The sequence below is a fragment of the Paraburkholderia sp. CNPSo 3274 genome, from assembly GCF_024206475.1.
Classification (GTDB): domain Bacteria; phylum Pseudomonadota; class Gammaproteobacteria; order Burkholderiales; family Burkholderiaceae; genus Paraburkholderia.
Genome location: NZ_JAMBPR010000012.1, coordinates 1 through 55582, shown reverse-complemented (window position 1 = coordinate 55582; position 55582 = coordinate 1). Strand labels below are relative to the sequence as shown.

At 65.3% G+C, this 55582-nt stretch carries 50 protein-coding genes (1 of these 50 cut by a window edge); 25 read left to right on the top strand and 25 right to left on the bottom strand.

Annotated features, from left to right (window positions below; translation table 11 throughout):
- The 3 genes in view from kynA to kynB are tightly spaced (at most 37 nt apart) and all read right to left on the bottom strand, a layout consistent with a single transcriptional unit that may run on beyond the window.
- Positions 1 to 89: the beginning of a tryptophan 2,3-dioxygenase gene (gene kynA, locus M3I54_RS10375; protein ID WP_254335409.1), read on the bottom strand. The gene continues 916 nt to the left of window position 1, outside the view; only the first 89 of its 1005 coding nucleotides appear in the window; it begins with the start codon at positions 87 to 89; the stop codon falls past the left edge of the window.
- Between the two features lie 10 nt (positions 90 to 99).
- Positions 100 to 1350 carry a kynureninase gene (gene kynU / locus M3I54_RS10370; protein WP_254335407.1) on the bottom strand — a complete coding sequence of 417 codons (1251 nt, stop codon included), beginning with the start codon at positions 1348 to 1350 and terminating at the stop codon, positions 100 to 102.
- Between the two features lie 37 nt (positions 1351 to 1387).
- Positions 1388 to 2032, bottom strand: coding sequence for an arylformamidase (gene kynB / locus M3I54_RS10365; RefSeq protein WP_254335405.1), 645 nt, complete (start codon positions 2030 to 2032; stop codon positions 1388 to 1390).
- A gap of 141 nt (positions 2033 to 2173) precedes the next feature.
- Here kynB and M3I54_RS10360 point away from each other — a divergent pair, with 141 nt between their 5' ends.
- Positions 2174 to 2680 carry an Lrp/AsnC family transcriptional regulator gene (locus tag M3I54_RS10360; RefSeq protein ID WP_028202039.1) on the top strand — a complete coding sequence of 169 codons (507 nt, stop codon included), beginning with the start codon at positions 2174 to 2176 and terminating at the stop codon, positions 2678 to 2680.
- A 31-nt stretch (positions 2681 to 2711) separates the two neighbouring features.
- Here the strand turns inward: M3I54_RS10360 and M3I54_RS10355 are convergent, their stop codons facing one another.
- A complete protein-coding gene (locus M3I54_RS10355; RefSeq protein WP_254335403.1) occupies positions 2712 to 3224 on the bottom strand; it encodes a flavin reductase family protein in 513 nt (170 codons plus the stop codon).
- A gap of 179 nt (positions 3225 to 3403) precedes the next feature.
- Here M3I54_RS10355 and msrA point away from each other — a divergent pair, with 179 nt between their 5' ends.
- Positions 3404 to 3952, top strand: a complete 549-nt coding sequence (gene msrA, locus M3I54_RS10350; RefSeq protein WP_254335402.1) for a peptide-methionine (S)-S-oxide reductase MsrA — start codon at positions 3404 to 3406, stop codon at positions 3950 to 3952.
- Between the two features lie 53 nt (positions 3953 to 4005).
- Here msrA and M3I54_RS10345 read toward each other — a convergent pair whose 3' ends face one another.
- From M3I54_RS10345 to pdxH, 3 genes are all read right to left on the bottom strand, one after another.
- Positions 4006 to 5388, bottom strand: coding sequence for a DUF72 domain-containing protein (locus M3I54_RS10345; RefSeq protein ID WP_254335401.1), 1383 nt, complete (start codon positions 5386 to 5388; stop codon positions 4006 to 4008).
- A 119-nt stretch (positions 5389 to 5507) separates the two neighbouring features.
- The gene (locus M3I54_RS10340; RefSeq protein ID WP_254335400.1) at positions 5508 to 6722 is read right to left on the bottom strand and encodes a cyclopropane-fatty-acyl-phospholipid synthase family protein; all 1215 of its coding nucleotides are present in this window, start codon (positions 6720 to 6722) and stop codon (positions 5508 to 5510) included.
- Between the two features lie 180 nt (positions 6723 to 6902).
- A complete protein-coding gene (pdxH, locus tag M3I54_RS10335) occupies positions 6903 to 7544 on the bottom strand; it encodes a pyridoxamine 5'-phosphate oxidase (protein WP_254335399.1) in 642 nt (213 codons plus the stop codon).
- A 166-nt stretch (positions 7545 to 7710) separates the two neighbouring features.
- On the opposite strand from pdxH, the gene tcdA reads away from it, so the two are divergent.
- Positions 7711 to 8583, top strand: a complete 873-nt coding sequence (tcdA, locus tag M3I54_RS10330) for a tRNA cyclic N6-threonylcarbamoyladenosine(37) synthase TcdA (protein ID WP_254335398.1) — start codon at positions 7711 to 7713, stop codon at positions 8581 to 8583.
- A gap of 89 nt (positions 8584 to 8672) precedes the next feature.
- On the opposite strand, the gene M3I54_RS10325 is transcribed toward tcdA, so the two are convergent.
- Positions 8673 to 9407: a Crp/Fnr family transcriptional regulator gene (locus M3I54_RS10325; RefSeq protein ID WP_254335397.1), complete on the bottom strand. Its 735-nt coding sequence runs from the start codon at positions 9405 to 9407 to the stop codon at positions 8673 to 8675.
- Positions 9408 to 10138: 731 nt separating this feature from the next.
- Here M3I54_RS10325 and M3I54_RS10320 point away from each other — a divergent pair.
- Complete coding sequence (locus tag M3I54_RS10320; protein ID WP_302058919.1) at positions 10139 to 11677, top strand: mannose-1-phosphate guanylyltransferase/mannose-6-phosphate isomerase; 1539 nt, start codon at positions 10139 to 10141, stop codon at positions 11675 to 11677.
- A gap of 64 nt (positions 11678 to 11741) precedes the next feature.
- Here the strand turns inward: M3I54_RS10320 and trxA are convergent, their stop codons facing one another.
- Both trxA and M3I54_RS10310 read right to left on the bottom strand, forming a co-directional pair.
- Complete coding sequence (trxA, locus tag M3I54_RS10315) at positions 11742 to 12590, bottom strand: thioredoxin (protein WP_254335395.1); 849 nt, start codon at positions 12588 to 12590, stop codon at positions 11742 to 11744.
- An 81-nt stretch (positions 12591 to 12671) separates the two neighbouring features.
- Entirely contained in the window at positions 12672 to 13553 is an 882-nt protein-coding gene (locus M3I54_RS10310) for a pirin family protein (RefSeq protein WP_254335393.1), read from the bottom strand.
- A 222-nt stretch (positions 13554 to 13775) separates the two neighbouring features.
- Between M3I54_RS10310 and M3I54_RS10305 the strand changes: the two genes are divergently transcribed.
- A complete protein-coding gene (locus M3I54_RS10305) occupies positions 13776 to 14684 on the top strand; it encodes an EamA family transporter (RefSeq protein WP_254335391.1) in 909 nt (302 codons plus the stop codon).
- A 77-nt stretch (positions 14685 to 14761) separates the two neighbouring features.
- Here M3I54_RS10305 and M3I54_RS10300 read toward each other — a convergent pair whose 3' ends face one another.
- Positions 14762 to 16315: an N-acetylmuramoyl-L-alanine amidase gene (locus tag M3I54_RS10300; RefSeq protein WP_254335389.1), complete on the bottom strand. Its 1554-nt coding sequence runs from the start codon at positions 16313 to 16315 to the stop codon at positions 14762 to 14764.
- Positions 16297 to 16875, bottom strand: a complete 579-nt coding sequence (gene tsaE, locus M3I54_RS10295) for a tRNA (adenosine(37)-N6)-threonylcarbamoyltransferase complex ATPase subunit type 1 TsaE (protein ID WP_254335388.1) — start codon at positions 16873 to 16875, stop codon at positions 16297 to 16299. Before tsaE ends, M3I54_RS10300 begins: the two co-directional genes overlap by 19 nt.
- Before the next feature lie 17 nt (positions 16876 to 16892).
- Here tsaE and queG point away from each other — a divergent pair, with 17 nt between their 5' ends.
- From queG to M3I54_RS10255, 8 genes are all read left to right on the top strand, one after another.
- Complete coding sequence (queG, locus tag M3I54_RS10290; RefSeq protein WP_254335381.1) at positions 16893 to 18278, top strand: tRNA epoxyqueuosine(34) reductase QueG; 1386 nt, start codon at positions 16893 to 16895, stop codon at positions 18276 to 18278.
- 116 nt (positions 18279 to 18394) lie between these two features.
- Positions 18395 to 18880: a methylated-DNA--[protein]-cysteine S-methyltransferase gene (locus M3I54_RS10285; protein ID WP_254335761.1), complete on the top strand. Its 486-nt coding sequence runs from the start codon at positions 18395 to 18397 to the stop codon at positions 18878 to 18880.
- Positions 18881 to 18998: 118 nt separating this feature from the next.
- Entirely contained in the window at positions 18999 to 20240 is a 1242-nt protein-coding gene (locus M3I54_RS10280) for a transposase (protein WP_254335379.1), read from the top strand.
- Entirely contained in the window at positions 20233 to 21264 is a 1032-nt protein-coding gene (gene xerD / locus M3I54_RS10275) for a site-specific tyrosine recombinase XerD (RefSeq protein ID WP_254335377.1), read from the top strand. The genes M3I54_RS10280 and xerD overlap by 8 nt, the downstream gene beginning before the upstream one ends.
- A gap of 55 nt (positions 21265 to 21319) precedes the next feature.
- Positions 21320 to 21811, top strand: a complete 492-nt coding sequence (ybaK, locus tag M3I54_RS10270) for a Cys-tRNA(Pro) deacylase (RefSeq protein WP_254335374.1) — start codon at positions 21320 to 21322, stop codon at positions 21809 to 21811.
- A 199-nt stretch (positions 21812 to 22010) separates the two neighbouring features.
- Positions 22011 to 22631, top strand: coding sequence for a glycerol-3-phosphate 1-O-acyltransferase PlsY (gene plsY, locus M3I54_RS10265; RefSeq protein ID WP_254335758.1), 621 nt, complete (start codon positions 22011 to 22013; stop codon positions 22629 to 22631).
- Between the two features lie 80 nt (positions 22632 to 22711).
- The gene (locus tag M3I54_RS10260) at positions 22712 to 23035 is read left to right on the top strand and encodes a helix-turn-helix transcriptional regulator (protein WP_254335372.1); all 324 of its coding nucleotides are present in this window, start codon (positions 22712 to 22714) and stop codon (positions 23033 to 23035) included.
- Positions 23028 to 23516 carry an SRPBCC family protein gene (locus M3I54_RS10255; RefSeq protein ID WP_254335368.1) on the top strand — a complete coding sequence of 163 codons (489 nt, stop codon included), beginning with the start codon at positions 23028 to 23030 and terminating at the stop codon, positions 23514 to 23516. The genes M3I54_RS10260 and M3I54_RS10255 overlap by 8 nt, the downstream gene beginning before the upstream one ends.
- A gap of 76 nt (positions 23517 to 23592) precedes the next feature.
- Here M3I54_RS10255 and M3I54_RS10250 read toward each other — a convergent pair whose 3' ends face one another.
- Positions 23593 to 24078, bottom strand: a complete 486-nt coding sequence (locus tag M3I54_RS10250; RefSeq protein WP_254335367.1) for a YajQ family cyclic di-GMP-binding protein — start codon at positions 24076 to 24078, stop codon at positions 23593 to 23595.
- Positions 24079 to 24334: 256 nt separating this feature from the next.
- Here M3I54_RS10250 and murB point away from each other — a divergent pair, with 256 nt between their 5' ends.
- Complete coding sequence (gene murB / locus M3I54_RS10245; RefSeq protein WP_254335366.1) at positions 24335 to 25390, top strand: UDP-N-acetylmuramate dehydrogenase; 1056 nt, start codon at positions 24335 to 24337, stop codon at positions 25388 to 25390.
- Between the two features lie 54 nt (positions 25391 to 25444).
- Here the strand turns inward: murB and M3I54_RS10240 are convergent, their stop codons facing one another.
- Entirely contained in the window at positions 25445 to 26272 is an 828-nt protein-coding gene (locus M3I54_RS10240; RefSeq protein WP_254335363.1) for an EAL domain-containing protein, read from the bottom strand.
- A gap of 244 nt (positions 26273 to 26516) precedes the next feature.
- On the opposite strand from M3I54_RS10240, the gene hmgA reads away from it, so the two are divergent.
- A complete protein-coding gene (hmgA, locus tag M3I54_RS10235; RefSeq protein ID WP_254335361.1) occupies positions 26517 to 27893 on the top strand; it encodes a homogentisate 1,2-dioxygenase in 1377 nt (458 codons plus the stop codon).
- The gene (fahA, locus tag M3I54_RS10230) at positions 27890 to 29203 is read left to right on the top strand and encodes a fumarylacetoacetase (RefSeq protein ID WP_254335359.1); all 1314 of its coding nucleotides are present in this window, start codon (positions 27890 to 27892) and stop codon (positions 29201 to 29203) included. Before hmgA ends, fahA begins: the two co-directional genes overlap by 4 nt.
- Positions 29204 to 29278: 75 nt before the next feature.
- Here the strand turns inward: fahA and M3I54_RS10225 are convergent, their stop codons facing one another.
- The 3 genes from M3I54_RS10225 to M3I54_RS44850 all read right to left on the bottom strand — a co-directional run bounded on the left by M3I54_RS10225 (position 29279) and on the right by M3I54_RS44850 (position 32056).
- A complete protein-coding gene (locus M3I54_RS10225; RefSeq protein ID WP_254335352.1) occupies positions 29279 to 30436 on the bottom strand; it encodes an MFS transporter in 1158 nt (385 codons plus the stop codon).
- Positions 30437 to 30558: 122 nt separating this feature from the next.
- Positions 30559 to 31743 carry an MFS transporter gene (locus M3I54_RS10220; protein WP_254335350.1) on the bottom strand — a complete coding sequence of 395 codons (1185 nt, stop codon included), beginning with the start codon at positions 31741 to 31743 and terminating at the stop codon, positions 30559 to 30561.
- A gap of 181 nt (positions 31744 to 31924) precedes the next feature.
- Positions 31925 to 32056 carry a hypothetical protein gene (locus M3I54_RS44850; protein WP_302058918.1) on the bottom strand — a complete coding sequence of 44 codons (132 nt, stop codon included), beginning with the start codon at positions 32054 to 32056 and terminating at the stop codon, positions 31925 to 31927.
- Positions 32057 to 32080: 24 nt separating this feature from the next.
- Here M3I54_RS44850 and M3I54_RS10215 point away from each other — a divergent pair, with 24 nt between their 5' ends.
- Positions 32081 to 32347 carry a hypothetical protein gene (locus tag M3I54_RS10215; protein ID WP_254335348.1) on the top strand — a complete coding sequence of 89 codons (267 nt, stop codon included), beginning with the start codon at positions 32081 to 32083 and terminating at the stop codon, positions 32345 to 32347.
- Between the two features lie 66 nt (positions 32348 to 32413).
- On the opposite strand, the gene M3I54_RS10210 is transcribed toward M3I54_RS10215, so the two are convergent.
- Positions 32414 to 34231: a winged helix-turn-helix domain-containing protein gene (locus M3I54_RS10210; protein WP_254335346.1), complete on the bottom strand. Its 1818-nt coding sequence runs from the start codon at positions 34229 to 34231 to the stop codon at positions 32414 to 32416.
- A 250-nt stretch (positions 34232 to 34481) separates the two neighbouring features.
- Positions 34482 to 35291 carry a crotonase/enoyl-CoA hydratase family protein gene (locus M3I54_RS10205; RefSeq protein WP_254335338.1) on the bottom strand — a complete coding sequence of 270 codons (810 nt, stop codon included), beginning with the start codon at positions 35289 to 35291 and terminating at the stop codon, positions 34482 to 34484.
- A gap of 119 nt (positions 35292 to 35410) precedes the next feature.
- Between M3I54_RS10205 and M3I54_RS10200 the strand changes: the two genes are divergently transcribed.
- Positions 35411 to 35941 carry a hypothetical protein gene (locus M3I54_RS10200; protein WP_254335336.1) on the top strand — a complete coding sequence of 177 codons (531 nt, stop codon included), beginning with the start codon at positions 35411 to 35413 and terminating at the stop codon, positions 35939 to 35941.
- Between the two features lie 109 nt (positions 35942 to 36050).
- On the opposite strand, the gene M3I54_RS10195 is transcribed toward M3I54_RS10200, so the two are convergent.
- Complete coding sequence (locus tag M3I54_RS10195) at positions 36051 to 37013, bottom strand: LysR family transcriptional regulator (RefSeq protein WP_254335333.1); 963 nt, start codon at positions 37011 to 37013, stop codon at positions 36051 to 36053.
- Positions 37014 to 37581: 568 nt separating this feature from the next.
- On the opposite strand from M3I54_RS10195, the gene aspT (M3I54_RS10190) reads away from it, so the two are divergent.
- Positions 37582 to 39264 carry an aspartate-alanine antiporter gene (gene aspT / locus M3I54_RS10190; RefSeq protein WP_254335331.1) on the top strand — a complete coding sequence of 561 codons (1683 nt, stop codon included), beginning with the start codon at positions 37582 to 37584 and terminating at the stop codon, positions 39262 to 39264.
- 103 nt (positions 39265 to 39367) lie between these two features.
- Positions 39368 to 41053 carry an aspartate-alanine antiporter gene (gene aspT / locus M3I54_RS10185; RefSeq protein ID WP_254335329.1) on the top strand — a complete coding sequence of 562 codons (1686 nt, stop codon included), beginning with the start codon at positions 39368 to 39370 and terminating at the stop codon, positions 41051 to 41053.
- A gap of 18 nt (positions 41054 to 41071) precedes the next feature.
- Here aspT (M3I54_RS10185) and M3I54_RS10180 read toward each other — a convergent pair whose 3' ends face one another.
- A complete protein-coding gene (locus M3I54_RS10180) occupies positions 41072 to 42124 on the bottom strand; it encodes a transposase (RefSeq protein ID WP_254335756.1) in 1053 nt (350 codons plus the stop codon).
- A 231-nt stretch (positions 42125 to 42355) separates the two neighbouring features.
- Between M3I54_RS10180 and M3I54_RS10175 the strand changes: the two genes are divergently transcribed.
- Together M3I54_RS10175 and M3I54_RS10170 are read left to right on the top strand one after the other, a co-directional pair.
- Entirely contained in the window at positions 42356 to 44017 is a 1662-nt protein-coding gene (locus M3I54_RS10175) for a bifunctional aspartate transaminase/aspartate 4-decarboxylase (protein ID WP_254335327.1), read from the top strand.
- Between the two features lie 695 nt (positions 44018 to 44712).
- Positions 44713 to 45762: a GSU2403 family nucleotidyltransferase fold protein gene (locus tag M3I54_RS10170; RefSeq protein ID WP_254335325.1), complete on the top strand. Its 1050-nt coding sequence runs from the start codon at positions 44713 to 44715 to the stop codon at positions 45760 to 45762.
- A gap of 82 nt (positions 45763 to 45844) precedes the next feature.
- On the opposite strand, the gene M3I54_RS10165 is transcribed toward M3I54_RS10170, so the two are convergent.
- Positions 45845 to 47098: an MFS transporter gene (locus M3I54_RS10165; protein ID WP_254335323.1), complete on the bottom strand. Its 1254-nt coding sequence runs from the start codon at positions 47096 to 47098 to the stop codon at positions 45845 to 45847.
- Between the two features lie 475 nt (positions 47099 to 47573).
- Between M3I54_RS10165 and xdhA the strand changes: the two genes are divergently transcribed.
- Genes xdhA through xdhC form a run of 3 tightly spaced genes read left to right on the top strand, consistent with a single transcriptional unit; the run spans position 47574 to position 52118 of the window.
- Positions 47574 to 49124 (top strand): xanthine dehydrogenase small subunit, encoded by a 1551-nt coding sequence (xdhA, locus tag M3I54_RS10160; protein WP_254335321.1) that lies wholly within the window; start codon positions 47574 to 47576, stop codon positions 49122 to 49124.
- A 40-nt stretch (positions 49125 to 49164) separates the two neighbouring features.
- Positions 49165 to 51531: a xanthine dehydrogenase molybdopterin binding subunit gene (gene xdhB, locus M3I54_RS10155; RefSeq protein WP_254335319.1), complete on the top strand. Its 2367-nt coding sequence runs from the start codon at positions 49165 to 49167 to the stop codon at positions 51529 to 51531.
- Positions 51528 to 52118: a xanthine dehydrogenase accessory protein XdhC gene (gene xdhC, locus M3I54_RS10150; protein ID WP_254335317.1), complete on the top strand. Its 591-nt coding sequence runs from the start codon at positions 51528 to 51530 to the stop codon at positions 52116 to 52118. The genes xdhB and xdhC overlap by 4 nt, the downstream gene beginning before the upstream one ends.
- Before the next feature lie 61 nt (positions 52119 to 52179).
- On the opposite strand, the gene M3I54_RS10145 is transcribed toward xdhC, so the two are convergent.
- From M3I54_RS10145 to M3I54_RS10135, 3 genes are all read right to left on the bottom strand, one after another.
- A complete protein-coding gene (locus M3I54_RS10145; protein WP_254335315.1) occupies positions 52180 to 53190 on the bottom strand; it encodes a LysR family transcriptional regulator in 1011 nt (336 codons plus the stop codon).
- Positions 53191 to 53349: 159 nt separating this feature from the next.
- Positions 53350 to 54003 (bottom strand): 2-hydroxychromene-2-carboxylate isomerase, encoded by a 654-nt coding sequence (locus M3I54_RS10140; protein ID WP_254335312.1) that lies wholly within the window; start codon positions 54001 to 54003, stop codon positions 53350 to 53352.
- A 79-nt stretch (positions 54004 to 54082) separates the two neighbouring features.
- A partial coding sequence (locus tag M3I54_RS10135) for a TAXI family TRAP transporter solute-binding subunit (RefSeq protein ID WP_254335310.1) occupies positions 54083 to 55582 on the bottom strand: 1500 nt, incomplete at its 5' end.

Sequence of the window (55582 nt, the reverse complement as noted above, 5' to 3'; positions counted from 1 at the left end):
AACGGGCAGCCGCCACGTGCGGCGCCGTGGGTCTCACTCGCGGTTTCACCCGCGTCGGGCATACCGGGAACCTGCATGTGATCGTTCATCAGCCGCTCCTCAGGTCACCGCGCCGCGCTCGGCGAATTCGGGCTTGCGCCAGGACTCGGTGGCGAGCACGTCGCGCAGCGTCTCCACGGCGTCCCACACATCGACGTAACGCAGATACAACGGCGTGAAGCCGAAGCGCAGCACGCGCGGTTCGCGATAGTCGCCGATCACGCCGCGCGCGATCAACGCCTGCATCACCTCGTAGCCGTGCGGATGCTCGAAGCTCACGTGCGAGCCGCGCTCCGCATGCCCGCGCGGCGTGACGAGCGTGAGGCTGTATTCCTTGCAGCGCGTCTCGACCAGTTCGATGAAGAGGTCGGTGAGCGCGAGCGACTTGCCGCGGATGGCCTGCATGTCGGTTTGCAGGAACACGTCGAGACCGCATTCGACGAGCGCCATCGAAACGATCGGCTGCGTGCCGCAGAGAAAGCGGCCGATGCCGTCGTCGGGGCGGTACTCGGGGTTCATCTCGAACGGCTTCTTGTGGCCCCACCAGCCCGAAAGCGGCTGCGAGAACGCGCTCTGGTGGCGCTTGGGCACCCACACGAAACCAGGCGAGCCGGGGCCGCCGTTCAGGTATTTGTACGTGCAGCCCACGGCGTAGTCGGCGTTCGCGCCGTTCAGGTCAACCGGCACGGCGCCCGCCGAATGCGCGAGATCCCACAGTGCGAGCGCGCCCTGCGCGTGAATATGCCCGGTGAGCGCGCGCATGTCGTGCATCTCGCCCGTGCGGTAGTTCACGTGTGTGATCATCGCGACGGCCACGTCTTCGCGGATTGCCGCACGCAGTTCGGAAGGATCGTCGACGAGGCGCAGCTCGTAGCCGCGGTCGAGTTGCTCGATCAGCCCTTGCGCGATGTACAGGTCGCTCGGAAAGTTCGAGCGCTCCGAGACGATCACGCGGCGCTTCGGATCGCGCGCGTTCTGCACGCGCAGCGCGGCGGAAAGCGCCTTGAAGAGGTTGATCGAGATGGTGTCGGTGACGACGACTTCGTCGTCGGCCGCGCCGATCAGCTTCGCGAGCTTGTTGCCCAGACGCTTGGGCATGGCGAACCAGCCTGCCGTGTTCCAGCTGCGGATGAGGCCTTCGCCCCATTCGCCGCCGATCACGGCCTGCGCGCGCGCGGCCGAGGCCGAGGGCGGCACGCCGAGCGAGTTGCCGTCGAGATAGATGGTGCCGGCCGCGAGCGTGAATTGCTCGCGCAGGGCGGCGAGCGGATCGGCGCGATCGGCTGCCAGGGCTTCGTTGCGGTCGTTCATGTCTATCGTTTCTTTGGATGGCGGATTGAGCGGGGATTTAGTTGGCGGCGGAGGAAGTCAACTCGCGCAGCACGGCGCGCACGGGGCTTGCGTCGAGCGTCGAGAACTTCAGCGGCAGTGCGATGAGTTCGTAGTCGCCAGGCGCGATGGCGTCGAGCACGACGCCTTCGAGGATCGCCATGCCATGTGCGCGGATGCGGTGATGCGCGTCCATCGTCTTCGATTCCTGCGGGTCGAGCGAGGGCGTGTCGATGCCGATGAGACGCACGCCGTGCGCGGCGAGCAGATCGATCGTTGCCGGCGCGACGGCGCAAAACTTGCTGTCCCAGTGGTCCTGCGGCGCGTGCGCGTAGGTGCGCAACAGCACGCGCGGCGGGAGGCCTGGCAACGCGCCTTCCACATGTTCGGGCAGCACGAGCGGCGCGGCGCCCACGCAATGAATCACGCGGCACGCGCCGATATACGTGTCGAGCGGCACCTCGCCGATCGGCGCGCCTTCGGCGTCGTAGTGCAGCGGGGCGTCGGTGTGCGCGCCGGTGTGTGGCGACAGCGTCACGCGCGCGACGTTGACCGGCGAGCCTGCCTCCATGCGCCACACGCGCTCGACGCCAACGGGCGTGTCGCCGGGCCAGACGGGTGTTTCGGGGTGAATCGGCGGGGAAATGTCTTTGATCTGTGTCATGTCAAAGGCGCCTTGCGTACATGTTGTCTCCTGATGCTTCGAATGATAGGCAACTCCTCGTGAAATGTGCTTGCGAAAAAAACGCCGCAAACTTCGGTTGTTGGCACATAATTTGTCTTAAGACGGGAATGGAGACCAAATATGAACGCAATCTCGCTTGACGCTACCGATTGCCGTATTCTCGCCGTACTGCAAAATGAGGGGCGAATCAGTAATCTCGATTTGGCGGAGCGCATTTCGCTTTCGCCATCGGCTTGCCTGCGCCGTTTGCGGCTGCTCGAGGAGCAGGGCGTGGTGGAGCGGTACCGCGCCAGCCTGAACCGGGAGATTCTCGGCTTCGAGATGGAGGCGTTCGTGCAGGTGTCGATGCGCAACGACCAGGAGAGCTGGCACGAGCGCTTCGTCACGGCGCTACGTGACTGGCCGGAGGTGGTGGGGGCGTATGTGGTGACGGGCGAGACGCACTACCTGCTGCGCGTGCTCGCGCACAACCTCAAGCACTATTCGGACTTCGTGCTCAACAAGCTGTACAAGGCGCCGGGCGTGATGGACATCCGCTCGAACATCGTGCTCACGACGCTCAAGGTGGAAGTGGGCGTGCCCGTGGACCTGATCGCGCAGCGCGAGCCGAAAAGCGCGCCGGCATAAACGACGACGACGGGGCGCGCGCCCCGCCGTATCAGAGCGACTGGAGCTGGTGGAACGCGCCGCCGTGGAACACGAGCGGCGAAGCATCCGTGCCGTCCTCGCGCACGCCGCAGTGTTCCACTTCGCCGACGAAAATCACGTGGTCGCCTTCGTCATAGCGGCTGCGGTTATGGCACTCGAACCACGCGATCGCGCCGTCCAGCACGGGCATGCCGGTGTCGCCGGCCGCGTGCGAGACGCCCTCGAAGCGGTCGCCCTTCACGGTCGCAAAGCGCTTGCACAGGTCGATCTGCGACGCGGCGAGCACATTGATCACATAATGGCTGTTCGAGCGGAACACGGGCATGGACGCCGAGCGCGTGGCGAGGCTCCACAGCACGAGCGGCGGATTGAGCGAGACCGAGTTGAACGAGCTGGCCGTGATGCCGATGAGCGTGCCATCGGGCGCGCGCGTCGTGATCACGGTTACGCCAGTGGCGAACTGGCCAAGCGCGCGGCGGAATGCGCCGTCGTCGAAATTGGGCGGGCTGGCGCGGCGGGTCATCGGTGCAGGCCTTCACGGGCCGCGCGCGCGGCGGCGGGAGCAGAAATCGGGATCAACGTCATGTGGAAAATCGGCGAATTGTCACAATTTTAGCGGAAGCGGCGGATGGCGGGTCGCGCGGGGCACCGCGCAGTGATGTCCGCGATTGCGTCCGCAGTCACGATCAAAGGAGCGAACACATGAGTCAGACAGTCGAAACGGCCACCCTGGGCGGCGGATGCTTCTGGTGCCTGGAGGCGGTTTATCTGCGCGTGGAGGGGGTGAGTGCGGTGGAGTCGGGCTACGCGGGCGGCCACGTGGCGAACCCTGGCTACGAGCAGGTCTGCGACGGCGACACCGGCCACGCCGAGGTCGTGAAGGTGGACTTCGATCCCGCGAAGATCACGTATCGCGAGATACTCGACATCTTCTTCGCGATTCACGATCCCACGCAACTGAACCGCCAGGGCAACGACGTGGGCACGCAGTACCGCTCGGTGATCTTCACGCACTCCGAGGCGCAGCGCGAGACGGCCGAGCAGGCGATTCGCGAGCTGGCCGCCGAAGGCGTGTACGACGGCAAGATCGTCACCCAGGTGCTGCCGCTCGACGGCAATTACTTCCCCGCCGAGGCGTATCACCAGAACTACTTCGCGCAACACCCGAACCAGGGCTATTGCTCGTTCGTGGTCGCGCCGAAGGTCGCGAAGTTCCGTCAGAAGTTCGCGCACCGGCTCAAGGCTGAATAAGCTCCAGCAGGCGCGCGGGCGGCTTCGATCCCCCGTCGACGCCGTTGCGCGCCTCAGTCTTCCTTTTCTTCTTCTGCTTGCGCGCTGGACGGTGCTTCGTCCGGCGCCATTTCCCCGCGCAAGCGTTCCATCTCGTTTGCAATCGCCCGAGCGAGCTTCGCGCAGGTCAGCGGCGCCGATCCTTCCGCCTTGTTGTTGGTCGTGATCAGCACGGGCTGGCCCGCCATCGCGTAGCGCGCGGCCAGTTCCGCGAGCGTGACGCGCGTATGCGCATCTTCGTCCACCAGCTTGTCGAACGGCTCGTAGCGTGCCTTCGCCTGCTCGTACTTGAAGCCGCTATGCAGGCTCCAGCGCACGATCAGCGGGCCGGCCGGGGCTTCGCCGTCCATCAGCGCGAGCGCGGCGGCCTGGCGCAGCGGGTCCGGCATGCGCGCATGCAGGCCCACGCAGTAGCGCACGCACGCGGCGCGCAGCGTGCGCACGAAGCGCGGCGTGAGCAGGATCGCGTCGCGGATCTCGACGGCGTAGCTCGGGCCGTCGCCGGCTGCGGTGGGCTCGGTTGATTTGGGCAATGGCGGCAGCGCGGCGAGGAAGGTGGTAAGCCGCTCGACGAACGCCGCCGGGTCGGCCAGCAGCCGATCGGGCAGTGGCGGGAACTGGAACACGAGCGCGCCTGCCTTGCTGCCGAGGCCCGCAAGGCACGGCTCGACGAATTCGCGTGCGGCCAGCTCGGCGTTGAGAAAGCACGGATTCGCGGAAACGGGCTCGCCGCGGTCGCCGCGCACACTGGCGTCGGTGACGAGCGCCGGCGCCTTCACGATGAAGCGGAAGTGGTCCGGCACCTGCTGTGCGTAGCGCAGGTAATCGGTGACGGTGAGCGGCGCGTAGAACGAGCGGTCGATGCTCACCGAGCGCAGCAGCGGATGCGCGCCATAGGCCGAGAGGCCGTCGCGGGCGAGCTTGGACTGGCTGTAGTCCTCGCCGTAGACGATGCCGCGCCAGCCCGGAAACGACCACGACGAGGTGCCAAGGCGCACGCTCGCGGGCAGCGCGGCGGCGACCTCGAGCGTGTCTTGCGTCGCCACGGCGGGCAGCACGCCGCGGCCGCGGCGCTTGGGGGCGTCGGGGTTGGGCGCGGGCTTTTTCGGCGTTGTTTCGCGCGGCTCGCCATCTGCGAGCGCTTCGATATCCGCGTCATTCTCGCGGGTGGCGCGGGCGGGGCGCTGGGTAGCGGATTTCGTGGCGGGCTTCGTCGCAGGCGTGGGCGCCGCGAAGCCGAACAGGTCGGGCTGTGGCTCGGCGCGGGCTTCGGCCTTCGGCGCGTTGCGGCGCGCAGCCGGGCGCGCGGCCGCGTGGGCGGCGTCGGGGCCGGAGTCGTTGGCCGCCCCGAGCGTCATGTCGCCAAACAGGTCGTGGCCGTCGTCGCGTTCGTTCATGCAGTTGCGTCGCGCAGTGGCGTCGTGATGGCGGTCGTGGGGCGAAGCCGGCTGGGCCGGGCGCAACTGCGGGAACAGTTGATTCGCTGGCGGCGCGGCTCGCCGCGCCGCCGCCTGCGTCAGAGCGGCTTCTCGTACATATACCGGCGCGACCACGGCAGCGTTGTCGCGCTGCGGCCGGCCTTGCGGCAGACGATCTGGAAGATCGACACGTCGTCGTGCTCGAACGCGTACGCACAACCCGCCAGATAAACGCGCCAGATCCGGAACTTCTCGTCGTCGACGAGCTGTTTCGCTTCCTCGGCGCGCGCCTCGAAATTCTCCGCCCACAAATCGAGCGTGTGCGCATAGTGACGGCGCAGGCTTTCCACGTCAACCGCTTCTAGGCCACCGTGCTGCGCCGCCTGGAGGGCGAGGCCGATGTGCGGCAACTCGCCGTCGGGGAACACGTAGCGGTCGATGAACTCGCCGCCGCCCAGCGCCGTTTCGCCCGATTCGGCGTCCGACGAGGTGATGCCGTGATTCATGGCGACGCCGTCGTCGGCGAGCAGGTCGTGGACCTTGCGGAAATAGCCCGGCAGATTCTTGCGTCCGACGTGCTCGAACATCCCCACGCTCGTGATGCGGTCGAACTGGCCTTGTATGTCGCGATAGTCCTGCAGGCGGATCTCGATGCGATCTTCAAGGCCTGCCGCCTTCACGCGTGCGGTGGCGAGGTCGAACTGGTTCTGCGAGAGCGTCACGCCCACGCAGCGCGCGCCGAACTTCTGCGCCGCACGCAGCACGAGCGCGCCCCACCCGCAGCCGATATCGAGCAGCGTCTGACCCGCCTTCACCTGGATCTTCGTGAGGATATGGTCGATTTTCTTGAGCTGGGCGGTGGCGAGGTCTTCGTCGCCGTTTTCGAAGTACGCGCACGAATAGACCATGTTCTCGTCGAGCCAGAGTTTGTAGAACTCGTTCGAGACGTCGTAGTGGTACTGGATGGCCTGCCTGTCCGTGGACTTCGAATGCGTGAAATAGCGGCGCACGCGCGCAAGCTTGCTGGCGCTCGTGACGGTGTTATGCGCGAGCAAATAGCTGATGTTGATGATGTCGGCGAGCTTGCCTTCTATGTCGATCTTGCCCTTCACGTAGGCCTCGCCGAGATTGTCGAGGCTCGGCGTGAGCAGGAGCGGCAGCGCCGACGCGCTATTGACCTTGAGCGTGACCTGAGGCGCGGCGAAGTGGCCGAAGTCGTATTGCTGCCCGCTCCAGAGCACGAGGCGGGCGGGCAGGTCGGCCTTGCTGCGCACTTCATCCACCCACTGTGCGAGTTTTTTCTCCCAGAACATGCGTTTCTCTCCGTGTCAGATGAACGATTGAAGCCCAATGACAAAAGCGAATTGCGATGCTTGATTTATGGCAACAGCGAGCTACTGAACGACGTGCAACGAAAGCGGTGAGACGAAAACTCGGTGGGCGCGGCGTAAGTGCGGAAAGTGCGGTAAGTGTGTTACGCCGCGCGCACGCGCTCAGGGCGCTAGACGTTCGATACGCCAGGCCGCACTCGCGCTGTCACGCGCGTAACGGATGCGGTCGTGCAGGCGCGACGGGCGGCCTTGCCAGAACTCGATGGCCTCCGGCACGAGCCGGTAACCGCCCCAGTGCGGCGGGCGGGGCGGTGCTTCGCCATACTGCGCGGCGATTTCGCGCTCGCGGGCTTCGAGCGTCTCGCGGTTTGCAATCACCGTGCTTTGCTCCGAGGCCCACGCGCCAATACGCGAGCCGAGCGGGCGCGAGTTGAAGTAGGCGTCGCTTTCCTCGGCGCTCGTGAGTTCGACCTTGCCCTCGATGCGTACCTGACGCTCCAGCTCGACCCAGTGAAAGAGCAACGCCGCATGCGGATTCGCACTCAGCTCGCGGCCCTTGCGGCTTTCGTAGTTCGTGAAGAACACGAAGCCGCGCTTGTCCACGCCCTTGATGAGCAGGATGCGTGCGGCAGGGCGGCCTTGTGCGTCGACCGTGGCGACCGTCATGGCGTTGGGCTCGGGCAGCTTCGCGTCGAGCGCCTGGGCGAACCAGGTCTGGAACTGGCGGATCGGATCGGGATCGACGTCGGCGGCGTCGAGCGAGCCGAGCGAGTACGTCTTGCGGAGATCGGCGAGGGTTGTCATCTTTTATGCAGACGCTTCAATGCGGACAAGTATATCGAACAGGCGAGGAAACAGGGGCGCCCGGCTAGGGGTGCACGGCCTCGGTCGGCGCGATCAGGCAAAATACGGGTCTTGCGAGGACCGCGACAGCAGCGTGCGACCGGTCCGCTTACGATTGCCTACCGTCATGTCCAGTACTCCGATTTCCCCTGCCGCCGGCTCCGTCGATCTTACCGCGAGCCCTGCCCACGATGTTGCCGACCGCGCCCGCCGATTCGGCGGAGTCGCGCGGCTTTATGGCGCACCCGCGCTCGACGCGTTCGAGCGCGCCCACGTCGCCGTGATCGGCATTGGCGGCGTGGGCTCCTGGGCCGCCGAGGCGCTCGCTCGCAGCGCGATCGGCAAGCTCACGCTGATCGACCTCGACAACGTGGCCGAGAGCAACACCAACCGCCAGATCCACGCGCTCGACGGCAACTACGGCAAGCCCAAGGTCGAGGCCATGGCCGAGCGTATCAAGCTCATCGACCCGGCCTGCGAGGTGCGTCTCGTCGAGGATTTCGTCGAACCGTCGAACTTTGCCGGGTTGCTGGGCGGCGGCTTCGACTACGTGATCGACGCCATCGACAGCGTGCGCACCAAGACCGCGCTGATCGCCTGGTGCGTGGAGCACCGCGTGCCGCTCATCACGGTGGGCGGCGCCGGGGGGCAGCTCGACCCCACGCGGATTCGCATCGACGACCTCGCGCTCACGATCCAGGACCCGCTGCTCTCCAAGGTGCGCGGCCAGTTGCGCAAGCAGCACGGCTTTCCGCGCGGTCCGAAGGCGAAATTCAAGGTGAGCGCGGTGTATTCGGACGAGCCGCTGATCTATCCCGAGGCGGCCGTGTGCGATATCGACGCCGAGGCCGAGCACGTCACCACCTCGCCGGGGCATCACGGTCCGGTGGGGCTGAACTGCGCGGGCTTCGGTTCGAGCGTGTGTGTGACGGCGAGCTTTGGCTTCGCGGCGGCTTCGTATGTGCTGCGCGCGTTGGCGCATCGAGCCAGCGGGCGTTGAAGCCGGGCGGCAAGAACGCAAAAAAGCGTGCCTTATGAGGCGCGCTTTCGTTTAGCCCTGCAAAGCGAGAACCGCGCGCGTCGGTCGCCTTATTCGACCGCTTCCGCTTCGTGCAGACGCGGCAGCAGGCGATCGAACTCGCGGCGTACGAGACCGTAGCACTCGCATGCGCGCGCTTCGAGCCGCTTGCGGTCGAGTATGCGGATCTTGCCGCGGCTGTGATGGATCAGACCTTCGTCATGCAGCTTGCCAGCTGCTTCCGTGACGCCTTCGCGGCGCACGCCGAGCATGTCGGCGATCAGTTGCTGCGTCACGCTCAGATCGTTCGAGTCGACGCGGTCCACTTCGATCAGCAGCCACCGGCACAACTGCTTGCTCAGCGAGTGGTGGCGGTTGCAGGCGGCCGTCTGTGCGACCTGCGTGAGCAGTGCATGCATGTAAAGCAGCGTAATGCGGCGCAGGAGGTCCGAGCGCGCGAACTGCTGCTTGAGTGCCTGTGCGCTGATGCGGTAGGCGAAGCCCGAACTTTGCACCTGCACGCGGTTCGGCATCGTTTCGCCACCGGTCAGCACGGGTACGCCGGTCATGCCTTCCCGGCCCACGGCTGCAATTTCGACGGAACTGCCGTCTTCCATTGTCGTGAGCATCGAGATGACGGCGGTCGTCGGAAAGTACACGTGATGAATGCGCTGGCCACAGTCGCAGAGCAGTTGTTCAGTGCGCAGTTGAACAAGTTCGAGATGCGGCGCCAACGCCTGCCACTCGTTTGACGGAAGTGCGCCCAGCAGATGATTGCCGTGCAGATCGGATTGAAGGGTCAACATGATCGGTCCTCGCGTAAAGCGGCGTGTGCCGCCTCCTGTTTTTTCTGTTTCCGGCTGCCGAACTTTTGGTTATCGCCGTTACCCGTACGGCTATTCGTTCGTTGCGCCGGCCCCATAAGCCCCATTAGCGTTTTGCGATCTCGATTGTCGGCATCGACGCCTGTGTGGCGAACTCTACTTAGCAGGGGTTGTGCCAGCAGCCGCGAAAGTGAGGATGCTTGCGGCTCTGCGCGGTGCGAGCTATTTCCGGGGCGACGCAAAGCCGCATTATTGTTTCAGTTTTGTACAGCGCCAGCGCGGCGCCGTTTGCGAAGTCGCTAGAGTTTGATGTCGCCAGGCCATTGATTTATATGGATATTTTCGCTCCGCGCGCGGATGCCTGGAAATGAGTCCTTGCTGAAACATCGTTGGGCCATCGTCTTGAACGCGTTGTGCGCTTACCTTTGAAGCGACGCGGTTTTGATTCAGTTCTGTTGGGGGGGCACCGACACTGTCGCAAATACGTTCGGATGTGAAACATCACATTGCGTGGCCATCTTCGCGCTTCGTGCGTTGCCGCACATAACGATGACTGCGCGATGACTGCGCCTCCGTCCCAAAGAAAAATTTCCTGACCGCCCGTGCGATCAATGTGGTTGCGCGTACAGATTCGCGCGATGCGTATTGTTCAAATGTCACCTTACGCGAACCGATAACGAGACTCGGTGCATGACTTCGGGGGAGTGACTCGAATGAACAACGATGTGGCATCTGCCGGCCTGATAGCCGCGATGAGCGAAGGTGACGCCGAACTCATCGTTCAGCCCGTTGTGCTGGCGGGCGGTTCCGGCACGCGGCTATGGCCGCTTTCGCGCGAACACTGTCCCAAGCAACTGATCGATCTGCTCGATGGCGAGTCGCTGCTCGAGGCGACTGTACGGCGCCTGGATGGTGTGTTCCTGCACGCAGGCGCCTCACTGCCTGCAGCGCACACAGCGGTTCGCAAGGCTGCGCCATTCGTCGTGAGCAGTGAGGACTTGCGCCATCTGACTGCTGACCGTCTTGGCCGTAGCGGTATGGCCGCTCGCTTCGTGCTTGAACCGCTCGCGCGCAACACGGCGCCCGCGCTGACGGCGGTGGCGCTTGCCGCCCGCGGCGACGGCGATCCCGTGCTCGTTGCCATGCCCGCTGACCATCTGATCGCCGATGGCGCCGCGTTTGCTGCCGCGCTCGAAGAAGCCGTGACGCACGCGGCGCGCGGCGCCATCGTCACACTGGGCGTGCCGCCGCAGCGGGCCGAAACGGGCTACGGCTACATCGGCGCGGGTTTGTCGCTTGGCAACAGCGGAGCGCGCAGCATCGAGCATTTTGTGGAGAAGCCCGATGCGGAGCGCGCTGCAAGCTATGTCGCCTCGGGCAACTATCTTTGGAACAGTGGGATTTTCGTTGTGCGCGCATCGGTCTGGCTCGCGGCGATCGCGCACAGCCGGCCGCTCATCGCGTCGCAGTGCGCGGTGGCCTTCGAACGTGCCTGCGTCGACGCTGACGGCACCGTCCACTTGAACCGCGACGCGCTCGCCGCCTGTCCGTCCGATTCGATCGACTACGCGGTGATGGAGTCGGTCGGCGTGAATGCGCAGCTCGCGGGCGTGGTCGTGCCGCTTCGTTCGGGCTGGTCGGATGTCGGGGCGTGGGATGCCCTGTGGCAGGTCTCGAAGAAGGACGAGAATGGCAACGTCGCGCGCGGGCGCGTGTTGTTCGAGGATGCGGCGGATACCTTCGTGCATTCGGACGGCCGGCTCGTTGCCTGCGTGGGCGTGCGGGACATGGTGGTGGTCGAGACAGCGGACGCCGTGCTCGTTGTCGCAAAGGACCGCGTTCAGGATGTCAAGGCGGTAGTTGCGAAGCTCAAGGCGCAGCACAGTGAGGTGGCGCGCCAGCACCGGCGCGTGGAGCGCCCGTGGGGCTGGTACGACTCGGTCGATCAGGGCGAGCGCTTTCAGGTCAAGCGCATCGTTGTCAAGCCGGGTGGCCGGCTTTCGCTGCAGATGCATCACCACCGCGCGGAGCACTGGACCGTGGTGCGCGGCACGGCGCGCGTTACGCGCGGCGACGAGGTGCTCCTGCTTTCCGAAAACGAATCGACCTACATTCCGCTTGGCATGACGCACCGGCTCGAGAATCCGGGCAAGACGGCGCTCGAGATCATCGAGGTGCAGTCGGGCTGTTATCTCGGCGAGGACGACATCGTGCGCTTCGACGACCAGTACGGTCGTGTTCAGCAGGCGTAGCTGACCGAACGTAAGGCGACGGTGCAACGCGAGGACGCACGCGGCGTCCTCCGCGCGCTCAATATCAGTTCAGCGCCGCGCTCAGCTTGCGCCGCCACTCGCTCACGAGCTGCGGCTGATGCGCCGCGAGATCGAACACGGAAAGCATGGTCTTGCGGCCCACGTCGTCGCGGAAGGCGCGGTCGCGTTTCACGATCTCCAGCAGATGCTCGAGCGCGCCCGCGTACTTGTGCCGCGCGATCAGCGCGCTCGCCAGATCGAAGCGCGCTTCGAGGTCGCCGGGATTGGCGGCCACCTGGGCTTCGAGCGAGTCGGTGGGCGGCAGGTCGGCGGCGGCGTCGAGCGCGTCGAGGCGAGTTTTGAGCGCGTTAAAGCGCGCGTCGATGCCCTGCGTGGTCTTGGGCGAGAGCAGCTCGACTTCCTTTTGCGCGTCGTCGGCGCGGTTGTCGGCGAGCAGCATCTCGATCAGGTCCATGCGCACTTCGTCGTTGCCCGGATCGAACGCGAGCGCGGCCTGCAGTGCTTCATAGGCTTCGTCGCGGCGGCCCTCGGCCAGCGCTTCCTGCGCGGCGCGGCGTGCGGCGTCGGCGCCGTCCGGGATCAGGCCGTCGAGGAACTGGCGCAGCTGGCCTTCGGGCAGCACGCCCACGAACTGATCGACCGCCTGGCGGTCCGCGAACGCCACGACGTGCGGAATGCTGCGCACGCCGAAGTGCGCGGCGAGCTCCTGGTTCTCGTCGACGTTCACCTTCACGAGCTTCCATTTGCCCGCGTAGTCGGCCTCGAGTTTTTCGAGCATCGGGCCGAGGCTCTTGCAAGGGCCGCACCAGGGCGCCCAGAAGTCGACCAGCACCGGCGCTAGCGCCGACGCTTCGATCACGTCTTTTTCGAAAGTGGCGAGAGTGGTGTCCATTGCGTCCTCGTTCAGAAATCCGTTATGTCGCTAGTTGGGGACGAAACGCCCAAGTTTCAATCATCCTCTGAAAGCGGCGCCTCAACGCGGCTTCTTCTCCGGCAGCGGAATCCATTCCGTTTCGCCGGGAACATGCCCCATTTCCTGACGCGTCCACGCTTCCTTCGCGGCTTCGATCTTTTCGCGCGAGCTTGCGACGAAGTTCCATTCGATGAAGCGCTCGCCTTCGAGTTTTTCGCCGCCGAGCAGCATCACGCGTGCCCCATTCGTGCTCGAAAGCGTGATGGTTTCGCCCGGCACCAGCACGGCCATGGTGTGCTGTTCGAGCGGCGTGCCGTCGATCGCGAGATCGCCTTCCACGAGATACACGCCGCGCTCTTCGTGCTCCGCGTCGAGCGCGATTGCGCTGCCCGGCGCGAAATCTGCGGCGACGTAGAGCGTGCCGGAAAAGGTCTCGACCGGCGAGCTCGCGCCGAACGCCGTGCCGGCGATCACGCGCATCGTGACGCCGTTGCGCTCGATTTCGGGCAGCGTGGCGGCGGCGTGATGGAAGAACGACGGATCCGTGTCTTCGTGATCGAACGGCAACGCCACCCAGGTCTGGATGCCGTGCATGGTGAGGCCGGTGGCGCGGTCCTCGTCGGGCGTGCGCTCGGAGTGGACGATGCCGCGTCCGGCCGTCATCCAGTTCACGTCGCCGGGCACGATCTTCTGGCTGGAGCCGATGCTGTCGCGATGCATGAGCGCGCCGTCGAAGAGATAGGTGACCGTCGCGAGCCCGATATGCGGGTGCGGACGCACATCCACGCCCGAGCCCGGCGCGAGCGTGGCGGGGCCCATGTGGTCGAAGAAGATGAACGGGCCGACGAGGCGTGCGGCGAGCGCGGGCAGCACGCGCCGCACGTAGAGATTGCCGATGTCGCGTTGATGAGGCTTGAGAACCGCTTTGATCGATGAGGACATGATGCTTCCTGAATGAGTCGTACGGCAGGCGCTGTGGGCCAACTAGTGGGCGAAATCGGCGCGCGGGCAGGCCACGCGCGAGGCTGGCGCTCATTCTAACGCCGGCTTTCCCGGCGTGTGGCTAACGCAGAGGCCCGGCGCTGGCGGCCCGGCGCGCGGCGGCGCGAGGCGGTAAGATCGCCGCTTCGAAGAAAAGGTATGACGCAAAAAAGGAGAGAGGGGATGTCGCCGAAGGACCTGTTGCTCGCGCTGGTGGTGGTGCTCGCATGGGGCGTGAATTTCGTGGTGATCAAGGTGGGGCTGCACGGCGTGCCGCCGCTCTTGCTCGGCGCGCTGCGCTTCATGCTGGCGGCTTTCCCCGCGGTGCTGTTCGTGAAGCGCCCGCAAATGCCGCTGCGCTGGCTGCTGGCCTACGGCGCGACCATCTCGCTCGGCCAGTTCGCGTTCCTCTTCACGGCAATGTACGTGGGCATGCCCGCGGGCCTCGCTTCCGTCGTGCTGCAGGCGCAGGCGTTCTTCACGCTCGGCTTTGCGGCGGTGTTTCTGCGCGAGCACTTTCACGCGCAGAACGTCATCGGCTTGTTGATTGCCGCGGGCGGTCTCGCGCTGATTGGCGTGCAGTCGATGGGAGGCACTGCGGGGAACAGTCCGCACGGCATGACCATCGCCGGTTTCGTGCTCACGCTATGTGCGGCCTGCATGTGGGCGCTCGGCAATATCGTCACGAAAAAGGTGGGCAACGTGGATCTCGTCGGCCTCGTGGTGTGGGCGAGCCTCGTGCCGCCGCTGCCGTTTCTCGTGCTCTCGTACTGGTTGGAAGGTCCGCAGCGCATCGTGGCCGCGCTCTCGGGCATCGGCATGACGTCGGTGGGCGCGATCATCTATCTCGCGTTCGTTGCGACGCTCATCGGCTACAGCCTCTGGAGCCGCCTGCTCTCGAAATATCCCGCAAGCCAGGTGGCGCCGTTCTCGCTGCTCGTGCCGATCGTCGGGCTCGCCTCGGCGTCGCTGCTGCTCGGCGAGCAGTTGACCGCGGCCGAGATCGGCGGCGCCGTGCTCGTGATGGGTGGCCTCGGCGTCAATGTGTTCGGGGGTTGGGTCAAGCAGCGGCTCGGCGCCGTGCGCTCGTAACGCTCGCGCTCCAAATGAAACGCCGCGCGAGCCCGAAGGCGTGCGCGGCGTTTTCCAGCAGGCCAGGCTGGCGGGCTTCAGGTCATGCGGCTCTTCGCAAGCGGCGGATTGGCCGCGAAATAGCGCCTGATGCCCTTGAGAATCGCGTTCGCCATCTTCTCGCGATAGGCGTCGTCATTGAGCTTGGTCTCTTCTTCGGGATTGCTGATGAAGGCCGTCTCCACGAGGATCGACGGAATGTCGGGTGCCTTGAGCACCGCGAAGCCCGCCTGCTCGACCGAGCCCTTGTGCAGCTTGTTGATCTCGCCGACCTCGTTGAGCACGAAGCCGCCGTAACGCATCGAGTCGCGGATCTGCGCCGTCGTCGACATGTCGAAGAGCGCGCGGTTCACGGCGGCGTCGGCCGTCTGCACGCTGATGCCGCCGATCTGGTCGGACGCGTTCTCCTTGTTCGCCATCCAGCGCGCCGCGGCGCTCGTCGCGCCGTGCTCCGAAAGCGCGAACACCGACGAGCCGCGCGCCTCGGGCGTGGTGAATGCGTCGGCGTGGATCGAGACGAACAGGTCCGCGCCCACGCGGTGCGCCTTCTGCACGCGCACGTTCAGCGGCACGAAGAAGTCGGCGTCGCGCGTCATCATCGCGCGCATGTTGGGCTGGGCGTCGATCTTCGCGCGCAGCTTCTTCGCGATGTCGAGCGCGACGTGCTTCTCGTAGGTGCCCGCGCTGCCGATCGCGCCCGGATCCTCGCCGCCGTGACCCGGATCGATCGCGACCGTCAACAGGCGCGTGGTGCCGCCCCTGGTGGTCTTCGGCGTGGTGAAGCCGTAGTTGTCGTCGGCGCTGGCGCTGTCGTCGTTGCGCTGGGCGACGACAGGCGGCTTCGGCGTGGCAGGCCGCGGCGGACGCGGCGCAACCACGGGGGGCGCGGGCCGCGGCGTGCTGGGCGAAGCGCCCGAGTCGTTCTGCGCGTAGCGCTCGAAGAACGCGTCGCTGTTGTCGTGCGCGGGCGGCGCGCTCATTCCAGCATTGGGACCGGCGAGCGTGGGCGGCGTGGAGGGCGGCGCGCTGTCCTTCATCGCTTCGTGCGCGTCGAGCTGCTGCTGCTTGCGCTCGGTTTGCGCCAGCAGGTCCATGAGCGGGTCGGGCGCGACCGCCGGATAGAGGTCGAACACGAGCCGGTACTTATACGAGCCCACCGGCTGCAGCGAGAACACCTGTGGCTTGACCGAGCCCTTGAGGTCGAACACCATGCGCACCACGTGCGGCTGGTACTGGCCCACGCGCACGGCCTGGATCTGCGGATCGTTCGGCGTGATTTTGGAGACGAGGTTCTTGAGCGCGTCGTCGAGATCGAGCCCGGTGAGATCGACGACGAGACGATCTGGACCCTGCAGCAGTTGCTGCGCGTTCTGCAGCGGCTGGTCCGATTCGATGGTGACGCGCGTGTAGTCGCGCGCGGGCCACACGCGCACGCCGACGACCGAAGTGGCCCACGCGAGGCGCGGCACGGCAAGACCGAGCACGAGCGTGGAGGCGCCCGCCTTCAGAATCTGCCGGCGACGCCAGTTGTGCGTGGCGGTGGCGGCCGATTCGATCGAGCGGAACGGTTTGATTAACATCTTTCTAGACATGCCTTTCCTGATGCGCTGTATGCGTAAGCGGTGAGCACGCGGCCTTCGCCGCTTGCGTCCGGCTCCAGCGAGAACACGAGATCGGGTACGCCCAGCAGGCCGCCCGCGCGTTGCGGCCATTCGACGAGGCACACCGCACCTTGCGCGAAATATTCGCGAAAGCCCGAGTCGGCCCATTCGGCCGGATCGCTGAAACGGTACAGATCGAAGTGATAAAGCTGGAGTTCCCCACTCGGCGTTGCGACCGTGTACGGTTCGACGAGCGTGTAGGTGGGGCTGCGCACGCGGCCCGCGTGGCCGAGCGCGCGCAACGTGGCGCGCACGAGCGAGGTCTTGCCCGCGCCGAGGTCGCCGTGCAACTGCACGTGCAGGCCATCAAAGGGCGGTGCGCCGGGGTTTACCGCATGATTCGCGCGCAGCGAATCGAGCGCGTGCGCAAAGCGTGCGCCGAAGGCGTCGGTGGCGTCGGCGTCTGCGAGATCGAAACGGCGCGCGAGGAGAACGTCGGCGGATGGATCAAGCTGAAGCGGCGCGTGGTCGTGACCGGGCGTGTCGGGCATTCTCGTAAAATGACGTGATGAACCCCACGCATTCCCCTTCCAACTCCGCGCAGGATGCGCGAGCGTCTTCTGAGGCGCTCGACCCAACGTCCGCTCAGGCGTGTGCTCAAGCTCATGCTCGAGTTGACGCGCTGCGAGATTCGTCTGCGCCGGCCGCCGAGCAGGCCACGCCGCTCGATGAGGCGGCGCTCGCCGCGCTCGCGGCGCGCATCCGGACGTGGGGGCGCGAGCTGGGGTTCGGTGAGATCGGTATCAGTGACACCGACCTTTCCCATGCCGAGGCGGGCCTCGCCGCGTGGCTCGAAGCAGGCTGCCACGGCGAGATGGATTATATGGCCAAACATGGGATGAAACGCGCGCGGCCCGCCGAGCTTGTGGCCGGCACGCGACGCGTGATCACCGCACGCATGGCCTATTTGCCCATCGATACGCTCGCGCCGAATGCAGCGGGAAAGACGCACGAAAGTACTTCGCAAGGCGGTTCGGATCGCAGCGAGAGTGCTGGCACGAACGTTGCCCACGCGCGTATTCACGCCGACTGGCGTCTGCACGAGCACGCGCGTCTCGCCGACCCGCATGCCGCCGTCGTGTCGATTTACGCACGTGGCCGCGACTATCACAAGGTGCTGCGCGCGCGGCTTCAGCAGCTTGCCGAGCGCATCGAGGCCGAGATCGGCCAGTTCGGTTTTCGCGTGTTCACCGACTCCGCGCCGGTGCTCGAGGTCGAGCTTGCGCAGAAGGCAGGCGTGGGTTGGCGCGGCAAGCACACGCTGCTGCTGCAGCGCGACGCGGGCTCGCTCTTCTTTCTCGGCGAGATCTACGTAGACGTGCCGCTGCCCACCGATGCCGACGACCCAGCCAGCGCCGCACCGGAATCGCCGGGCGCGCATTGCGGCAGTTGCACGCGCTGCATCGACGCGTGCCCAACGGGTGCGATCACCGGGCCGTATCGCGTGGATGCGCGCCGCTGCATCTCCTATCTCACGATCGAGCTCAAGGGCAGTATTCCCCTGGAACTGCGCGAGCTGATCGGCAATCGTGTGTATGGCTGCGACGACTGCCAGCTCGTGTGTCCCTGGAACAAGTTCGCGCAGGCCGCGCCCGTCCCGGATTTCGACGTGCGTCATGGGCTCGATCGCGCGAGTCTCGTCGACCTGTTCGGCTGGAGCGCGGCTCAGTTCGACGAGCGCATGCAGGGCAGCGCGATACGGCGCATCGGCTACGAGAGCTGGTCGCGCAATATCGCGGTGGCGATGGGCAATGCGCTGCGCGCATCGCGTGAGGCCTCGAGCAACGAAGGTGACGACGCGCGCGCTGCGATCGTGAAGGCGCTGCGCGAGCGCGAGCATGACGCGTCGGCGGTCGTGCGCGAGCACGTGCTTTGGGCGCTGGAGGCGGCTTGATGCAAATGGACACCGCGGAGGCTGGCATGGACATGAAACTGAACGACGGCGCACTGGAAATCGCGCGCACAACGCGGCACTATGGCGTGCAACATTCGCGCGCGAAGGAGACGACGATGTTCAACGCAGTGATCGACGCGCCATTCGGCAAGGTCGGCATCCGCACCGTCGGGCAAGCGCTGCGCGAGATCGTCTATCTGCCGCGGCACACGGCGAGCGTCGAGCCCGATTGCGAACTCGCCGCGCGCGCGGCCGGGCAGATCGGCCAGTATTTCGAGAGCGCCGACGCCGGCTTCGACCTGCCGCTCGCACCGCTCGGCACCGAATTCCAGCGGCGTGTGTGGGACGGCATCTGCGCAATCGAGGCGGGGGAAGTCCTCACCTACGGCGAACTCGCGAAGCGCATTGGCGGGCTCAGCCCGCGCGCCGTGGGCCAGGCGTGCGGCGACAATCCCTTTCCGCTCGTGATTCCGTGCCACCGCGTGGTGTCGGCGAGCGGCCTCGGCGGTTTCGCGCATCACGGCGGCGAGGGTTTCTTTCGCGACGTGAAGCGCTGGCTGCTCGCCCACGAATGCACGTCGAACCGATTTCAACTGCGCTGACACGATGACCGGGATGCGCGGCAAGCCCCGTACTTCAGGGTTGCTTCAGGGCGGGGAAGGATAGCGCGGACGCCGACGGCGTCCTTGACAACGCGCGAGTACTGGTAAGCTTCCTCTTATGCAACGACTCCAGGCCTTCAAGTTTGAACTGATGCCGACCGGCGAACAGCAGCGCAACATGCGCCGCTTCGCCGGCTCGTGCCGGTTTGTCTTCAACAGGGCGCTGGCGTTGCAAAAGGAACGCTACGAGCGCAGCGACAAAAAGCTCGGCTATGCCGGGCTATGCAAGGAACTCACCGCGTGGCGTAATGCCACGGAAACACAGTGGCTGTCCGACGCTTCGGTCCATCCCTTGCAGCAGGCGCTGAAGGATCTGGAGCGCGCCTATGCGAACTTCTTCGCAAAGCGGGCAGCGTTCCCGCGCTTCGCAAGGCGCGGCCAGTCCGACAGCTTCCGCTACCCCGATCCGAAGCAGATCAGGCTCGATCAGGGAAACAGCCGTATCTTTCTGCCTAAGCTCGGCTGGCTGCGCTTTCGCAACAGCCGTAATGTGCTTGGAGAGGTGCGTAACGCCACAGTTTCGTACGCAGGCAGCAAGTGGTTCGTGTCGATCCAGACTGCCCGCGAGGTCGAGCAACCGATTCCAGTCGCAACTTCGGCGGTCGGCATCGACATGGGCGTGACCCGCTTCGCCACGCTGAGCGATGGCACTTGTCTGGCGCCGCTGAACAGCTTCAGGAAGCATGAGGCGCGCTTGCGCCGCTACCAGCGGGCAATGAGCCGCAAGGTGAAGTTCAGCAGCAACTGGAAGAAGGCAAAAGCCCGAGTCCAGCGCATTCATGCCCGCATCGCGAACGTGCGGCGCGACTTCCTTCACAAGGCCTCGGCCACCATCAGCAAAAACCACGCGCTCGTGTGTATCGAGGACCTGAAGGTGCGTAACATGTCGCGCTCGGCGGCTGGCACGGCCGACCAGCGCGGCAGAAATGTGCGGGCCAAGGCAGGCCTGAACAAGGCGATACTCGATCAGGGCTGGGGAGAATTCCGGCGGCAGCTGGAGTACAAGGTCGAATGGGCTGGTGGCTGGGTCGTTGCCGTGCCGCCGCACGACACAAGCCGTACCTGTCCGTGCTGCGGCCACGTCTCTGGCTCCAATCGCACGACGCAAGCGCGATTCTTGTGTGTCGAGTGCGGGTACGAAGCGAATGCCGACCTGGTTGGTGCGATCAACGTGCTTCGCCGTGGCGAGGCACAGCTGAGCAGTGAAGGGCTGGAACTAGCCCAGATAGCCTGCGGAGAGAAGGTGCAGTCAGGCCGCTCGATGAAGCAGGAACCCACCCAGGTGACGTGTGATGGCTAACTCCATCAACGGCACGGCAGGAATCCTCCCCATTCATGGGGAGGAGGATCTCAAGACGAATCCGCCGCCGCTTGCCGCAAGCGATGCCGCCGACGAAGCGGAGCAGGCGCTCGACCCCGTTGCGGCCGAAGCGCTTGCTGCGAGCCTCACCGCCATCGACACGTTTTGCGACGCCATGTGGCTCGAGCACGGCTTGTCGCGCAACACGCTCGACGCTTATCGGCGCGATTTGCGCCTCTTCGCGCAATGGCTAGCGCGCGAGCGCTCCAACGCACTCGATACGACCCATGAAGACGATTTGCTCGCCTACAGCGCGCGCCGCAAGGACGACAAATCCACTTCGGCGAACCGGCGCCTTTCGGTGTTTCGCCGCTACTACGGCTGGGCGCTGCGCGAGCAGCGCGTGCATTCGGATCCGACCGTGCGCATCCGCTCGGCGAAGCAGGCGCCGCGCTTTCCAACCACGCTGAGCGAGGCGCAGGTCGAGGCGCTACTCGGCGCGCCCGATGTCGAGACGCCGCTCGGCCTGCGCGATCGCACGATGCTGGAACTGATGTACGCGAGCGGCCTGCGCGTGACCGAACTCGTTACGCTCAAGACGGTCGAGGTGGGCCTGAACGAAGGCGTCGTGCGCGTGCTCGGCAAGGGCTCGAAAGAGCGGCTCATTCCGTTCGGCGAGGAGGCGCACGCGTGGATCGAGCGCTACCTGCGCGAGGCGCGGCCGGCGCTGCTCGGCGCACGCACGACCGACGCGCTCTTCGTGACCGCGCGCGCCGAAGGCATGACGCGCCAGCAGTTCTGGCACATCATCAAGCGCCATGCGGCGGCGGCCGGCGTGCATGCGCCGCTTTCGCCGCACACGATGCGCCACGCGTTCGCCACGCACCTGCTCAATCACGGCGCCGATCTGCGGGTCGTGCAGCTTCTGCTCGGCCACAGCGACATTTCCACCACGCAGATCTATACGCACGTCGCGCGCGAGCGGCTGCGGCTGTTGCACGCGAAGCATCATCCGCGCGGCTGACCCTGGCAAACGCGTTTGGCGCAGTTGTTGCAAAGCGTGCGATTACAATGCGCCGATGAGCAAAACGAAACATGTATCCGAAACGCCCGCCACGCAGATGCTGCGCCGCGCGGGCGTCGCATTCGGCGAGCATCCCTACGAGTATGTCGAACACGGCGGCACGGAAGAGTCCGCGCGCCAGCTCGACGTGGACGAGCATCGCGTCGTCAAGACGCTCGTGATGGAAGACGAGAACGCTAAGCCGCTCATCGTCCTCATGCATGGCGACCGCAAGGTGTCGACGAAGAATCTCGCGCGGCAAATCGGTGCGAAGCGCATCGAGCCGTGCAAGCCCGAAGTCGCGAACCGTCATTCGGGGTACCTGGTGGGCGGCACGTCGCCCTTCGGCACGAAGAAAGCCATGCCCGTGTATGTCGAATCGACCATACTTGAACTCGACGAGATCTGGCTCAATGGGGGCCGTCGCGGCTATCTCCTGAGCCTCGCCCCCGCGGTGCTCACGACGCTCCTGAACGCGAAGCCGGTGCAGTGCGCGAGCGTCGAATAACGCGCGACGCTCGCTGAGCGGATCCGCCCCTCAGTTCCCGTTGCTTCCCTGATTACCCTGGTTTGTGCGTGGTTGTGCCGCCGCTGCGGGCAGGGCGCGCGCGCGCTTCGGTAGAATGAGCGCCGTCGCGCGTTGCCGGGTGGCGATGACCATCACTACCGCCCGGCGCGCATCGTTCCACTTCCTCCGGGTTTCGTGCATGTACAACCTGTTCGTCGCCGTTCTCGCCTATCTGATCGGCTCGGTTTCGTTCGCCGTGATCGTGAGCGCCTTCATGGGCCTCGACGATCCGCGCTCCTACGGCTCCGGCAATCCCGGCGCGACCAACGTGCTGCGCAGCGGCAACAAGAAGGCCGCGATCCTCACGCTCATCGGCGACGCGTTCAAGGGCTGGCTGGCCGTCTGGCTCGCCGCGCACTTCGGCCCGCGCTACGGTCTGGGCGACGCCGCCGTCGCGCTCGCCGCGATCGCCGTGTTCCTCGGCCACCTGTATCCGGTGTTCTTCCGCTTCAAGGGCGGCAAGGGCGTCGCCACCGCGGCCGGCGTACTGCTCGCCGTGAATCCGATTCTCGGCGTCGCGACGCTCGCCACCTGGGTCATTGTCGCGTTCTTCACGCGCTACTCTTCGCTCGCGGCGCTGGCGGCCGCCGTGTTCGCGCCGCTCTACTACGTGTTCATGTTCGGCCCGCGCATCGTCGCGCTCGCCATCCTCGCCATGAGCGTGCTGCTGTTCTGGCGGCATCGCGCGAACATCTCCAAGCTCATCGCGGGCAAGGAAAGCCGCATCGGCGAGAAGAAGGCTGCGGGCGCCGGCAAGTAGGCCGGCGCGACGTGAGAGGACGGCGCTGCGGCGCCGTTTTTTCACCTTGACATGCAACCATGCGGTTGCATAATCAATGCATGAACGACGACGCCGTATTCCGGGCGCTGGCGGACGCGAGCCGCCGTCAACTGCTCGACCGCCTCCATGCGAAAAACGGCCAGACGCTGACCGATTTATGCGAGGGGCTGGCCATGTCGCGCCAGGCGGTCACGAAGCATCTCGCGGTGCTGGAAGAGGCGAATCTCGTCGCGACGCAGCGGCATGGGCGCGAGAAGCGGCATTTCATCAATCCGGTGCCCATCGGCGAGATTGCCGCGCGCTGGATCGGCAAGTTCGAGCACGAGCGCGTGGGCGCGCTCGTCGACCTCAAGCGATCACTTGAAGGAGACAGCCATGAGTAGCGAAAAGCACACGCAGGGCACTGCCGCTGGCGACTCGACGTTCGTCTACGTCACGTTCATCCGCACCACGCCGCAAGCGTTGTGGACGGCGCTCACGAGCCGTGAGTTCACCGAGCGCTACTGGTTCGGCATGCATCACGAATGCGACTGGCAAACAGGCTCGCCCTGGTCGCTGCGCTTTGCCGACGGCCGTATCGCCGACTCGGGTGCGGTGGTCGAGTCCGATCCCCCGCGCCGGCTCGTGCTGCGCTGGCGCAACATGTTCCTGGCCGAACTCCATGCCGAGGGCGATTCGCGCTGCACGATCGACATCGAGCCCGTCGAGCACGCGGTCAAGCTCACGATTACGCACAGCATGGCGCGGCCGGGATCGATCTTCATCGAGAAGGTGTCGGGCGGCTGGCCGCGCATCCTCTCGAATCTCAAGACACTGCTGGAAACCGGCGAGGTGCTCATGCCACTCGTGGTGACGGCGGACTAGGCGCGAGAAAAAGCGGGGACGCATAAAACGAAACGGGGCGGCCCGAGCCGCCCCGCAATGCGATGGACTTGCCGCTTTAATCGCGGAAGTTGTTGAAGTCGAGCGGCGTATCGGTCACGTCCTTGCGCAGCATGGCGATCACGCTTTGCAGGTCGTCGCGCTTGGTGCCCGTCACGCGCACGGCGTCGCCCTGGATGCTCGCCTGGACCTTGATCTTGCTGTCCTTCACGAGCCTGACGATCTTCTTCGCGAGGTCGCCCGACACACCCTTCTTCACGGTGATGACCTGCTTGACTTTGTCGCCGCCGATCTTCTCGATCTTGCCGTAGTCGAGGAAGCGGACGTCCACATTGCGCTTGGCCATTTTCGAGAGCAGCACGTCCTTCACCTGGCCGAGCTTGAAGTCGTCGTCGGCGAACGCGGTCAGCTCGCGCTCTTTCTGCTCGACGCGCGAATCCGAGCCCTTGAAGTCGAAGCGCGTGGAGATCTCCTTGTTGGACTGCTCCACGGCGTTCTTTACTTCGATCATGTTGGCTTCGCTGACGACGTCAAACGATGGCATTGCTTTCTCCAAAAAGTACGAGGTGCAAATGGCGACGCAAACTGCGCGCCCGCGGGCCGCAGCCTTATTTTCAGGCAGCCGTTCGCGCACTCGCTATAATCACGGACCGACGCCATTCTACCGGCGCCGTTGCGTTTGCCCAAGGCGGCTTGCCGCCGCCCGGTGGCGAAATCCGCGCTAATCCGCGGTGCGCAGGTGCCCGCCGGCGGCCTTTCCGGCCTTTTTTCGTCTGCAGTCCGTGTTCCGTTCTTCCTCGATGCCCGTCGTCCAAACGCCCGTTACTACGTCTGCCGTGTGGTTCGCCGCCGGCTTTGCGCTGCGCCCGCACAACACGTTCGGCTTCGATGTGCGCGCTCGCTACGCGTGCCGGGTCGAAAGCGAGGCCGATCTCGCCGCGGCCGTGCGCGATCCGCGCGCCCAGGGCTTGCGCACGCTCGTACTGGGCGGCGGCAGCAACGTCGTGCTTACGCGCGACTTCGACGGTCTCGTGCTGCTCATGGCGCTGGCCGGCAAGCGCATTGCCCACGAAGACAGCCACGCCTGGTACGTGGAAGCGGCCGCGGGCGAGAACTGGCACGATTTTGTGTCCTGGACGCTCGAAGCGGGCATGCCGGGCCTCGAGAATCTGGCGCTGATTCCGGGCACGGTAGGCGCGGCGCCCATTCAGAACATCGGCGCCTATGGGCTCGAGATGGCCGAGCGCTGCGTGTCGGTGCGGGCCATCGAGATGACTACGGGAAAAGCCGTCGAGTTCGATGCGGCCGCCTGCCGCTTCGGTTATCGGGACAGTTTTTTCAAGCGCGAAGGGCGCGATCGCTTCGTGATTACCTCGGTCACGTTCCGCCTGCCGAAGGTGTGGCAGCCCAACGCGGGCTATGCCGATCTCGCGCGCGAACTGGCGCAGCACAACGCCCTCGAGGCGCCGCGTGCGCGTGCCGTGTTCGACGCCGTGGTCGCGGTGCGGCGCGCGAAGCTGCCTGACCCGCTCGAACTCGGCAATGCGGGCAGTTTCTTCAAGAATCCCGTGATCGAAGCGCAGCAGTTCGATACGGTCGTTGTGCGCGAACCGCAGATCGTTTCGTACCAGCAGGCTGACGGGCGCGTGAAGCTCGCGGCTGGCTGGATGATCGACCGGTGCGGCTGGAAGGGCCGTGCGCTGCGCGCGGCGGCGGTGCATGAGCGTCAGGCGCTCGTCCTCGTCAATCGCGGCGGTGCAACCGGCGCGGACATTCTCGAACTCGCAGAGGCAATCCAGCGTGACGTGCTCGCGCGCTTCGGCGTGGAGCTGGAGCAGGAACCCGTCAGCCTCTAACGCCTCTCAGGCGCCGCCCGGCGCCGCGCTTGCATCACCACCCGCGCGTCACCCTCAAACCACCTTGTCCTGGGCCGCGAACACCGGCCCCTGCACGAAGCGCACGTCGTACTGCTGCAACTGCTCGAACTGCGCCGCATCGGCCACGCGGTTGAATATCAGCGGAATGCGCAGCCGCGCCGCATAGCTCACGAGCGGCTTCACCATCGAATCGCGCAGCGCGGACGCCGCGTCCATCTTCACGAAGTCGGGCCGAGGCACGTCCGACACCGAAAGAATTTGCCCGGCATTGGGCAGATTGCCCGCCACCTTGAATCCGTACCGCTGATAGCTCTTCGTGAGATAGCCGAGAAACGTGCGGTGCGCCACCGCCGCCGCCGGCAGCTCGATCACGATGCGCCCGGGGTTGAGCCCGAACGACACCAGCACGTTCGAGAAATGCCGTCCATGGTCGTACTTCACGCTCTTCAAGAGGCGCTCGTGCACGCGCAGGAAGAGCAGCCCGTGCTGCTGGCCACCCAGAAAATTGATGGCGTGCAGCGCGCGCACCATGCGGTCGACCGCGACGAGGTCGGGATCGTCGAGCGTGTCGCTGAATGCGTCGCAGGGCGCGAGCAGGCCGTTCTGCTCGCGCAGCGTGACCGCCTGATAGCCGAGTTCATCGCCAAAGCGCGAGGCCATCGCGAGATCGGCGGTAAGTGACTGTGCCCCGCTATGCACGCTGATGTCGTAAATCGGCTCGTAGGCGCTCAATAGCTCCATGCCGCGCCGACGCGCCACCGCTTCTTTGGCGTGCGCGCCAGTGCCCATCGCCAGGTGCTCGCCGAGAAACGGATGGTCGGCGGCGCGGGCGACGAGCTCGGGAATGGTGGGAGCGATCATGGTGAAGTAGCGGGGAACGGGAGAAAAGCGCGAGCCCAACACGGGGTCGCATGACCCGATGGTAGCAGCCCGCAGCCGCGCCGGATGGACTGTTTGGTCATAACGTTATCGACCGTTCGGCCACATTCTGGAGGCCACTGGCTGCTCACCAGGGTTTACGCCTAATTTCACTAATCGTAATTAGTTTTACCATCCGTAAATCACGTGACGTCATGTCACGGCCCGAGAACGTGGAGAGACAGCAATGAACGCACCTTTGCGGCACCCAACCGAAGTCCAGCACGGCTACATGAGCGGCTTCGCCAACGAATTCGCGACCGAGGCGCTGGCGGGCGCGCTGCCCGAAGGCCAGAACTCGCCGCAGCGCTGCGCCTATGGCCTGTACGCCGAGCAGCTCTCGGGCACCGCGTTCACCGCGCCGCGCTCGCATAACCGCCGCACGTGGTTCTACCGGATCCGTCCGGGCGCCGTGCATCAGCCGTTTGCGCCGGTCACCTCGCGCCTCACCGTCGAAGGTGGCAAAAGCGGCGCGCCGCGCCTCGTCGCGGACTTTGGCGCTGCGCCGCTTGGCGATGTGCCGCACACGCCGCCCAACCAGCTGCGCTGGGACGCGCTGCCCATGCCCACGGAGCCCACGGATTTCATCGACGGCTGGGTCACGATGTCGGGCAACGGCTCGGCGGCCTCGATGAGCGGCTGCGCGATTCACCTGTACGCGGCGAACCGGCCGATGGTGGACCGCTTTTTCTACAACACCGACGGCGAGCTGCTGATCGTCCCGCAGCAAGGGCGTCTTGCCATCCGCACGGAGATGGGCCGACTCGACGTCGAGCCCTTCGAGATCGTCGTGATCCCGCGCGGCGTGCGCTTCACGGTGGATCTGCCCGATGGCGAAGCACGCGGCTATATCTGCGAGAACTTCGGCGCGCTCTTGCGGCTGCCCGATCTCGGCGTGATTGGCTCGAATGGTCTCGCGAATCCGCGCGACTTCCTCACACCGGTCGCCGCGTATGAAGACCGCGAAGGCGATTTCGAACTCGTTACCAAGCTGAACGGCCAGCTCTGGCGTGCCGACATCGGCCATTCGCCGCTCGACGTGGTGGCGTGGCACGGCAACTACGCGCCCTACAAGTACGACCTGCGCCGCTTCAACGCCATCGGCTCGATCAGCTACGACCATCCCGATCCGTCGATCTTCCTCGTGCTGCACGCGCCCACGGACACGCCGGGCGTCGACGCGATCGACTTCGTGATCTTCCCGCCGCGCTGGCTCGCGGCCGAGAACACGTTCCGTCCGCCCTGGTATCACCGCAACGTGGCGAGCGAGTTCATGGGCCTCGTGCACGGTGTCTACGACGCCAAGGCCGAAGGCTTCGTGCCGGGCGGCGCAAGCCTGCACAACTGCATGTCGGGCCATGGCCCGGACGCCGAGACCTTCGAAAAAGCCTCGAATGCCGACACGACGAAACCGCACAAGGTCGGCGACACGATGGCCTTCATGTTCGAAACCCGCACGCTGATCCGCCCGACGCGCTACGCGCTCGAAACGAGCCAGCTGCAGGCGCATTACTACGCGTGCTGGCAAGGCCTCACGAAACACTTCAATCCGGAGCAGCAATGAACAGCACCATGACGGACGAATTCAAGGCGACGCTCGACGCGAGGCGCAAAAGCTGGGTCGATAGCGCGAACGACGCGCAGTGCGACTTCCCGATTCAGAACCTGCCGTTCGGCGTGTTCTCGGACGCGGGCAACGCGCGAGCGCGCGTGGGCGTGGCGATCGGCGACCTCGTGGCCGACCTTGCGGTGCTGCACGAAGCCGGGCTGCTGCGTCTGCCCGCAAGCGCGCAGCAAGACGTCTTTGCGCGTGCCGCGCTGAACGACTTCATCGCGCTTGGCCGCGAGACGTGGCGCAGCGTGCGCGTGCAGCTTTCGTCACTGCTCGCGCGCGAAACGGCCACGCTGCGCGACGACGCGGCGTTGCGCCAGCGCGCCTTCGTGAAGCTCGCCGACGCGAAGCTGCATCTGCCCGTGCAGATTCCCGGCTACACCGACTTCTACTCGTCGAAGGAACACGCGACGAACGTCGGCTCGATGTTTCGCGATCCGAAGAATGCGCTGTTGCCGAATTGGTCCGAGATGCCGATCGGCTATAACGGCCGCGCGTCATCGGTGGTGGTGAGCGGCACGCCGGTGCGCCGCCCGAACGGCCAGTTGAAGCTGCCGGATCGGGAGCGTCCGGTGTTCGGCGCGTGCCGCAAGCTCGATATCGAGTTGGAGACGGGCTTCATCGTCGGGCGCGGCAATGCGCTGGGCGAGCCGATCGCGTGCGAAGACGCCGAGGACCACATCTTCGGGATGGTGCTGCTCAACGACTGGAGCGCGCGCGACATCCAGCAATGGGAGTACGTGCCGCTCGGGCCGTTCAACGCGAAGACCTTCGCTTCCACGATTTCGCCATGGGTCGTCACGCTCGACGCGCTGGAGCCGTTCCGCGTCGCGCAGCCGGTGCAGGAACCGCAGCCGCTCGAATACCTGCATCACGAGGGCGACCACGCATTCGACATTTCGCTCGAAGTGCTGATGCGGCCCGAAGGCGCGGCTGAGGCGACCACCATCGCGCGCACGAATTTCCGCCACATGTACTGGTCGATGGCGCAGCAGCTCGCACATCACACCGTGGCGGGCTGCAACACGCGCGTGGGCGACCTGATGGGCTCGGGCACGATCTCGGGCCCGACGCCGGACTCGTTCGGCAGCCTGCTCGAACTCACGTGGAATGCGAAGAATCCGCTCGAATTGAAGAGCGGCGGCACGCGCGGCTTCATTGAGGACGGCGACGAACTCACGCTCGCGGGCTGGTGCCAGGGTGATGGCTATCGTGTGGGCTTTGGTGCCTGTGTCGGCAAGATCGAACCTGCGCTGAAATAAAGGCGTTCAGGCATGGAAAGCAAAACGGCCGATGCGCTCGAAGGCGCATCGGCCGTTATTTCGTTGGTGCTCGCGTTATGTGCGCACTTGCGCGAGCCCGCGTGAGCGCTCCCAACGCAGCGCGCCGAGAAATACCAGTGCGCCCGCGAACAGTACCCACAGCATCGCGTCGCGGCCCGCGTGCTCCATCAGCGCTCCGGTAATGATCGGGCCGCCGAAGCTCGCCGCGCTCCACGCAGCGCTCACGAGCGCGCTTGCGGAAACGAGCACAACGCCCTCGAAACGCTCGCCGCACGCCACGATAGCCAGCGTATAAATGGAGCCCGCCGCTGCGCCCAGCACGAAGAGGAGCGGCCAGCGCAGCCAGGGCGTATCGACGACGAAGGGCAAAAGCGGTAGCAGCACCGCGACGATCACACCCATGAGCGCATGCACGCGCTCGCGGCCGAGCCGGTCCGCGAGCCAGCCGATGGGGAATTGCATGGTCGTGTCGCCGAGCAGCACGACCGAGGCGAACAGCACGGCCACTTCAGTGTTGATGCCATGACCCATTGCGAAGAGCGGTAACAGCGACAGCGCGAGCGTATCGAACAGCGCGAAGAAGCCGGTGGCGACGATGAGCGCGGGCATTCTCGGCATCACGTGACGCCAGCTTCCGTGCGGCTCGTGCATGTCGGTTTGCTGCGGATTCGAGCGGATCGCCGCGAGCATCGGCAGCGCGATGAGGAAGATCGCGCCGCAGATCGCGAAGCGCCACGCCGTATAGTCCGCGATCTGGCTCACGAGCACCGGGCCCGACATCTGGAACAGCGTGAACGTGGTCGCGTAGATGCCTACCACGCGGCCGCGATTCGAGGCGTCGGCGAGCTCGTTGACCCAGGCTTCGCCGATCGTGAAGAGCAGCATGAGCGCCGCGCCGCAGAGCATGCGCAGGAGCGCCCAGAGCCACAGGTTGTCGCTCGTTTGCATCAATGCGGTCGCGACGGCCACGGTCAGCACCGAGCCGACGATCACCTGGCGCGAGCCGAAGCGTGTGGAGATCCATGCCGTGAACGGCACGACGGCAAGACCTCCCAGCGCCTGGGCGGCCGTGAGCAGGCCGACCATGGCGGTGCCGTAGCCGGCGTCGATGAGGGCGAGGGCGGTGAGCGGCAGCGTCGCGCCGGAGCCTAAGCCGACCACGGCCACACTCAGGATCAGCGCGAGAAAGTCGCGGGTGAGGACGGTTTTCATCGGGCGAGATCCTACTACGCGCGCACGAAAATCGCGGCGCAGGCGTGCCTCAGGTTGAGCACGCGCGCCTCAACGCGACTCAATGCTCTTGGCGCCCGTCCATGTTTGCATCGAAAAAAGCGTCACGCGCAGGAAGTCGGCGCGGAAACCGCCACGCGGCGGCGCGCGCGCCGCTCGATTTGCGCCGAAACCAGCGTGAGCGCGAGCGCCGCGAAAGCGGTGGCCACGCCCACCCACGGCAGCGCCGTGAGCGGCGCGCCCGCGCTGATCGCCACGCCCCCAATCCACGCGCCGCCTGCATTGCCGAGATTGAATGCGCCCTGGTTGAGCGTGGAGGCGAGGTTGGGCGCATCGCTCGCGCGGTTGACGATCAGCATCTGCAATGGCGGCACGATCGCGAACGCGAGAATGCCCCACACGAAGATCGTCGCCATGGCCGCGATCGGGTCGTGCATGGTCAGCGAGAATGCGGCGAGCACCACGGCGATCATGGCGAGGAACGTGAGCAGTGAGCGCATCAGCTTCCAGTCGGCGAGCTTGCCGCCCAGCGTGCTGCCTACCGTGAGCCCAAGGCCGAACAGCAGCAGCACGAACGTGACTTCATGCGGCGAGAAACCGGTCACGTCTTCGAGAATCGGCGTGATGTAGGTGAACACCGCGAAGAGGCTGGCCGAGGCCAGCACGCTCATGCCGAGCACCATGAGCACCTGCGGGTTCTTCAGCACGCCGAACTCATGCACGAGGCTCGCCTTCTGCATTTCGATCTTCGCGGGCAGGCACACCTGCAGCGCCGCCGCCGCGAGGATGCCGATGGCCGTCACGGCCCAGAACGTCGTGCGCCAGCCGGCGATCTGGCCGAGCGCCGTGCCGAGCGGCACGCCCAGCACGTTGGCGAGCGTCAAGCCCGTGAACATGAGCGCGATGGCCTGGGCGCGGCGGTTCGGCGCGACGAGGCCGGCCGCGACCACCGAGCCGATGCCGAAGAACGCGCCGTGGCAGAACGCGGTGACGATGCGCGCGGCCATCAGGATCGAGTAGTTGGGGGCGAGCGCACACAACAGGTTGCCGACGATGAAGATGCCGATCAAGCGCATGAGCGCTTGCTTGCGCGGCACATTGGCAATGGCGATGGCGACGATGGGCGCGCCGATCGTCACGCCGAGCGCGTAGGCCGAGACGAGCATGCCGGCCGCGGGGATCGAGACGCTCAGGTCGCGCGCAACGTCGGGCAGCAGGCCCATGATGACGAATTCGGTGGTACCGATACCAAAGGCGGCAACGGCAAGGGCGAGCAGAGGCAAGGGCATGGCGTGTGGTGGGCGCAGGACGGCGACGGGCCTAAGCGCGAAGCCGTTTTATTTAAGTCAACGCGGAATTGTACTGAAACCTGCCACAACGCATACGGAACGCATTTTCAATGCTGTTGGGAAAACAACAGCTTTTCTCGCCGGACCTCGTTCACCGTTCCTTCACATTTCTTGACGATTTCTACAGGTTGCGTGCATGGCGCGACGCGCTCGCGGGCAGCACGATACCCACACGATCCAACGAGCGAAACAGTCCGCCATCCGGCCCGCCCGCCCTCGCGTCGTCCGTCCCGCGCATGACGGAAACGAACATGCGCAACCCTCCTGGAGCGATGACATGAACACGATGACCACAGTACGCGTCGCGGTGGCCGCAGCGGCCGCCTTATTCGCAGGTAGCGCGCTGGCGCAATCGCAGAGCGACGACCAGACACAGGCCAGCACGCCGCCCGTTGCGCAGGACGTGGGCGGCTCACCGATGTCGACAGGCGCTTCGGGCGCGCCGATGGCGCTCACGCACGCGCAGGTCTATCAGGACCTGGTGCGCTCCGAGCAATCGGGCCAGCAGAAAGCGCTGAGCGAAGGGCTCTATCACGGTAACTGAGTCAACTAGGGAGACCGACGTATCAGGACGGCGACGCGACGCGCTCTCGCGATCTGCACCAACCGCTCAGCGTGTCGGGCCGCCGCCAATATGTTTTTCGATGAGCCGCATGCGCCCCGTTGGACGCCAGGGCGCGAACCATGGATTCGTGCGCAACTCGCATAGCCGCGAACTGCGCTCGGCCAGCGCCGTCTCGAGCCACCGGAACATTTCGTCGGGATGCGCGAGGCGCGCGTAGGCCTCGGCGATGAGTAGCGGCGAGGTGTACCGGGCCCGCCGCCGCGCGAGCAGGTCCTCCAGATACCAGCGCAGCACCGCGTCATAGCCGCCCGTTTCCCAGCGAGCGCGAATGGTGGTCGCGCGCGCTTGCTGGTTGCAGCGTTCGAGCGCTTCGACGGTGGCATCTACGGCCTGCGCGTAAAACTTTTTCACTTCGAACGCGGTAGCGAGCAACTGATAAACGAGTGGCGGATGGTCCATGTGCCCCGGCGCGAGATATTCGCTCACGACTTCCGCATGCCTGCCCGACATCACCATGCCGAACGCGCGCGACCCCTGGAACGCCAGCGGATCGATACGTTCTGCGCGCTCCATCGCGGCGTCGCCTTCTGCGCGTCGTCCCGCCGCCACGAGCATGCGCGCGTAGAGCCGATGCGCCTCCGGATAACTCGGGTTGCGCCTTAGGGCATCCTTGAAGCCGGCCTCGGCCTGGTCCCAGTCCCAGTCATAGAAGTAGCGCACGGCGGCGAGGGCGTGATGCGCCTCGGGCAGGTCCGGGTCGAGTTCGAGCGCGCTTTCGGCAAGCGAGCGCGCGATCGGCCAGCCATCGTCGGGCGCGACGAAGCCATGCACCACTGTCGATCCGTAGTAGTTCGAAAGGCCCGTATAGCCGAGCGCGTAGCTCGGGTCGTGCTCGAGCGCGGCCTCGAAGTAGGTTCGGCTGCGCACGAAGTCTTCGCCGTCGATGCCGTGATGCGCGCAAAAGCCCGCTTCGAAATGCACGCGGCGATACCAGAAGAAACGCCCGCGCACATACGCGTCGTGCGCGGCGGGATCGACAGGCAGGCGGCGCTCGAGGCGCGTGCGCTGCTGCTCGGATAGCGTGGACGGCAGGTTCTCGGCGAGCGCCGCGACCGCTTCCTTGAGGATGTCGAGCGCGCCTTGCGTGGCGCTTTCGTGTGCGCGGCTCCAGATCTGCGCTTCGTCGGCGCAGCGGATCAGACGCGTGACGATGCGTGTTTGCTGCCCCGCGCGCGTGAGCGAGCCTTCGAGCACGAAGTCGAGCTTCAGCTCGCGCGCGATCTCGCCGATGCTCTTTTGCGTCGCGCGGTAACGCGCTGCCGTGGTGCGCGCGATCGTGAGCAGGCGCTCCGGGTTGAGCGCGCCGAGCGTGACAGAGATCTCGTCGGCAAGCTGGCAGCACAGGCTCTCCTGGCTCGCGTCGCCTGTGTGGTTGGTGAACGGCAGCACCAGCATCCGTGCCGCGGGCGGCGCGTGCTCGCTCTCGCGCGGCGCGTGCGAGTCGCGCGCGGCGGCCGGCGCACCGTGAACCTCGGACGACTCGGGCAGGATGCCGTCGAACCGGTAGCCCTTGCCCTTCACCGTGATGAGGTGACGTGGATTGGCGGGGTCGTCGGCGAGCGCGATGCGGATCTTGCGGATCGCCGTGTTCAGGCCGTTGTCCGTGTCGCGAAAGGGGCTGCCGGCCCACAGCCGGTCGACGATGTCCGCGCGCGAGATCAGCTCGCCGCGGCGCGAGGCAAGCAGGATCAGAAGATCCATGGGCAACCGCTCCAGCCGGACCTCCGCACCTTCTCGGCGCAACTGGTACCGCTCGACGTCGAGTTCGAAGTCCGCGAAGCGGATGATTCGATACGTCGGCATGAGAGCTCTCCCGTGATGCGGCATCAGGGAAGGGGGGCGCCGGGATGGTTCGTCTGAAGATTGCCGTTAGACGCAGGCGTACTCAGCGTCATTACACATGGCGGCAGGGACAGGGGTGGGGGCGGCGGCGCGGATCAATTTCAATGTAGCGGGTCGCGCGTGCGCCTTCAAGCGTCAAGCGCTGCGCACGGTGGCCATCGACACTTCAATCGACTGTCGCGAGGTTCGCGTGCGATTTACGTTTAGCTGACTACGGTTTGAGTGGATCGAGCGGTTCACCATGACGGCCCGCGCCGGCCGCGAAGCGCGCCGCGAGCGCGAGCCCTTCGTCGAGCACCGCGAGATAGCCGAGCGCGCCTTCGCGGCGCAGCGCCTCGGCAGTGTCGGGCAGCATGCTGTGTTCGAGCGCCGAGCGGCGGTCCGCGAGCAACGCCGCTTGCGGTAGCGCCGCGAGTTGCGCGGCAAGTTGCTCGGCGGCCTGACGCGCGCCGCCTTTTGCGACCACGCGATTGGCAAGGCCGAACGCGAGAGCTTCCTGCGCATCGACGGCGCGCCCCGTGAGGATCAGATCGAGTGCGCGCGAAAGGCCGATGAGGCGCGGCAGGCGCACCGTGCCGCCGTCGATGAGCGGCACGCCCACGCGGCGGCAGAACACGCCGAGCACCGCGTCTTCTTCGACCACGCGCAGGTCGCACAGCAGTGCGAGTTCGAGGCCGCCCGCAACGGCATAGCCTGAAATCGCTGCGATCACGGGCTTGCTGAGCGACATGCGCGTGGGGCCGAGCGGGCCTGGGCCGCTGCCGTCGGCGCGGATTTCATTGCGGCGTTCGGGGTCGGCGAGTGCGGTGAGGTCCGCGCCCGCGCAGAAGGTGCCCCCCGCGCCGTACAGCACGCCGGCGAGCCATGCGGGATTATTTTCGAAGCGTGTAAAGGCGGCAGCGAGTGCATTCGCTACCGGCCTGTCGATGGCGTTGCGCTGCGCCGGGCGGTCGAGCACGAGAATTGCTACATGCTCGTGCGCTTCGATACGGACGTGCTCGCCGAACGTTTCGATCGTCATTTGCGGCTCCTCGATGCGCCCCGCATTCGTCATAAAAATTTAATGGTCCATCCGTAGCTTAGGCCGGTTTAATTTCCTGAACTACGCTTACTTAAACCGTACGCATGCAATCGACGTCCATGTCCAGCATCACCTCCGTATCGGATTCCTCGCCATATCCCGCTTGTGGACCCTTCTGGACCGTCCCGTTGCCCGACCACGACGCGTATGACCATGTGCGCTTCAAGCGCGTCTTCACGACCGACGGCACGCGCCATGTCGTCGTGATCGTCGATCTGCACAAGCTGCTTCTCTGCGCCGACCGCGACGACACCGACTACGTGCTCAAGCCTGTCGACGACTGGCATAGCGGCAAGGTGCGCGGCATTCGTGAGTTTCTCGATCCGGACAACGAGCGCGTGCCGCAGATGCCCTACGTGACGATCAGCAAACGTCGCGTGGCCGGGCTGGCTGGATGGTTCGGACTCGCGCACGAGGGCGTGGTGGCGTTTCGCAATGGCCAGCATCGCGCGCGCTACCTCGCGTGGGCAGGGGCATTGTGGCTTCCCGTGGAAGTGCACGAGCGCGAAGCGGCATTGCTGCGCGAACTGTGCGGCGCGGGCGAGCTGGGCCTGCTGGTTCCGGTCGACGGCAACTCGCCCCGGTTCTGATGCGCCGTCGCGCGCGCACGGCATGTTCGCTAACGGCGCGTTCGCAAGCGGCATGTTCTCAAACCACCGGGCGCACGCGCAACGTACACATTCCGCACGCCCGATGGGCTCACGCCACGCTCAGCGGCCGGCTGGGTGCGCCAGTGGAACTCGCCGGCATTGGCGATGCATGATGCGCATGCTCGAAATGCTCGACCGTGTAGTCGACGAAGCGGCGCGTCTTCGCTGGCAGATACTGGCGGCTCGGATAGACGATGGACATGCGCGCGTCGGGATCGTCGATGTCATAGTCGGGCAGGAGCCGGCGCAATGTGCCCGCGGTGAAGTCGTCGGCGACGAGCGGCGCGGGCACGATTGCCACGCCCATGCCGGCCAGCGCGGCGAGCCGCACCATCAGCATGTTGTTGACGGCGTAGCCGGGCTGCAGCGTGACCTGTTGGGCACGCTCGCCGGGCTTCGCGAACTGCCACGTCGCGCTGCGCTCCTCCGGAGGCAGCGCGACCGCCGCACACTGCGCGAGCTGCTCAGGCGTATGCGGCTCGCCGTGCTCGGCGAGCCACGCGGGAGCCGCGCAGGGAACGAACGTCGTGATGCCGAGCGCGCGCTCCACGCACTCGTCGTTGCGTGCGGGCGTGGCGCCGACGATGCCCACATCGAAGCCATCTTCCATGAGATCCACGGGCCGTTCGGCGAGCGTGAGGCGCACGTTCACGCGCGGATACAGACGCCGGTAACCGTCGATGAGCGGCGTGAGCGTGGCGAGCGAGAGCGCGCCCGCGGCCACCACGCGCAGCGTGCCGCTTGGCTCGCTTTCCGTGTGCGCCAGTGAGCGCTCCAGATGATCGAGTTCCTCCAGCACGCAACGACAGCCTTCGAGGTAGCGCAAGCCTGCCTCGGTAAGCGCGAGATTGCGCGTGGTGCGATTGATGAGGCGTGTATTCAGGTGCGCCTCGAGCATCGCGACGGAGCGCGTGACGAGCGCGTTGGAGACGTCGAGCTGCTGCGCGGCGCGACGAAAGCTCTCGGTTTCCGCAACCCTGACGAAGACGCGCATGGCGTGTATCTGGTTCATGTGTAGCCTCGTATGCTCGATGCATGGACCGGTTGAGGGCCACTACGACTGCTGGCGAAGTTGAACGAAGCGGTGTGTCGCGTTGTTCTGGCCAATGCGCCTCGAATGGACCACTGCGGGAATCTAACAAAAATAATATTGACAGTCGTTGAGAATTACAATATCTATCTCGACACGCGGCAGCATTTCTTGCTTGTAAAAAATCCAATACGCAACGGGTGTGTATTGAATGAGGAATATGTTGTGCGTTTTTGTCACTATCAACTATTTGTGCATTGCGGATAACGTGTTTGTGCAATTCATGCAGACAGCGGATATCTATTGAGTCTGTCAGATTCATGGCGGATTCGCCTCCGCCTGCGGCACATTGAGAGTCATTGCGGTCTGTGAATTCATCGTCATTCACAAGCCGGCAATAAGTGCGCACGGATTCTTTTGCTGTGTGAAAGAATTGTTGCATATGGGGAAAATAACGACCGGCATTAGCATTGCATGTTATTTAATATGCAGTGTCGCTCATTTCGAGCATGCTTTCGGGCTCACTAAAACGTAAATCGGCAGACCAGACATGATCGTCGAATTGCTGAAGTCGCAACCCGAGATTGCCCTGTTCGTGAGCCTCGCGCTCGGTTATCTGATTGGTTCCATCCGCTTCGGGCCGGTCTCCCTCGGGGGAGTGTGCGGCACGCTGATCGTCGCGCTCGTGCTCGGGCAAACCGGCGCGCGTATCGCGCCGGACCTCAAGAACATCGCCTTCGCACTCTTCATCTTCGCGCTCGGCTTCACGGGCGGTCCGCAGTTCTTCGCGAACGTCGGCCGCGGCTGGCGCTACGGACTTCTCTCGATCGTCGAGATCGTCTCGGTCATGGCGCTCATCATGATCGCGGTCGTCGTGATGAAGCTCGATGCGGGCACCGCGGCGGGCCTGCTCGCGGGAGCGGCGACCGAATCGGCCGTGATTGGCACGGCTTCCGAGGCGATCACGCGCCTGGGCCTCACCGAGGCCCAGGTGAGCACGCTGCAGGCGCACATCGTGACCGCGTACAGCGTGAGCTACCTCTTTGGCCTCATCACCATCGTGCTCTTCACGAGCCAGATTGCACCGCTCATCCTGCGCGTGAACCTGCGCGAAGAGGCCGCGCGCCTGTATCGCAAGCTCGGCGGCGACGGCGCGCTCGACGAAGGGCAGCGGCTCGCGCTCGCGCCGCTGGAAGGGCGCGCGTTCAACGCGGGACCCGCGGCAGGCACCGCAGTCGCAGCCTTCGAGGCGCGCTTTGGCAACAACGTCACGATCGAGTACGTGCTGCGCGATGGACGCCAGCTCGACGCCAACGCGCAGTCCGTGCTGCAGCCGGACGACATCGTGCTGATCGCCGGGCGCCGCGAAGCCGTGATCGAAGCTGCAAGCAGTTTGGGCGCAGAGATGCCGGGCGAGGGCTTGTTCAAGCTGCTCGCCAAACGCGTGGATGTGATGGTCACGCAGCGCGACGTCAACGGCCTGACGCTCGCGCAAATGCGCGAGCGCGCCGCGCCGGAAGCGGGCCGCGGCATCTACGTAGGCGCGATCACGCGGCTCGACACCACGGTGCCCGCCTTGCCCGGTATGGTCGTGCATCGCGGCGACGTGCTGACGCTGGTCGGCACGCCCTCCGACGTCGCGCGCGGCGCGAAGCGTCTTGGCTACGTGATCCAGCACACCCAGAAGACCGACTTCGTCTATCTGGGCCTCGGCGTGCTGGTCGGCATGATGATCGGGCGTTTCGGCGTGAACGTGGGCGGCGTCACGCTGGTGCTCGGCACGGGCGGTGGGTGCCTGCTCTCGGGTCTGTTCTTCGGCTGGCTGCGCTCGCATTTCCCCGTGGTGGGCTCGCTGCCCTCGGCCGCCGCGCAGGTGCTCAAGGACTTTGGCCTTGCCACTTTCATCGCGGCCGTCGGGCTCTCCGCCGGTCCCGACGCCATCAAGCTCGTGCGCGAGTACGGTCTCGCGCTGCCGCTCGCCGGCATTCTGATGGTGCTGATTCCCGGGCTCCTTTCACTCTGGATCGGGCACATGTTCCTGAAGCTCGAAGCGCCGATGCTGCTCGGCGCGATTGCAGGCCAGCAGTGCAGCACGCCGGCGATCAGTGCGCTCGTCGGCGTAGCCGGCAACTCGACTCCCGTGATCGGCTACACGATCACCTACGCGCTGTCGAACATCCTTTTGCCGCTCATGGGCCCCGTGGTGGTGGGGCTCGCGGCGAAGTTTGGCTGACGAAGTTTGGCTGGCGTTTTTAGCTCGGTCTGGCCGTCGGTGATATCAGCTTGCCGGCTATCCCCAGCAGCAACGGGCGGTTCTTTTTCAAAGCGAGGACACGATGGAATGGTTGCATGACATCTTTCACAAATCCCCGGAAATCGCGCTATTTCTCTCTCTGGCAGTTGGCTACTGGGTCGGCCAGATCAACTTCGGCAAGTTCCAGCTAGGCGGCGTAGGCGGCTCGCTGCTCGCAGCCGTCGTCGTGAGCCAGGTGGGCGTGACCGTCGACAACGGCGTGAAGTCGGTGATGTTCGCCGTCTTCATCTACGCCGTGGGCTACGACTCCGGCCCGGGCTTCTTCAACTCGCTCAACCGCAAGACATTGCGCGAAATCGCCATGGCGGTGTTCATGGCGCTGGCGGGTCTCGCCACCGTGCTGATTTGCGCGAAACTCTTTCACCTCAACAAGGGCCTCGCCGCCGGTCTCGCGGCGGGCGGCATGACGCAGTCGGCCATCATCGGCACGGCCGGCGACGCCATCGCGCGCTTAGGCCTGCCGCCCGACCAGGTGAAGGCCATGCAGGCCGACGTCGCGATCGGCTACGCCGTCACCTACGTGTTCGGCTCGCTCGGCGCGATCATCGTCTGCGTGAACATCCTGCCGAAGTTCATGGGCCGAAGCCTCAAGGACGCCTCAGCGGACGCCGAACGCGAGATGTCGGGGGGCAACGCTGCCGCGGGCCCGGGACAGATCACGGCGCTGCCCGAGCTGTTCGGGCGCGTGTTCCGGGTCGAAGCGGCCGCAGGCAAGACCGTCAAGCAGATCGAGCTGGCCGAGAGCGACTTCGTGGCGGTCGAGAAGATTCGCCGCGCCGGCAAGGTGCTCGACGCCACCCCCGACTTCGTGCTGAGCCGGGACGATATCGTGCTGGTGGTGGGCCGCCGCGAGCAGATGGTCGAAGTGGGCGCGCTGATCGGGCCGGAAGTGCCGGACTCGGGCGGCATGAGCCTCGTGATGCAAACGCGCCAGCTCGTCTTCACGCGGAAGGGCATGAACCACACGACGATTGCAGAAGTGCGCAAGAACGTGGACCGCGATCTGCGTCATGGCGTGTACATCGAGAAGATCGAGCGTGTGGGCCAGCCCGTGCCGCTCCTGCCTGAAACGAAGCTCGAGCACGGCGACGTGGTGACGATCTACGGCACGGCAACGGATACGAAGCGCGCCGTGCAGGCTGCCGGCTACGAACTCGCGTATAGCAACAAGACCGACTTTATCTACATGGGCGTGGGCCTCGTTCTCGGCTTGCTGGTGGGCCTGATCGTGGTAAACGTGGCCGGCATTCCGCTCACGCTCGGCTCTGGAGGCGGCTGCCTGCTCGCGGGTCTCGTGTTCGGGTGGATGCGCGGCAAGCACCCCATGTACGGCGTGATGCCGCCCGCGGCTTCGCAACTGCTCAAGGACTTCGGGCTTGCGGCGTTCGTGGCGGTGGTGGGGCTGAACTCGGGCCTGCAAGCCGTCGTGACCGTCAAGCAGAGCGGCCTCACCATTTTCCTGCTGGGCGTCGTGGTGACGATCGTGCCGCTCATCCTCACGATGCTGTTTGGCCGCTACGTGCTCAAGTACAACAACGCGGCCATCCTGGCGGGCGCGCTGTCCGGCGCGCGCAGCGCGAACCCGGCCTTCGGCGGGATTCTCGACAAGGCGGAGAGCGCGGTGCCTACCGTGCCTTTCGCCATTACCTACGCGATCGCGAACGTGCTGCTCACGCTGCTCGGGCCGCTCGTGGTCGGTCTTGCATGACTTGACGTCCTCCACTGCCTAAAGGCAGGGGATTCCCACACCTGGCGATGCACGTCCGCATCGGAGAATGTTTAGCGCAGCATTGGTATCACGATCATGTACGACACCACAACTACTGCAGGTCCACTCCCTTATTCGCAGTCCCGCGATACCTTTCGGCCTCGTCATGCTGTCTTTCGAACCGCACGCCGAGCAGGACTGGGTAGAACCGCTTTCGTTCACTTCCTCAAAGGTTGCTCCGTGCGCCATCGCTTTATAACGGAGCTTCTCCCGGAAAGACGACCAGGATGCGTCGTAGACGCTTTTTGCCATTCTGGTTCTGGCGAGCTTGGCGGCCGAGACGTTGCCAACCGCAATGTAGTCGAAGCGACGCACCAGATCGAGCGCGAGCTTGTGTTGGAAATCGGCGCGGGCATTCGCTACTTTGGCATGCAGCTTCGCGATATGCCGTTTGTGCTTGCGCGCACGCTGCGCCTGTGCCAGCTTGTCGGCCGCACATCGACCGAACCGGTCGTTGGGCAGTTTTTCGCCAGTGGAGAGTGCAGCAAAGTCCTTCAGACCAAGGTCGATGCCAACACCCGACCGGATTGGCCGCGCGGGTACGTCAGCAACCTCGATGACGATGTTCAGGAACCAGTTGCCGCGTGCGTCCCGGGCAAAGTTGGTGCCGTCCTTGATCTTGCCTTCAGGCAGCGGGCGGCTGTTGAACACTCGAAAGGTATTGCCAGCGAAGCGGAACGCCTCACCCTCGCGTTTGAGGTCGCGCCCCTTCAGGGGCACCCAGCCGAGAGACTTCCTGCCGCGGTAGCGCAAGTAAGGCCGCCGGTGCTGGCTGCGCGACTTCGCGTACTGTTCGCACGTCGCGTTGACCGTACCGGAGTGGACGCCGAGCTCCCTGCTGCTGCCCGTCGTCAACACATTAAGGTCGAAACCGGTCGGCCATTTCTTGCCCCACCGGAGCGCGTGCCTCTGCGTGTCATTGCAGAAGTTCCACACGTAGTTCACCGCTCGGCTCTGCTTGTTGAGCAGGCCGCTGAGCGACTTCACCCGGTAGCGGTAGACGAGGATCATGCCAGTCATTTTAACCGCGGAATGCCACTGTCAAGCAGCGGCGCCCCTTTTTCCCCCGCCATGAATGACGGGGCTTCTCGGAACAAAATCTGATGAGTCTCAACGCGGGCCGCTCATGTGAGTGCGGCTCGCCTCAACGAATCTGTCGAAACCGCGGGCCGGCGCAATGCGATCGCTCAAAGGCGCAAGCAACGCACACGGCACGCGCAACGTCTTCCAATGGAGAACACCATGGCAACGAAAGCGAAGGGTAACGGCGCGAAAGAAAAGTCAGGTCTCGATGCACTGAGCCCGTTCGAACTGAAGGACGAACTCATCAAGGCGGCCGGCGGCGGCGCGACCTCGCGCCCGGCCAATCTCGCGATGCTCAACGCGGGCCGCGGCAATCCCAATTTCCTCGCCACGATTCCGCGCCACGGCTTCTGGCAACTCGGCCTCTTCGCCATGCGCGAGTCGGAGCGCTCGTTTGCCTACATGCCCGAGGGCGTGGGCGGCTTCCCGCATCGCGAAGGCATTGTCGAGCGTTTCGATCTGTTCGTGCGCGAGAACAAGGGCCAGCCCGGCATCGACTTCCTCGCGGGCGCGGTGTCGTACGTGCGCGACCAGCTAGGCCTCTCTGGAGGCGAGTTCCTCTATGAGATGTGCGAAGGCATCCTGGCCTGTAACTACCCGGTGCCGGACCGCATGCTCAAGCTTTCCGAAATCATCGTCGGCCAGTATCTGCGCCGTGAGATGATCGGCAAGCATCCGTTCGTCGGCGAGTTCGACGTGTTCGCAGTGGAAGGCGGCACGGCGGCGATGACGTACATCTTCAACACGATGCGCGAGAACTTCCTGATCAAGGCGGGCGACACCATCGCGCTCGGCATGCCGATTTTCACGCCGTACATCGAGATCCCGGAACTCAACGACTACCAGCTCAACGTGGTGCATCTGGACGCCACGGTGGAGAACAACTGGCAGTACTCGAAGAAGGAACTCGACAAGCTGCGCGACCCGAAGGTCAAGGCATTCTTCCTCGTGAACCCGAGCAACCCGCCTTCGGTGAAGATCGACGACGCGAGCCTCGAGTACATCGCCGAGATCATCAAGGAACGTCCGGACCTCATCCTGCTGACCGACGACGTGTACGGCACCTTCGCCGACAACTTCGTCTCGCTCTTCGCGCTCGCGCCGAAGAACACGATTCTCGTGTACTCCTACTCAAAGTACTTCGGTGCGACGGGCTGGCGTCTCGGTGCGATCGCCACGCATCGCGACAACGTCCTCGACCATGCGCTCGCGAAGCTTCCGAAGGACGAGAAGAAGGAGCTGCACAAGCGCTACGAGTCGATCACGACCGAGCCGGACAAGCTCAAGTTCATCGACCGTCTGGTGGCCGACAGCCGTACGGTCGCGCTGAACCACACCGCCGGCCTTTCCACGCCGCAGCAGGTGCAGATGGTGCTGTTCTCGCTGTTCTCGCTCATGGACACGCCCGACGCGTACAAGAACGCGCTCAAGCGCCTCATCCGCAACCGCAAGCGCGCACTCTTCGAGGAGATGGGCGTGCCCTACGCCGAGGGCGATCCGAATCAGGTCGACTACTACACGATCCTCGACATGGAGTACATGGGAGAGAAGCGCTTCGGCCGCGAGTTCGTCGACTGGCTGCTCAAGCAGGTCAAGCCCAACGAACTGCTGTTCCGTCTTGCGGAAGAAGCGCGCGTGGTGCTGCTGCCGGGCAAGGGCTTCGGCACGCCGCATCCGTCGGGCCGCGTGTCGCTTGCGAACCTCAATGAGTCGGACTATCGCAAGATCGGCCGCGCGGTGCGCAAGCTCACCGAGGAGTATGTAGAGCGCTATAACGAGGCCACCGGCAAGAAGCTCGATCCGACGGCGGTGAAGAAGTAAGGGCAGGCGGCGCGCAGCCGCCTCGAGTCCCGATTCGTCTGAAGTCCGGGCCGCATCCGGCGTGGTTTGCCGGGTGCGGTTTTTTTATGGTTCTTCGCAGAGTTCCGGGGTAGGGCTCTGTTCGACCCGCAAGCAATCTTCGGCTCACGCGATAGCATTCGCTCAATTGCCGGAAGACAGTGTGGATCAGCTGTCCAGAAGGATTTCAAGCGTCGTCGATCAAGCACATTGAGAACCACATCGGGGTCCATTTGCGGATGGTTGTTGAAGTGCATATATCGTTTGCTGCGCGTCGTCCGGCGCACACCAACCGAAGCCGGGAGCGTGATTGCGTTTGGGGTGCGACAGAAGGTCGAGCCGGCAACGTCGCTTGTAATGACCGATCCAGCCGTGACAGTCGGGTTCTCGCCCGGGGAGCGAAAGGGCGGCGCGCGTATGCCGCCAGTGTGATAGAGCGCGCCCCGCATCCAGGTGGGCGCTGGGCGAAATCATGTGTGCCGGTAGAACGCTCGGGCATAGAGGGCCGCGGTTGTGGCGACGCCTGTATCGCTCGCCAGGCGTAACGGACAGTCGCACAGTCGAGGGCTCCTGGCCGCGAGGCATCTCATGATGATTGCAGTAATTTTCATGAAATTACTGCAATGATGGTCTCACCTTTTACAGTAAAATTTAAAAAACTACTGCAATTTTCTGACATGCACGGACTTCCTCTTTACCAGCGACACGATCAGGCATTCTGCTCCCAGTACGCGAACGTCGAGCAGGCGGCCATCAGCCAGGGGCGGATTCTCGTGGGCGCGCCTGGCACGATCACCGAGCACCATCGCGGTAACGCTGTTTACTACTATCGGCAGTTCATGAACGCGGAAGGCAAGCGGCAGCAGGAGAGTCTTGGCGGACCCAAGGGCGATCCGGCGGCCGACGAGCGCGTCGCTGCGGTGATGGCACAGATCGAGCAGTCCAAAGACCTCATCAGCCGCATCCGGGAGCTCGCGAAGCTCAGCTTCCAGATTGCCGACAACAAGACCTACGCGACCATGGCGGTCCTCCACAATTACGGACTTTTCCAGGCCGGCGCGATGCTCATGGGCTCTCACGCGTACGCGGTTCTGCTCAACAGCCTTGGCATCAAGGCGCTCGCCTATGAGACCGAGGACATCGATATCGCGCGCGCCCGCCAGCTCGCGCTACAGGGTGTGCCGTCGGGCGGCCTGCTCGAAATCCTGAAAGAAACGGGAATCGACTTCGTGCCGGTGCCGGGGTTCAACAGGGGCGATCTGCCCACGTCGTTCAAGCAGGCGGGTCGGACGCGTTTTCAAGTCGATCTGCTTGTGCCTTCGAAGGACAACACATTTCCGACCGTCGCCGTTCCAGAGCTCGGTGCGCATGCGAGCGGCATGCCTTATCTCGCCTATCTGCTCGGCCAGTCCCACATTGGCACGCTGCTTTCAAGGCACGGCGCGGTGCCGGTTCGCGTGCCGGACCCCGCGCGCTTCGCGATCCACAAGATTCTCGTTTCACGCTTGCGCACCCACATGCTGGTCAAGTCGCAGAAAGATGTCCAGCAGGCGTGCGTGATGCTCGCGATGCTCGGCGAGCACAGAAGCGGCGATATCGAGCTCGCCTGCTCGAATCTCCCGAGGTCTGCGCGCCCAATGGTTCGCCGTGCGCTGCCGGAGGTACGCAGCGCGCTCGAGGCTCATGAAGGCGCACTATTCGAATTTGAGGAAAGCATCGACGCCTGACACGCGTCCCGCACTCCCCGACCGGGCCAGATGACTGAAAGATCGTAGTCGTCGCTCCCCGGAAATGCGCGAGGAACCTTCTTTATTCGGCTCGTTGCCCGGCGGGCTTGCTGGCGCCGCTTGCGTTTTGTGCGCCCTGCGCGGCGTGCTTACGCACGCTCTTGCGATGGAGCGAAACCGAAAGCGCCACGGCCGAAGCCGCCGCGATGGCGGCGAAGAGAAACACCGACCCATACCCGAACAGATTCGCCACATAGCCGGCGAGCGGGCCGGTAATGCCCAGCGAGAGGTCGAGGAACACGGAGTAGGCCGAAAGCGCCGCGCCGCGGCTGGCGGGCGGCACGAGCCCGACCGCCTCGACGCCGAGCGCCGGGAACACGAGCGCGAAGCCGAAGCCGGTGAGCGCCGCGCCCGCGAGCGCGACTTGCGGCGTGGGCGCGAGCCACAGCAGCAAGAGGCCCGCGCATTCGCACGAGAACGAGACAATGGCGACGCGGAAGCCGCCGAAGCGTTTGATGGTGTTGGCGAACAACAGGCGCGCGCCGATGAACATCAGACCGAACACCGTGAGCGTGAAAGCGGCGTTGGGCCAATGGCGCGCGGCGTAGAACAGCGTGATGAAGGTCGCGATGGAGCCGAAGCCCGCCGAGCCGAGCGCGAGGCCGATGCCGTGCGGCAGCACACGCGTGAACACGCTGCGGTACGACATCCGCTCGCCGTGCACGACCGGCACCGGCGCGATGGGTCGCGCGAGCCAGAAGCCGAGCGCGGCCAGTGCGATGACCGAAACGCCGAGTATCCAGTAGCCCAGGGCGTGTGCCATCACCACGCCCAGCGGCGCGCCGATCGCGAGCGCGCCGTAGGTGGCGATGCCGTTCCACGAGATCACCTTCGCGTTGTGCGCGGTACCCACGCGGCCGATGCCCCAGAGGATCGCGCCGGTGCCGCACAGGCTTTCGCCGCAGCCGAGCAACAGGCGACTCACCACCAGCAGCGCGAGCGAGAGGCCGGGCCAGTGATCGACGAGCGTGCCGAGCAGCAGCAACACGCCGCTCGCGCCGCAGATCGTCAGGCCGATCGTCACGGTTTTCTTTGGCCCGAGCGTATCCGCCGAGCGGCCCGCGAGCGCGCGCGAGCAGAGCGTGGCGATGTACTGCACGCTGATCGCGGCGCCCGCCACCACGGTGCTGAAACCGAGGTCGTTGTGCACGTAGCCCGGCAGCACGGCGAGCGGAATACCGATCGTCAGGTAGCAGAGGAAGGTGAAAAAGACGACCGGAATGATCTGCAGGGTCGTCGACGCGGCTTTGCGCGGGGGCGCCAAATCAACGGACATGGGGAAAACGCGGATGGAAAACGGCGGGAAAGGCGTGATTGTCACATGGAACCGGTTTTTATGCAGAAATTGAAAAGCTGTTCCGGCCGGTGGAACACGCGATTTCTGCGCTGATGACGGCTTTTTGCGGTCGATAGCCCCGCCGCGAAGTTCCTGCGAATTTGCGCGACGTTGGAAGCAATACGCGCGATGGCGCTGGCCTGGTCCGACCGTTCGTGCGCAGATATCGCCATTTGAACGGGTAAATGGTCAGTCGAATATGTCCGATAAACACAAATGGCCTGTGAAGTCGCGCAATTGAGACATCTCAACATAAGCACAGCCGCACTGCAGCACACCGATTTATCGATTCAACGATATATCCCCCATGCTCCTCTAGCTATGGGTTGCCAATATTGGCAGTGATACTTTTCGAACCGTCCACTCGAGCGGCACACGCCTTTTGCGAGCCGCGTCCAACGACGAGCCAGAATCCATGAGCCAGCCGATCCGCTTTTACCACCGCAACGCGATTCGCGAAGTCAGCGACGCGGGCGTCACCCGCACCGTTCTCCAGTACCTGCGCGAAGACGCGCGCTGCACCGGCACCAAGGAAGGCTGCGCCGAAGGCGACTGCGGCGCCTGCACGGTCGTGGTGGGCGAGCGCAACGAGGCGGGTGGCGTGAGCTTCAAGGCCGTCAACGCCTGCATCCAGTTCCTGCCGACGCTCGACGGCAAGGCGCTCTTCACCGTCGAAGACCTGCGCCAGCCGGACGGCTCGCTGCACCCCGTGCAGCAGGCCATGGTCGACTGCCACGGCTCGCAGTGCGGTTTTTGCACGCCGGGCTTCGTGATGTCGATGTGGGCGCTCTACGAGAAGCATGGCCACGAGCACGCGGGGCACGCCGCGCATGTTAGCCAAAGCGCGTGCGCGGGCAAGGGCGCGTGCAGCGTGCCTTCGCGCGACGAGATCGCCAATGCGCTTACGGGCAACCTGTGCCGCTGCACGGGCTACCGGCCGATCCTCGACGCCGCCGAACAGATGTTCCAGACCGGCGCGCCGAAGCAGCCCATCGACGTGAAGGCGCTCGCACAAACGCTCGCCACGCTCGAACGCGAGGACACCTTCCACTACGAGCGCCGCGGCCAGCACTACGACGCGCCGCGTACCGTCGAGGCGCTCGCCGCGATCAAGGCCGCGCGCCCCAACACGCGCATTCTCGCGGGCAGCACCGACATCGGCCTGTGGGTCACGAAGCAGATGCGCGAACTTGGCGACATCGTCTACGTGGGCCAGGTCGACGCCATGCGCCGCATCGACGTGAGCGACGCGTGGATCGAGATCGGCGCGGGCGTGAGCGTCGAGCGCGGTTATGCGGAACTCGCGAAGCATTACCCGGAACTCGAAGAGATGTGGCAGCGCTTCGCCTCGCTGCCCATCCGCAACGCGGGCACGATAGGCGGTAACGTCGCGAACGGCTCGCCCATCGGCGACTCGATGCCGGGGCTCATCGCGCTCGGTGCGCGCGTGGTGCTGCGCGGGGGCGAGATCGAGCGCGAAATACCGCTCGAAGACCTCTACCTCGCCTACCAGAAGAAGGACATGGCCGAGCACGAGTTCGTGCTCGCGCTCAAGGTGCCCACGCGCACCGGCGCACGCGCGAAGCTGCGTTTTCGCACTTACAAGGTCTCGAAGCGCTTCGACTCGGACATCTCGGCCGTGTGCGCCGCTTTCGCCTATATCGCCGATGGCGACGTGATCCGCGAGCCGCGCATTGCGTTCGGCGGCATGGCCGCGACGCCGAAGCGCGCGATCCACGCGGAAGGCGTGCTCGCCGATGCGCAATGGCACGAAGCCACGGCGCAGGCCGCGATGGTCGCGCTCGGCAACGACTACGCGCCGCTTTCCGACATGCGCGCGACGAGCGACTACCGCCTCGAAGCCGCGAAGAACACGCTGTACCGCTTCTGGCTCGAAACGCGCCCGCATAACCCGCTGGCGCCGCAAGCGCTCAACGTGCGCAACGTAGCGGCAGCGACGGCTTGAGACATTCAGGAATCGGAAGAGAAATACGGAGAACGAAACAATGAACCAGCAAGCCGAACCGTTCCTGGACGAACTCAAGGCGCGTGAGCCCTTCGCGCAAGTGCACGTCTCGCGGCCGCACGAATCCGCGCATCTGCACGTGAGCGGCCGCGCCACCTATACGGACGACATTCCGGTCGTGGCCGGCACGCTGCACGCCGCACTCGGGCTCTCGCAGAAGCCGCACGCTCGCATCGTTTCGATGGACCTCGCCAAAGTGCGCGCGACGCCTGGCGTCGTGGCGGTGCTCACGGCCGAGGACATTCCCGGTGTGAACGACTGCGGCCCGATCATCCACGACGATCCCGTGCTCGCCGACGGCCTCGTGCAGTACGTGGGCCAGCCCATGTTCATCGTGGTGGCGACTTCGCACGACACGGCGCGCCAGGCCGCCCGCCGCGCCGAGGTGCAGTACGAAGAGCTGCCCGCCGTGCTCACGGCGCAGCAGGCGCGCGCCGCGCAGCAGTCGGTGCTGCCGCCGATGAAGCTTGCGCGCGGCGAGGCGTCCACGCGCGCCGCGCGCGCCGCGCATCGTCATGAAGGCGAGATGCTGCTGGGCGGCCAGGAGCAGTTCTACCTCGAAGGCCAGATTGCCTACGCGGTGCCGAAGGACGACGATGGCATGCATGTGTGGTGCTCCACCCAGCACCCGAGCGAGATGCAGCACCTCGTCGCGCATGTGCTGGGCGTCGCCGCGCACAACGTGCTCGTGGAATGCCGCCGCATGGGCGGCGGCTTCGGCGGCAAGGAATCGCAGTCGGGCCTCTTTGCCTGCTGTGCCGCGCTCGCCGCCTGGACGCTCCTGTGCCCCGTGAAGCTGCGCCCCGACCGCGACGACGACATGATGGTCACGGGCAAGCGCCACGATTTCCACTACACGTACGAAGTGGGCTACGACGAACAGGGCACGATCGAGGGCGTGTCGGTCGACATGACGTCGCGCTGCGGCTTTTCCGCGGATCTTTCCGGCCCGGTGATGACGCGCGCCGTGTGCCACTTCGACAACGCCTACTGGCTGCCCGACGTGTCGATCGCCGGTTTCTGCGGCAAGACCAACACGCAGTCGAACACGGCGTTTCGCGGCTTCGGCGGCCCGCAGGGCGCGTTCGCGATCGAATACATCATGGACGACGTGGCGCGCTCGCTCGGCCTCGACTCGCTCGACGTGCGCCGCCGCAATCTCTACGGCAAGACGCAGAACAACGAAACGCCCTATGGCCAGGTCGTGGAGGACAACGTCATTCACGAGCTGATCGACGAGCTGGTGGAAACGAGCGGCTATCGCGCGCGGCGCGCCGCGATTCGCGAATTCAACGCGAACAACGAGGTGCTCAAGAAGGGCATTGCGCTCACGCCGGTCAAGTTCGGCATTGCGTTCAACGTCACGCACTTCAACCAGGCGGGCGCGCTCGTTCACATCTACACCGACGGCTCGGTGCTCGTGAACCACGGTGGCACCGAAATGGGCCAGGGCCTGAATACGAAGGTCGCGCAGGTCGTGGCGCACGAGTTGGGAATCGAGTTCGGCCGCGTGCGCGTGACCGCCACGGATACGAGCAAGGTGGCGAACACTTCCGCCACGGCGGCATCAACTGGCACCGATCTGAACGGCAAGGCGGCACAGGACGCCGCACGCCAGTTGCGCGAGCGCCTCGCCGCGCTCGCGGCGACGACGTACGGCAAGGGCGAAATCAACGCCGGCGACGTGTTCTTTGCCAACGACTCCGTGATCGTGGGCGAGACGATCGTGCCGTTCGAGACGCTGGTTTCGAAGGCCTATCTCGCGCGCATCCAGCTCTGGTCCGATGGTTTCTACACCACGCCCAAGCTGTACTGGGATCAGGCCACGCTGCGCGGGCGGCCGTTCTACTACTACTCGTATGGCGCGGCGGTATCGGAAGTCGTGATCGACACGCTCACGGGCGAAATGCGCGTGCTGCGCGCCGATGCGCTGCACGACGTGGGCGCGTCGCTGAACCCGGCGCTCGACGTGGGCCAGGTGGAAGGCGGTTTCATTCAGGGCATGGGCTGGCTCACCACGGAAGAGCTGTGGTGGAAGCCGGACGGCAAGCTCATGACGCACGCGCCGTCTACCTACAAGATCCCGACCGTGAACGACACGCCTGCGGAATTCAACGTGCGGCTCTTCAAGAACCGCAACGCGGAGGACAGTATCCACCGCTCGAAGGCCGTGGGCGAGCCGCCGCTGTTGCTGCCGTTCTCGGTGTTCTTCGCGATTCGCGACGCCGTGGCGAGCGTGGCCGACTACCGCTTCAATCCGCCGATGAATGCGCCGGCCACCGCCGAGGAAATCCTGAAGGGCGTGGGCGCGGTGCGGGCGATGGCGCGCGAGGGGTCCGCAAAATGAATCGTCATCCTGAGCATTGCGTGCGCGTCGACGAAGCTGGGCGCGTGATCATCGGCCGTCGCAGCACGCCGGTGCCGCACTACGGGCCGATGCACATCGTGCTGTTCGGCGCCGGCCACGTGGGGCACGCGCTCGTCACGCTGCTCGGCATGCTGCCGTGCGTCGTGCAGTGGGTGGACGAGCGCGACGAGCTGTTCCCCGACGAGGTGCCCGCCAACGTGCAGATCGAGGCGACGGACACGCCGGCGGCCATCGTCGACGAAGCGCCGGCGGGCGCGTACTTCCTCGTGATGACGCACAATCACGCGCTCGACTTCGAGCTGAGCGAGCGCATCATGCGGCGGCGCGATTTCGCGTGGTTCGGGCTGATCGGCTCGAAAACGAAGCGCGTGAAGTTCGAGCGGCGGCTCATGGAGCGCGGCGTGGAGGCGCAGCGCATGGACGAGATGACCTGCCCGATCGGCGTGACGGGGATCGTCGACAAGGCGCCTTCGTCGATTGCAGTGGCTGTCACCGCGCAACTCATGCAGATGCGGGTGGCGCAGCGCCCGGCCATGGTGAGAACGGTCGCGCTCGAACGCGCCTGATTTCACAAGCCGCACAAGCGAAACGGGCGCCTCGATGATGAGGGCGCCCGTTTGCGTTGGCTCAGGCCGCTTCGAGCGGCGGCGTGGGCGTCGCTTCGCTGGTCGCGCTCGCGGCCTTCCTCGCCACGGCGCGCTTCGTCCCCCGCTCAGCGGTCAACGTTCCCGACACCTCCTCGATCAACCCGCGCAGCCATCCCACATCGCTCGGTCTGTCCGGCTGCGGATGCCACATCTGATAGCAGTGAATGCGCGGAAACGCGAACGGCGTTTCTATGACGGCAAGGGGCATGAGCTTCGCGTAATGCGCCGCGAAGCGCCGTGTCGTCGTGAAGATCAGATCCGATTGCAGCAAGACCTGCGGCACGAGCCCGAAGTAGGGCAGCGTCGCGACGATGCGGCGCTCGGCTTTTGCCTTCGCAAACCCCAGATCGATCGCGCTGGCATGTGAGCCCGTATAGGGGGTGGGCGCGAGATGGGGCGCGGCGAGATACGCCTCGCGCGTGAGTTCTCGGCGCGCGAGCGGATGATCCGCGCGCATCATGCAGACGACCTTGTCGGAGAAGAGGTCGCTGCGCGCGAAGCGCGCCTCGGGCTTCGGCCAGTTGCCGATCACGATGTCGAGCTCGCCCGCGTCCAGCGCGCCGTGATGGTCGAGCGTGGGCGAGAGCGAGAGGATTTCCAGCCGCGCTGCCGGCGCCGTCTCGCGAAAGCGCGCGATGAGCGTCGGCATGAAGAAGTCGTTGAGGTAGTCGGGGGCGGCGAGGCGGAACGTGCGCTTCGAGCGCTCCGGGTCGAAGTCGCCGTGCGGCGTGGCCACGAACTCCACGTCGCGCAGCACGCGCTGCGCGTGCTGCAACAGCGACTCGCCGTACTCGGTCGGCACCATGCCGGCCTTGCCGCGTACGAGGATCGGATCGCCCAGGATCTCGCGCAGCCGGCGCAATGCCGTGCTGATGGCGGGCTGGGTCTGGTTCAGGCGCAGTGCGGCCTGCGTGACGCTGCGCTCGACCAGCAGCGTGCGCAGTACGCGCACCAGCCAGATGTCGAGGGTGAGGGCGTTATCGTCGTCCATGGAGCGTGGCGGGCAAGGGCGCGTGCGCGAAGACGCACAGAGTTGCGCGCACGGATTCACCCATAACCATATGCCTGCTCGCGCGCCACCGCTATAGGGCGCGCGGCATGACCGGCATCAGAAGGGCGCGCGTTGGATGTTTCTGCGGCGCGTTGCCCGTCACTCGGTAACCGGCTTCGTGAGCCCCGAAGGTAGCGTACTGATGCGCTTGACCTCGCGCGAGTCGAGCCAGTTCGGGCTGCGCGCGCAATAGAGCACCATCGGCAAGGCGTCCTCGCCCCAGAAGAGCTGCTTGTTCATCCAGAACGTCGGTACGCCGAATACGCCCATCGTGATCGCGTCGTTGGTGTTGCGGCGCAACTGCGCACGCACGACTTCTTCCTCGATCAGCGACTCGCCGTGCGCAATGCCCACGCGCTCGCAAAGCTGCTCGAAGCCCTCGTCGCTCGACGGGTCGCGCCCCTCGCGCCAGATGAAGCGGAAAATCTCGCGCACGCACGCGAGGTCGCCGCCCGCCGCGACGGCGAGCAGCATCGGCCTGACCGAGTCGAACGGGTGCGCGGGCGGCATCTTGAACGGAATGCCGAGCTGCTCGGCGCGAAAGAGCGCGTGCCGGTACGTGAAGATGCGCTTGGCCGGGACCGCGGAACCGAACGGCTGGCCCCAGTGCCGGTATAGCTCGGAAAGCAGCACGGGCGTCGGCACAAAGTCGAAGCCGGGCCACTTGTCATGCTGTTCCAGCAACAGATACGAAAACGGCGACACGAAGTCGTAGAACCAGGCCGGCTGGCTGGCGTCGATGCCGTCGATCATGCTGTTCCTCCGCTCTTGGGCGATATCCGGGCCATTGCTTGCATGGCCGATTGTTCGGTTCAAAATGCGTGCAGCGGCGCTAATGCGTGCGCTCGCCTGTTTCATTGCCGCCGCTTTCGTTTGCATGGCTCGCCTCTGTACCCGCTGTGCCTGCGTCGTTGCTCCCGCCTTCCGCCGCCTCTGCCGCTTCGGTGCTTTGCGCTGTCCGCTCCTCTTCAGCACCAACGCCTGCCTCCGGCGCTTCACGCGTCCCGGAGAGCCGCGTGCGCACGAAGCCGATATGTTCGCGCAGCACGTAGAACTGTTCCGCATAGGCGAGCGGCATTTTCATGCCGTTTACCGACTCCTCGATCTTGTCGAGCTGGCGGATCAGCGCGCGGCGCTCGGTGGGCGAGTTGTCGGCCATCGCGGCGCGCTCGAGCGCGATGAGCGAGCCGTACCAGCGATAGATGCGCGATTTTACCCGCCAGGCGTAGAGCGAAGGCACGATCCGCATGCCCGGAATCAGCACGACGATGATCGGCACGAGCAGCACCACGAGCCGGTCGGCGAGGCTCGCTACCCAGAAGGGCAGCACGCGGTAGAGGAAGCTCTTGCCCGACTTGTAGTAGCGCGCGGCGTCGGCGCTGATCGGGAAGTCCTGGGCGCGCGGCGCGGGGAATTCGCCGGCGCGCTGCAGAAGTGTGGAGCGGCCGTGCACTTCCTTGGCCGCTTCGATCAGGAGGTCGGAGAGCGCGGGGTGCAGCGAGTCGCGCGCGACCAGCTCGGCCGTGGGCGCAATGAAATGCAGTGGCGCGGGCGGCAGGTTGCGGCCGAAGTCGAACGCGCCCATCGGGATCGTGATGGCCGTGAGGTACGGAAAGCGCCGTGCGTAGGCGTCGGCCTGGACGAAGTCGAAGAAGCGCACGCCCGGCATGCGCATGAGGCGTCCCATGACGGGCGGCTGCGCGGAGTCGCCCGCGAGAATGGCGACGTCGATCTTGCCTGCCACGAGTTCGCGTGCGGCGTCGTCGCCGGAAAGCGGCAGGAGCTTCGTCGCGCCGCCGGGCTCGATGCCGTTCGCCTTGAGCAGGTTGAGCGCAAGCTCGCGCGTACCGCTGCCCTCGGCGCCGATGGCGACGCGCTGGCCTTCGAACTGCGAGAGCCGCGTGGCGACGGGGCCGTGATAGAACACCACGAGTGGCACGTAAGCCACGCTGCCGAGCGAGACGAGGCCGCCTGGCACTCTGTTCGCGAGGCCGTCCTGCACGAACGCGACGTCGACGTTCGACTTCGGGTCGGCGAGGCGCTGCAGGTTCTGCGCCGAGCCCTCCGATTCGAGCACGTTCAGCGTGATGTTGTTGCGCGCGAGGATAGCCTTGTACTTTTCCGCGGCGTTCCAGAAGGTGCTGCCCTTGGGCCCGGCGCTCATGGTGAGCGTGTTGGGCGGCGCGGGCTGGATGAGGCGCACCGCGAGCCAGATGGCCGCCGCGCTCACGAGCAGGATGGGACCGAATGTGACGGCCAGGTCGCGCCACGATATCGCCACGAAGCGCGCGACGAGACGGGGAGGAGGTTTGCGGCCGGTGCGGGACTTCAT

Excerpts from the sequence above, each read along its gene's own strand:
- M3I54_RS10205 (WP_254335338.1), bottom strand. The coding sequence starts at position 35,291 with ATGACGATCGAAACGTTCGGCGAGCACGTCCGTATCGAAGCGCACGAG.
- M3I54_RS10320 (WP_302058919.1), top strand. The coding sequence starts at position 10,139 with ATGAACAACGATGTGGCATCTGCCGGCCTGATAGCCGCGATGAGCGAA.
- aspT (WP_254335329.1), top strand. The coding sequence starts at position 39,368 with ATGGAATGGTTGCATGACATCTTTCACAAATCCCCGGAAATCGCGCTA.
- kynB (WP_254335405.1), bottom strand. The coding sequence starts at position 2,032 with ATGACACAGATCAAAGACATTTCCCCGCCGATTCACCCCGAAACACCC.
- pdxH (WP_254335399.1), bottom strand. The coding sequence starts at position 7,544 with ATGACAACCCTCGCCGATCTCCGCAAGACGTACTCGCTCGGCTCGCTC.
- xdhA (WP_254335321.1), top strand. The coding sequence starts at position 47,574 with ATGAGCCAGCCGATCCGCTTTTACCACCGCAACGCGATTCGCGAAGTC.
- tcdA (WP_254335398.1), top strand. The coding sequence starts at position 7,711 with ATGTCCAGTACTCCGATTTCCCCTGCCGCCGGCTCCGTCGATCTTACC.
- M3I54_RS10325 (WP_254335397.1), bottom strand. The coding sequence starts at position 9,407 with ATGTTGACCCTTCAATCCGATCTGCACGGCAATCATCTGCTGGGCGCA.
- M3I54_RS10180 (WP_254335756.1), bottom strand. The coding sequence starts at position 42,124 with ATGATCCTCGTCTACCGCTACCGGGTGAAGTCGCTCAGCGGCCTGCTC.
- M3I54_RS10200 (WP_254335336.1), top strand. The coding sequence starts at position 35,411 with ATGTCCAGCATCACCTCCGTATCGGATTCCTCGCCATATCCCGCTTGT.
- M3I54_RS10250 (WP_254335367.1), bottom strand. The coding sequence starts at position 24,078 with ATGCCATCGTTTGACGTCGTCAGCGAAGCCAACATGATCGAAGTAAAG.
- M3I54_RS10285 (WP_254335761.1), top strand. The coding sequence starts at position 18,395 with ATGTTCAACGCAGTGATCGACGCGCCATTCGGCAAGGTCGGCATCCGC.
- M3I54_RS10340 (WP_254335400.1), bottom strand. The coding sequence starts at position 6,722 with ATGTTCTGGGAGAAAAAACTCGCACAGTGGGTGGATGAAGTGCGCAGC.
- tsaE (WP_254335388.1), bottom strand. The coding sequence starts at position 16,875 with ATGCCCGACACGCCCGGTCACGACCACGCGCCGCTTCAGCTTGATCCA.
- murB (WP_254335366.1), top strand. The coding sequence starts at position 24,335 with ATGCCCGTCGTCCAAACGCCCGTTACTACGTCTGCCGTGTGGTTCGCC.
- M3I54_RS10260 (WP_254335372.1), top strand. The coding sequence starts at position 22,712 with ATGAACGACGACGCCGTATTCCGGGCGCTGGCGGACGCGAGCCGCCGT.
- fahA (WP_254335359.1), top strand. The coding sequence starts at position 27,890 with ATGAACAGCACCATGACGGACGAATTCAAGGCGACGCTCGACGCGAGG.
- msrA (WP_254335402.1), top strand. The coding sequence starts at position 3,404 with ATGAGTCAGACAGTCGAAACGGCCACCCTGGGCGGCGGATGCTTCTGG.
- M3I54_RS10345 (WP_254335401.1), bottom strand. The coding sequence starts at position 5,388 with ATGAACGAACGCGACGACGGCCACGACCTGTTTGGCGACATGACGCTC.
- M3I54_RS10140 (WP_254335312.1), bottom strand. The coding sequence starts at position 54,003 with ATGATCGACGGCATCGACGCCAGCCAGCCGGCCTGGTTCTACGACTTC.
- M3I54_RS10215 (WP_254335348.1), top strand. The coding sequence starts at position 32,081 with ATGAACACGATGACCACAGTACGCGTCGCGGTGGCCGCAGCGGCCGCC.
- queG (WP_254335381.1), top strand. The coding sequence starts at position 16,893 with ATGAACCCCACGCATTCCCCTTCCAACTCCGCGCAGGATGCGCGAGCG.
- M3I54_RS10220 (WP_254335350.1), bottom strand. The coding sequence starts at position 31,743 with ATGCCCTTGCCTCTGCTCGCCCTTGCCGTTGCCGCCTTTGGTATCGGT.
- M3I54_RS10310 (WP_254335393.1), bottom strand. The coding sequence starts at position 13,553 with ATGTCCTCATCGATCAAAGCGGTTCTCAAGCCTCATCAACGCGACATC.
- M3I54_RS10175 (WP_254335327.1), top strand. The coding sequence starts at position 42,356 with ATGGCAACGAAAGCGAAGGGTAACGGCGCGAAAGAAAAGTCAGGTCTC.
- aspT (WP_254335331.1), top strand. The coding sequence starts at position 37,582 with ATGATCGTCGAATTGCTGAAGTCGCAACCCGAGATTGCCCTGTTCGTG.
- M3I54_RS10210 (WP_254335346.1), bottom strand. The coding sequence starts at position 34,231 with ATGCCGACGTATCGAATCATCCGCTTCGCGGACTTCGAACTCGACGTC.
- M3I54_RS10170 (WP_254335325.1), top strand. The coding sequence starts at position 44,713 with ATGCACGGACTTCCTCTTTACCAGCGACACGATCAGGCATTCTGCTCC.
- M3I54_RS10355 (WP_254335403.1), bottom strand. The coding sequence starts at position 3,224 with ATGACCCGCCGCGCCAGCCCGCCCAATTTCGACGACGGCGCATTCCGC.
- M3I54_RS10305 (WP_254335391.1), top strand. The coding sequence starts at position 13,776 with ATGTCGCCGAAGGACCTGTTGCTCGCGCTGGTGGTGGTGCTCGCATGG.
- M3I54_RS10360 (WP_028202039.1), top strand. The coding sequence starts at position 2,174 with ATGAACGCAATCTCGCTTGACGCTACCGATTGCCGTATTCTCGCCGTA.
- ybaK (WP_254335374.1), top strand. The coding sequence starts at position 21,320 with ATGAGCAAAACGAAACATGTATCCGAAACGCCCGCCACGCAGATGCTG.
- M3I54_RS10240 (WP_254335363.1), bottom strand. The coding sequence starts at position 26,272 with ATGATCGCTCCCACCATTCCCGAGCTCGTCGCCCGCGCCGCCGACCAT.
- M3I54_RS10300 (WP_254335389.1), bottom strand. The coding sequence starts at position 16,315 with ATGTCTAGAAAGATGTTAATCAAACCGTTCCGCTCGATCGAATCGGCC.
- M3I54_RS44850 (WP_302058918.1), bottom strand. The coding sequence starts at position 32,056 with ATGTTCGTTTCCGTCATGCGCGGGACGGACGACGCGAGGGCGGGCGGG.
- M3I54_RS10145 (WP_254335315.1), bottom strand. The coding sequence starts at position 53,190 with ATGGACGACGATAACGCCCTCACCCTCGACATCTGGCTGGTGCGCGTA.
- plsY (WP_254335758.1), top strand. The coding sequence starts at position 22,011 with ATGTACAACCTGTTCGTCGCCGTTCTCGCCTATCTGATCGGCTCGGTT.
- M3I54_RS10165 (WP_254335323.1), bottom strand. The coding sequence starts at position 47,098 with ATGTCCGTTGATTTGGCGCCCCCGCGCAAAGCCGCGTCGACGACCCTG.
- trxA (WP_254335395.1), bottom strand. The coding sequence starts at position 12,590 with ATGGACACCACTCTCGCCACTTTCGAAAAAGACGTGATCGAAGCGTCG.
- M3I54_RS10195 (WP_254335333.1), bottom strand. The coding sequence starts at position 37,013 with ATGAACCAGATACACGCCATGCGCGTCTTCGTCAGGGTTGCGGAAACC.
- xdhC (WP_254335317.1), top strand. The coding sequence starts at position 51,528 with ATGAATCGTCATCCTGAGCATTGCGTGCGCGTCGACGAAGCTGGGCGC.
- kynU (WP_254335407.1), bottom strand. The coding sequence starts at position 1,350 with ATGAACGACCGCAACGAAGCCCTGGCAGCCGATCGCGCCGATCCGCTC.
- M3I54_RS10280 (WP_254335379.1), top strand. The coding sequence starts at position 18,999 with ATGCAACGACTCCAGGCCTTCAAGTTTGAACTGATGCCGACCGGCGAA.
- M3I54_RS10225 (WP_254335352.1), bottom strand. The coding sequence starts at position 30,436 with ATGAAAACCGTCCTCACCCGCGACTTTCTCGCGCTGATCCTGAGTGTG.
- xdhB (WP_254335319.1), top strand. The coding sequence starts at position 49,165 with ATGAACCAGCAAGCCGAACCGTTCCTGGACGAACTCAAGGCGCGTGAG.
- xerD (WP_254335377.1), top strand. The coding sequence starts at position 20,233 with ATGGCTAACTCCATCAACGGCACGGCAGGAATCCTCCCCATTCATGGG.
- M3I54_RS10255 (WP_254335368.1), top strand. The coding sequence starts at position 23,028 with ATGAGTAGCGAAAAGCACACGCAGGGCACTGCCGCTGGCGACTCGACG.
- hmgA (WP_254335361.1), top strand. The coding sequence starts at position 26,517 with ATGAACGCACCTTTGCGGCACCCAACCGAAGTCCAGCACGGCTACATG.